This window comes from Rothia gullae, from assembly GCF_024294905.1.
Classification (GTDB): domain Bacteria; phylum Actinomycetota; class Actinomycetes; order Actinomycetales; family Micrococcaceae; genus Rothia.
Genome location: NZ_JANCOC010000008.1, coordinates 51,769 through 108,874, shown reverse-complemented (window position 1 = coordinate 108,874; position 57,106 = coordinate 51,769). Strand labels below are relative to the sequence as shown.

The 57,106-nt window shown below is 57.7% G+C and carries 39 protein-coding genes and 3 tRNA genes; 24 read left to right on the top strand and 18 right to left on the bottom strand.

Annotated features, from left to right (window positions below; genetic code table 11):
• Positions 1 to 347 precede the first annotated feature (347 nt).
• Both NML54_RS06280 and NML54_RS06275 read right to left on the bottom strand, forming a co-directional pair.
• Complete coding sequence (locus tag NML54_RS06280) at positions 348 to 710, bottom strand: hypothetical protein (protein WP_254756726.1); 363 nt, start codon at positions 708 to 710, stop codon at positions 348 to 350.
• Positions 711 to 742: 32 nt separating this feature from the next.
• Complete coding sequence (locus NML54_RS06275; RefSeq protein WP_254756724.1) at positions 743 to 898, bottom strand: hypothetical protein; 156 nt, start codon at positions 896 to 898, stop codon at positions 743 to 745.
• 1,065 nt (positions 899 to 1,963) lie between these two features.
• Here NML54_RS06275 and NML54_RS06270 point away from each other — a divergent pair.
• From NML54_RS06270 to NML54_RS06240, 7 genes are all read left to right on the top strand, one after another.
• Positions 1,964 to 2,036 (top strand) — tRNA-Glu (locus NML54_RS06270).
• 68 nt (positions 2,037 to 2,104) lie between these two features.
• Positions 2,105 to 2,178 (top strand) — tRNA-Asp (locus tag NML54_RS06265).
• 73 nt (positions 2,179 to 2,251) lie between these two features.
• Positions 2,252 to 2,324: transfer RNA gene (locus NML54_RS06260), tRNA-Phe, on the top strand.
• 277 nt (positions 2,325 to 2,601) lie between these two features.
• Positions 2,602 to 3,534 (top strand): ABC transporter ATP-binding protein, encoded by a 933-nt coding sequence (locus NML54_RS06255; RefSeq protein WP_305882355.1) that lies wholly within the window; start codon positions 2,602 to 2,604, stop codon positions 3,532 to 3,534.
• Entirely contained in the window at positions 3,531 to 4,295 is a 765-nt protein-coding gene (locus NML54_RS06250; RefSeq protein WP_254756722.1) for an ABC transporter permease, read from the top strand. Before NML54_RS06255 ends, NML54_RS06250 begins: the two co-directional genes overlap by 4 nt.
• Positions 4,296 to 4,298: 3 nt before the next feature.
• Entirely contained in the window at positions 4,299 to 4,997 is a 699-nt protein-coding gene (locus NML54_RS06245; RefSeq protein WP_254756720.1) for an ABC transporter permease, read from the top strand.
• 5 nt (positions 4,998 to 5,002) lie between these two features.
• Positions 5,003 to 5,968: an ABC transporter substrate-binding protein gene (locus NML54_RS06240; protein WP_254756728.1), complete on the top strand. Its 966-nt coding sequence runs from the start codon at positions 5,003 to 5,005 to the stop codon at positions 5,966 to 5,968.
• Positions 5,969 to 6,113: 145 nt separating this feature from the next.
• On the opposite strand, the gene NML54_RS06235 is transcribed toward NML54_RS06240, so the two are convergent.
• On the bottom strand, positions 6,114 to 7,946 hold the full coding sequence (locus NML54_RS06235; RefSeq protein ID WP_254756718.1) for an alpha,alpha-phosphotrehalase: 1,833 nt from the start codon (positions 7,944 to 7,946) through the stop codon (positions 6,114 to 6,116).
• 415 nt (positions 7,947 to 8,361) lie between these two features.
• On the opposite strand from NML54_RS06235, the gene ilvD reads away from it, so the two are divergent.
• Both ilvD and NML54_RS06225 read left to right on the top strand, forming a co-directional pair.
• Positions 8,362 to 10,206, top strand: a complete 1,845-nt coding sequence (ilvD, locus tag NML54_RS06230; protein ID WP_254756716.1) for a dihydroxy-acid dehydratase — start codon at positions 8,362 to 8,364, stop codon at positions 10,204 to 10,206.
• 253 nt (positions 10,207 to 10,459) lie between these two features.
• Positions 10,460 to 11,494: a 2-oxoglutarate dehydrogenase gene (locus NML54_RS06225; RefSeq protein ID WP_254756714.1), complete on the top strand. Its 1,035-nt coding sequence runs from the start codon at positions 10,460 to 10,462 to the stop codon at positions 11,492 to 11,494.
• 134 nt (positions 11,495 to 11,628) lie between these two features.
• On the opposite strand, the gene NML54_RS06220 is transcribed toward NML54_RS06225, so the two are convergent.
• Positions 11,629 to 11,907: a putative quinol monooxygenase gene (locus NML54_RS06220; RefSeq protein ID WP_254756712.1), complete on the bottom strand. Its 279-nt coding sequence runs from the start codon at positions 11,905 to 11,907 to the stop codon at positions 11,629 to 11,631.
• 280 nt (positions 11,908 to 12,187) lie between these two features.
• Between NML54_RS06220 and NML54_RS06215 the strand changes: the two genes are divergently transcribed.
• Entirely contained in the window at positions 12,188 to 13,384 is a 1,197-nt protein-coding gene (locus tag NML54_RS06215; protein ID WP_254756710.1) for an RNase H family protein, read from the top strand.
• 366 nt (positions 13,385 to 13,750) lie between these two features.
• Here the strand turns inward: NML54_RS06215 and cls are convergent, their stop codons facing one another.
• The gene (cls, locus tag NML54_RS06210) at positions 13,751 to 15,229 is read right to left on the bottom strand and encodes a cardiolipin synthase (RefSeq protein ID WP_254756707.1); all 1,479 of its coding nucleotides are present in this window, start codon (positions 15,227 to 15,229) and stop codon (positions 13,751 to 13,753) included.
• A 165-nt stretch (positions 15,230 to 15,394) separates the two neighbouring features.
• Here cls and NML54_RS06205 point away from each other — a divergent pair, with 165 nt between their 5' ends.
• From NML54_RS06205 to NML54_RS06145, 13 genes are all read left to right on the top strand, one after another.
• Positions 15,395 to 16,066: a TetR/AcrR family transcriptional regulator gene (locus NML54_RS06205; protein ID WP_254756705.1), complete on the top strand. Its 672-nt coding sequence runs from the start codon at positions 15,395 to 15,397 to the stop codon at positions 16,064 to 16,066.
• A gap of 132 nt (positions 16,067 to 16,198) precedes the next feature.
• Positions 16,199 to 17,941 (top strand): MDR family MFS transporter, encoded by a 1,743-nt coding sequence (locus NML54_RS06200; RefSeq protein WP_254756703.1) that lies wholly within the window; start codon positions 16,199 to 16,201, stop codon positions 17,939 to 17,941.
• A 141-nt stretch (positions 17,942 to 18,082) separates the two neighbouring features.
• A complete protein-coding gene (locus NML54_RS06195; protein WP_254756701.1) occupies positions 18,083 to 19,036 on the top strand; it encodes a phosphoglycerate dehydrogenase in 954 nt (317 codons plus the stop codon).
• Positions 19,037 to 19,605: 569 nt separating this feature from the next.
• Complete coding sequence (locus NML54_RS06190; protein ID WP_070629231.1) at positions 19,606 to 20,601, top strand: ABC transporter permease; 996 nt, start codon at positions 19,606 to 19,608, stop codon at positions 20,599 to 20,601.
• The gene (locus tag NML54_RS06185) at positions 20,598 to 21,599 is read left to right on the top strand and encodes an ABC transporter permease (RefSeq protein WP_254756699.1); all 1,002 of its coding nucleotides are present in this window, start codon (positions 20,598 to 20,600) and stop codon (positions 21,597 to 21,599) included. Before NML54_RS06190 ends, NML54_RS06185 begins: the two co-directional genes overlap by 4 nt.
• Positions 21,599 to 23,692, top strand: coding sequence for an ABC transporter ATP-binding protein (locus NML54_RS06180; RefSeq protein WP_254756697.1), 2,094 nt, complete (start codon positions 21,599 to 21,601; stop codon positions 23,690 to 23,692). Before NML54_RS06185 ends, NML54_RS06180 begins: the two co-directional genes overlap by 1 nt.
• Before the next feature lie 429 nt (positions 23,693 to 24,121).
• Entirely contained in the window at positions 24,122 to 25,819 is a 1,698-nt protein-coding gene (locus NML54_RS06175; RefSeq protein ID WP_254756695.1) for an ABC transporter family substrate-binding protein, read from the top strand.
• Positions 25,820 to 26,186: 367 nt separating this feature from the next.
• The gene (locus NML54_RS06170; protein ID WP_254756693.1) at positions 26,187 to 27,917 is read left to right on the top strand and encodes an ABC transporter family substrate-binding protein; all 1,731 of its coding nucleotides are present in this window, start codon (positions 26,187 to 26,189) and stop codon (positions 27,915 to 27,917) included.
• A 414-nt stretch (positions 27,918 to 28,331) separates the two neighbouring features.
• Positions 28,332 to 28,826, top strand: coding sequence for a hypothetical protein (locus NML54_RS06165; protein ID WP_254756691.1), 495 nt, complete (start codon positions 28,332 to 28,334; stop codon positions 28,824 to 28,826).
• A complete protein-coding gene (locus NML54_RS06160; RefSeq protein ID WP_254756689.1) occupies positions 28,771 to 30,033 on the top strand; it encodes an ABC transporter family substrate-binding protein in 1,263 nt (420 codons plus the stop codon). Before NML54_RS06165 ends, NML54_RS06160 begins: the two co-directional genes overlap by 56 nt.
• Before the next feature lie 446 nt (positions 30,034 to 30,479).
• Entirely contained in the window at positions 30,480 to 32,189 is a 1,710-nt protein-coding gene (locus tag NML54_RS06155) for an ABC transporter family substrate-binding protein (protein WP_254756687.1), read from the top strand.
• Between the two features lie 332 nt (positions 32,190 to 32,521).
• Positions 32,522 to 34,222, top strand: a complete 1,701-nt coding sequence (locus NML54_RS06150) for an ABC transporter family substrate-binding protein (protein WP_254756686.1) — start codon at positions 32,522 to 32,524, stop codon at positions 34,220 to 34,222.
• Positions 34,223 to 34,478: 256 nt separating this feature from the next.
• Positions 34,479 to 36,182 (top strand): ABC transporter family substrate-binding protein, encoded by a 1,704-nt coding sequence (locus NML54_RS06145; protein ID WP_254756684.1) that lies wholly within the window; start codon positions 34,479 to 34,481, stop codon positions 36,180 to 36,182.
• Positions 36,183 to 36,348: 166 nt separating this feature from the next.
• On the opposite strand, the gene NML54_RS06140 is transcribed toward NML54_RS06145, so the two are convergent.
• From NML54_RS06140 to NML54_RS06110, 7 genes are all read right to left on the bottom strand, one after another.
• Positions 36,349 to 37,374 carry a dihydrodipicolinate synthase gene (locus tag NML54_RS06140; protein WP_254756682.1) on the bottom strand — a complete coding sequence of 342 codons (1,026 nt, stop codon included), beginning with the start codon at positions 37,372 to 37,374 and terminating at the stop codon, positions 36,349 to 36,351.
• Between the two features lie 180 nt (positions 37,375 to 37,554).
• Entirely contained in the window at positions 37,555 to 39,627 is a 2,073-nt protein-coding gene (locus tag NML54_RS08995) for a glucose PTS transporter subunit IIA (protein ID WP_254756680.1), read from the bottom strand.
• A gap of 528 nt (positions 39,628 to 40,155) precedes the next feature.
• Complete coding sequence (locus NML54_RS06130; protein WP_254756678.1) at positions 40,156 to 42,714, bottom strand: HAD-IC family P-type ATPase; 2,559 nt, start codon at positions 42,712 to 42,714, stop codon at positions 40,156 to 40,158.
• Between the two features lie 241 nt (positions 42,715 to 42,955).
• The gene (locus NML54_RS06125) at positions 42,956 to 43,726 is read right to left on the bottom strand and encodes a heme ABC transporter ATP-binding protein (protein ID WP_254756676.1); all 771 of its coding nucleotides are present in this window, start codon (positions 43,724 to 43,726) and stop codon (positions 42,956 to 42,958) included.
• Positions 43,723 to 44,802 (bottom strand): FecCD family ABC transporter permease, encoded by a 1,080-nt coding sequence (locus NML54_RS06120; RefSeq protein ID WP_254756674.1) that lies wholly within the window; start codon positions 44,800 to 44,802, stop codon positions 43,723 to 43,725. Before NML54_RS06120 ends, NML54_RS06125 begins: the two co-directional genes overlap by 4 nt.
• Positions 44,802 to 45,965, bottom strand: a complete 1,164-nt coding sequence (locus NML54_RS06115; RefSeq protein ID WP_254756672.1) for a heme/hemin ABC transporter substrate-binding protein — start codon at positions 45,963 to 45,965, stop codon at positions 44,802 to 44,804. The genes NML54_RS06120 and NML54_RS06115 overlap by 1 nt, the downstream gene beginning before the upstream one ends.
• A 184-nt stretch (positions 45,966 to 46,149) precedes the next feature.
• Positions 46,150 to 48,486 (bottom strand): HtaA domain-containing protein, encoded by a 2,337-nt coding sequence (locus NML54_RS06110; protein ID WP_254756670.1) that lies wholly within the window; start codon positions 48,484 to 48,486, stop codon positions 46,150 to 46,152.
• A 238-nt stretch (positions 48,487 to 48,724) separates the two neighbouring features.
• On the opposite strand from NML54_RS06110, the gene NML54_RS06105 reads away from it, so the two are divergent.
• Positions 48,725 to 49,387 carry a biliverdin-producing heme oxygenase gene (locus NML54_RS06105; RefSeq protein ID WP_254756668.1) on the top strand — a complete coding sequence of 221 codons (663 nt, stop codon included), beginning with the start codon at positions 48,725 to 48,727 and terminating at the stop codon, positions 49,385 to 49,387.
• Between the two features lie 124 nt (positions 49,388 to 49,511).
• Here the strand turns inward: NML54_RS06105 and purL are convergent, their stop codons facing one another.
• From purL to recR, 6 genes are all read right to left on the bottom strand, one after another.
• Complete coding sequence (gene purL / locus NML54_RS06100; protein ID WP_254756666.1) at positions 49,512 to 51,830, bottom strand: phosphoribosylformylglycinamidine synthase subunit PurL; 2,319 nt, start codon at positions 51,828 to 51,830, stop codon at positions 49,512 to 49,514.
• A gap of 25 nt (positions 51,831 to 51,855) precedes the next feature.
• The gene (gene purQ / locus NML54_RS06095) at positions 51,856 to 52,668 is read right to left on the bottom strand and encodes a phosphoribosylformylglycinamidine synthase subunit PurQ (protein ID WP_254756664.1); all 813 of its coding nucleotides are present in this window, start codon (positions 52,666 to 52,668) and stop codon (positions 51,856 to 51,858) included.
• Between the two features lie 5 nt (positions 52,669 to 52,673).
• The gene (purS, locus tag NML54_RS06090; protein ID WP_005507194.1) at positions 52,674 to 52,925 is read right to left on the bottom strand and encodes a phosphoribosylformylglycinamidine synthase subunit PurS; all 252 of its coding nucleotides are present in this window, start codon (positions 52,923 to 52,925) and stop codon (positions 52,674 to 52,676) included.
• A 224-nt stretch (positions 52,926 to 53,149) separates the two neighbouring features.
• Positions 53,150 to 54,103 (bottom strand): 3-methyladenine DNA glycosylase, encoded by a 954-nt coding sequence (locus NML54_RS06085; RefSeq protein WP_254756662.1) that lies wholly within the window; start codon positions 54,101 to 54,103, stop codon positions 53,150 to 53,152.
• A gap of 116 nt (positions 54,104 to 54,219) precedes the next feature.
• On the bottom strand, positions 54,220 to 55,515 hold the full coding sequence (locus NML54_RS06080; protein WP_254756660.1) for an aspartate kinase: 1,296 nt from the start codon (positions 55,513 to 55,515) through the stop codon (positions 54,220 to 54,222).
• A 187-nt stretch (positions 55,516 to 55,702) separates the two neighbouring features.
• Positions 55,703 to 56,890 (bottom strand): recombination mediator RecR, encoded by a 1,188-nt coding sequence (gene recR, locus NML54_RS06075; protein ID WP_254756658.1) that lies wholly within the window; start codon positions 56,888 to 56,890, stop codon positions 55,703 to 55,705.
• Positions 56,891 to 57,106 lie beyond the last annotated feature (216 nt).

The window sequence follows — 57,106 nt, the reverse complement described above, 5'->3', positions numbered from 1 at the left end:
CCCCCCCCCCCCCCCCCCCCCCCGCCGCCCCCCCCGGGCCCCCCCCCCCCCCCCCGGGGATAGCTCTTGGAAAATGCTCGCCCGGAAGAGTTATCGAAAGAGCGGTTAAAGAAACCCACCCCGCACCATGAGGCTATGCGGGGTGGGTTGGGCAGGTGCCGAAGACACTCGAGGACATACCCTCCGGCTACCCGGATGCGCAGCGAGCCCATGCAGTGATTCCACGTGCGGCGCATCCCTTTAACGGGGTCTAGAAAGCTAAAGAAACACCAAGATTAGCTCTCTAAACAAGCGCATAGCCGTACGGTATGTAGACTATGCACACTTTTTGAGGACGTCTTCAATGCCTAAATGGCCTTGAGTACGGTTTCAGTTTCAGTACCCAGCTTTTTGCGGGCTTCACCAGAAATGATGGCCTTCACGATGTTCTTGAAGGTCTTCCACTGCTTGAAGGCGTTAACGAGTGCCTTAACAAGCTTGTAAATGGCGATGCCCAGCTGAATGACAACCTTTGCAATACTGACAACGCAGGCAATAACACCAACGGGGGAGAGAGCTGCGTGGGCGCGTCCATCAGACTTACGAATAGCGGCGTTAGCGCCTGCAATCTGACGGCTTGCGTCAGTGCCCTGGACGGTGGTCAGGTTACCCAGTGCGCTCTCAATGCCACTATTAACGCGGTTGGAGGATCCAGGCTTCGTATACTTCAAACGGGCAGGTACCTGCTCTAGGCGGCGCAGAATCAGCTTGAGCTGCTGGTCGGCAGTGTCATTGCCTTCTGCGGATGCGCCATCTGCTGTGCCTGCGCTATGGGCGCAGCAGCACAGCCGAGAGCGATGGTTGCGGTGCCTACGCCGAGTGTACGGAATGCCGTGCGGCGATTCATCGTTGCGGACATTGAATTCCCCTTTGGATCTCTATCCGGTTTATCGGTGTTGTAATGTGCGGTGACTTTACGTCTGGGGCTCCGGAAGGGGCCCCGTGCAAGGTCCGGAAGTGACCTTACGCCCTCTATAGTACGGTGCTCAAAGAGGGGGCTTCAAGCCATTTCAGGGGGTATTTTCAGTTGGCTTTTATCTCTCCTTGTCAATCGCTAGAGGTTTATCAAATCTTTATATTTCTACGTTGTCATAATTGCGTAGATATCTGTACTGAGAGAAAAATACGCATCTGACAAGCCGGTTTATCGTATTCCTGAGAATGAATATTTGCATCTACGTGCACTCTGACTGGTCGTTGCTTTGCGCGGCAGATTTTTATGGGTCGCTTGAAGGTTGAGATGAGTCTTGCTGAAGGGATGCGCCGCTAGGTTCACTGAAGATGCACCGTCGAATCCACTGCAGAATCTATCACAGGATTCACTGCAGAATTCGCCGCACACTCTCTTGCGGTTTTGTGGCCCGGGTTGTGCTTGCATGCGCCCCTTATACCTTTACTTATGCCCCCTATATAGGGGGCAGATATAGAGGTGCCAGGTATTAGGGGGGCAGCAAGTACTGAAAATTTTTTAGAGATATTGTGGAGCTTTTTGGGCTGCCGTGAGGTGAGTGAGGGAGCGGAAAACGGATTTTTGGAACTCTGGTGAAGGGCCGTTCAAAGGTCTTTGACTCTCTTAGGAGTGTCTTCGGAGCAAAATTTTGAAAGATCCTGAAGGAAATCTGTAGAAATCGAAGCAGAAAACAAGACTTCCTCGAGGTCTCTGTAGGTGCCCAAAAGTTGCTAAAACCCCTCCAAAAGTCCTTGATATGGGGTGTTGTGAAGAAATTTTAAAATTTTTTGAAGTTTTTCTGAATCCTCATTGACAAGCTTAAACACATATGTGCCAGGCTATAAATGGTCGAAAATGGGGGTCAAAATCGGGCAAAATCGAACAAAACAGTTTGCGTGCCTCCGGAAACCTGTCATAGACTAGTGGAGGTTCGAACGACGGGATGAAGAAAACGGAACCTGTTCGATCGACTAGGCCCCCATCGTCTAGCGGCCTAGGACGCCGCCCTTTCACGGCGGTAGCACGGGTTCAAATCCCGTTGGGGGTACTTGCAAATCTCACGATTTGCAAAGCCAAGTTAGATGATATAGAATTTACTTCTGTTGATTCCAACAAGGCCCCGTAGCGCAGTTGGTTAGCGCGCCGCCCTGTCACGGCGGAGGTCGCGGGTTCAAGTCCCGTCGGGGTCGCTCTGGCCGCGTAAGTTCAGATGATTATTCATCCGAAGACGCGGTCATTGCGTATCTAAAAGTAGATACGCAAGGCTCTGTAGCTCAGTTGGTAGAGCGTACGACTGAAAATCGTAAGGTCACCGGATCGACGCCGGTCGGAGCCACGAAATCCGCCTCCAGGCTTCTACAGTGGGGCGGGTTTTGTTTTTTAAAAAACTTTGCGGTTACAGATACTGCAAAACCGTCAAAAAGGCGGCATCTTGGGAATAAAACCCTGAGATGCCGCCTTTTTGTATACGGAAACAACGCCACGCCCACGCTAGAAAGCCCCCGCAGAAAACTGACCAAATATTTCTGCGGGCACGGCGCACGCACCGGGTTATAAAACCGGGCCGTAACACCAGGCTGTAACACCAGGCTGTAGAAAGGATTGCCGCACCCATGACCGCTCAGAATCCCAGTGCTCAGCCTCCGGAGATCTCACCCCAAATTCCCTGGGCAAAAAATACTGCTGTCGATAGTGCTCAGGTGGGCGGAATCCGCTTCGAGAACATCACCAAGAGCTACCCGAGCCGAACCGGTGAACCCACCACGGTGCTGCAGAACCTGAACCTGCATATTCCCGCCGGGCAGATTACCGTGTTCGTCGGCCCCTCCGGCTGCGGTAAAACCACCAGTCTACGCATGATTAACCGCATGGTGGAGCCCAATAGTGGCACCATCACCATTGACGGCGTGAACGTGTACGAGAAGAACCCCTACGAGCTGCGCCGCGGCATCGGCTACGTGATGCAGCAGGGTGGGCTCATGCCGCACCGCACCGTTGCGCAGAATATCGCCACCGTGCCGCGCCTGCTCGGTGCCTCCCGCAAGGAGGCGCAAGCTCGCGCCCTCGAACTGCTTGACGTGGTCGGTCTGGATCCTTCGTACGCCAAGCGGTACCCCTCCCAGCTTTCGGGTGGTCAGGTGCAGCGCGTTGGTGTGGCGCGTGCTCTCGCCGCCGATGCGCCTGTCCTGCTGATGGATGAACCGTTCTCCGCGGTGGATCCGGTGGTGCGCACCGACCTGCAGAAAGAGCTGCTGCGCCTACAGGGGAAACTCGCCAAGACAATCGTGTTCGTTACCCATGACATTGATGAGGCGCTTCTGCTCGGCGATACAATCGCCGTCTTCGCGGAGGGCGGCCGACTCGCACAGTTTGGTACTCCCGAAGAGATTCTTTACAGCCCCGCCGATGATGTTGTGCGCTCCTTCGTGAGCCGTTCCGTTGCTGGTCTGCTGGATGAGCATACGGTGCGCCAAGCGCGTATACGCCGACTTGCCGCCTCCCGAGAAGCGCAGAATGGTGCGGTAGAAGGCGAGAAAAGCGCATGAGTCTTCTAGAAAATTTTGTGCTCGCGGCACCACCCCTCGCCGCGCATCCCCTTGCCGCAAGCAATATGCATTGGGAATGGGTCGCCACCAACAGCCAGCGCATCCTCGAGCTGACCCTCAGCCACCTCTACCAAGGCGTCGTGCCCGTCGCGATTGGAGCTCTCGTCGCGTTGCCGGTCGCCTACTACGCGAGCCGTCGCCGTGACCGCCGTTCCGAACGCTCAATTGGTGCGCGAACCCTCATGCACCTCTCCTCACTGCTGTACACCATCCCCTCAATCGCACTGTTCGTGCTGATGCCGCTTATTCTGGGAACCTCCATTATTTCCCCGCTGAACGTACTCGTCGCCCTGAGCATCTACTCCTTCTCGCTCATGGTGCGCTCCGGTGTGGATGCCTTCGACTCCGTGCCCGATAGCGTACACGAATCTGCACGCGCCCTCGGATACACGCCCCGACAGGCGCTGATGGAGCTCTACCTGCCCCTCGCTATGCCCGTCATTATGGCGGGAATCCGTGTGGCAACCGTGGCAAATATTGCGATGGTGTCCGTGGGCGCCCTCATTGGTGTACCCTCGCTCGGCACGCTCTTTACCGACGGACTCGCGCGCAATATCCCTTCGGAAATCCTGGCTGGCGTAATCCTTAGCCTGCTGCTGGCACTGGCCCTCGACCTGCTCCTTATCCTTCTGACGAGGGTACTTACGCCCTGGCAGGCGGCTACGGTTACGAACCGTAGCCGCTCCGAAAGGAAGGCATAACCCGTGAATGTTATAGAACGAACCTTCGCCTACCTCCTGGACGGCGCCAACTGGCAGGGAAACGGCGGAATCCTCGTGCGCCTGCTCGAACACCTGAGCGTCACCGCCCTCGCCACCGCCTGTGCGGCACTCATCGTCGTGCCCCTGGGCCTCTGGGCTGGACACCACCGACCCTCTGACGGCGCTAACCGCCACCGCAGCAACCTACTCATGAGCGCCGTAGCCGCCACCCGCGCACTACCCGCGCTCGGTCTGCTCACCATCCTGGCGCTCTGGCTGGGCGTCTCAACCCTGCCCGCCATCATCGTGCTCATTATTATTGCGGCGGCACCTCTGCTCGCCGGAGTTCTTGAAGGCCTCGCCGCCGTACCGGAAGACCTCGTGGACGCAGCCCGCGCCCAAGGCCTCACCGAATGGCAGATCCTGACCCGCCTCGAAATCCCGCTCGCCGCCAACATGATGCTCGGCGGGCTCCGCTCCGCACTCGTGCAGGTCATCGCAACCGCGACCATCGTCGCCTACCTGAGCGGCGGAACCCTCGGCAGGTACCTCTTCGACGGGCTCGCCGTGCGCGACTACCCGCGTATGCTCGTCGCAACCCTGCTCGTGGCGGTCCTCGCCTTCGCCGTGGATGCGCTCATGAGCATCGTGCAGCGTGTGCTCACCCCCGCGGGGCTCACCATCAATCGGAAGAAGGCATGAACCTGATGAATCAGACGCATCAAACCTTTACGCGCCGTACCGTATCTCGTCGCACTGCTCTAACCGCCGCCGGAGCGCTCGGTATGGTGGGTATTCTTAGCGCCTGCGGGCTCAGCGGCGACAAAGTTTTCAGCGGCGAACATGAAGGAATCATCGTCGGCTCAGCGGCCTTCGCCGAATCCCAAATCCTCGCCGAAATCTACGCCGGAGCCCTCGCCCGGGTGGGATTCAATGCCCGCACCCAACTGAGCATCGGTGCCCGCGAGGCGTACCTGGGGGCACTTGCCTCCGGTGCGGTGGACGTTATCCCGGACTACTCCGGCAACCTGCTGCTTTACCTTGACCCGAAGGCTACAGCTAGCACTGCGCAGGAGATTCTGCAGGCGCTACCCGCCGCCCTCGGCACCCTCACCACGGGTGGCTCCGGGGCTGAAATCCGCGCCCTGAACGCCTCCGAGGCAGAGGATAAGGACTCGCTCGTTGTTACCTCGCAGACCGCCCAGAAATACGGTCTGCGAAGCCTTGAAGACCTCGCCTCCCGCTGTACGAATCTGAAGCTCGGCGCCGCCCCGGAGTTTGCCGAGCGTGCCTACGGCATCCCGGGTCTGAAAGAGAAGTACGGATGCGTCCCCGCTGAGTTTGTGCCCCTCTCGGATGGCGGCGGCGCGCTGACCGTCAAGGCCCTGCTGGATGACACCGTGCAGGTGGTTGACCTTTACTCGACCACCCCCGCAATTGAGCAGAATCAGCTGGTGGTGCTGGAGGATCCGAAGAATATGATTCTGGCTCAACAGGTGCTGCCCATTATCAATACATCGCGAGTTCCCGACTCCGCGGCGGAGGTTCTGAATCGCGTCTCGGCGAAGCTCACTACTGCCGATTTGCGCACTCTCAATGACCGTGTTTCGGGTACCTCTAAGCAGGAGCCCGCGCAGGCGGCGGCTACCTGGTTGAACGAGCACGGCTTCTAAAAGTCTGCTTGATATTCCACATTAATTCCTCTACAGGAATGTCTATAAACAAAACCGACCTGGGAATATTCTAGAAATAGAATATTTCCAGGTCGGTTTATATTACCCATCTCCCACACGTTAGTGGAGGGGCATATAGTAGCTTTTAGCCCTCAATCAGCAGCGCCAGAGCCTCGTAGGGGCGCAGGCTCAGCGTCACCGTCTCAGCCGAATCAGATACGGCAGAATCTGCCGCAACGGAATCGACCGCAGAATTCTTGTAATTACACACCAGCACGCGACCGGAACGAACAAACTCAGTCGGAACCTCAACCTCGGTCGGCTCGCCGTAGAAGTTCGTCAGCACCAGCAGACACTGCGCCGGGCTACCGTTATCAGCCCTAGCCTCGGTGGGCAGCTCACGCAGGTACGCAAACACCCGCTCGTGATCCAGTGCGTAGGGCGCGTACGAACCCACAGAGATGACCGGGTACTGCTTGCGCAGGGCAATCAGGTTGCGGTAGTAGGGCAGAATCACGCCGTCGCGTTCCTCATCCTCCACCGAAATACCGGCACCGGTCACCGCATCACGCACCGGGGCGGGAGCCAACCACGGCGACGTGGAACCAAAACCGGCACTCACCGGATCCGCGGTCCACTGCATCGGCACACGCGAATTATCGCGAGCCTTCGACGCCACAATCTCCAGGGCCTGCTGCTCGCTCAGACCGCGCTCACGCAGCATCGCGTAGGCGTTGTGCGCCTCCACATCCACGTACTGCTCGATCGAGGAGTAGACCGGGTCAATCATGCCGATTTCCTCGCCCTGGTACACGTACGGGGTGCCGCGCAGCAGGTGAATCACGGTCGCCAGCATGGTCGCCGACTCGGCCCGGTAACGCTCAACGTCACCAAAACGGTTCAGCGCGCGCGGCTGGTCGTGGTTATTCCAGAACAGAGCGTTCCAGCCGCCGCCGGCCTGCATACCCAGTGCCCAATCGTTCAGAATCTGCTTCAACTCGGTAAAACGGAACGGCACCTTCGACCACTTCTCGCCGTTCTCGTAGTCCACCTTCAGATGGTGGAAGCTGAACACCATGTCCAGCTCGTGGTGTGCCGGGTTGGAGTAGCCCACGCAGTTTTCGATACTGGTCGAGGACATTTCGCCTACGGTCACGGTGTCATCATACTGACCGAAGGAGGCGCGGTTCAGCTGCTGAATGCGGGTGTGCACAATCGGGGTGTCGGTGTATTGTGCCTTGTCCACGGTGCTTTCGGGGGCGTCGAGTAGCTCTTCGCCCTTACCGATGACGTTAATCACGTCAAAACGGAAACCGCGCACACCCTTCTCGTACCAGAAGTTCACGACCTTAAACAGTTCGTCGCGCACAGTCGGGTTGTACCAGTTCACGTCAGCCTGGGTGCGGTCGTACAGGTGCATGTAGAACAGGGGAGTACCGTGCTCATCCGTGTACTCGCCAAAGCGAGACCAGCAGGAGCCGCCGAACTTCGACTCCCAGTTGGTCGGTTCGCGCAGCTGACCATCCTCGGCGTATTTGCCGGGGCGAATGTAGAAGTAATCCCAGTACTCGCGCTCACCGGCAAGCGCACGCTGGAACCACTCGTGGTCGGTCGAAACATGGTTGAGCACCATGTCGAACATGACGCCCACACCGTGCTCGGCGAGGGTAGCAATCATCTCTTCGACGTCCTCCATGGTGCCAAGGTCGGGGTTGATGGCGTAGTAGTCGGAGATGTCGTAGCCATTGTCGTTCTGCGGGGAGGCGAAGAACGGGTTGAACCACACCATGTCCACGCCCAAGGAAGCAATGTAGGGCACCTTCTCGATGACGCCGTGCAGGTCGCCGTAGGCGCCACCCGCCGAGGAGTAGAAGGACTTGGGGTACACCTGGTAGATGACGGAGGACGCAAAATCCTTGCCGCCTGCCGGGCTGGTTGCCGGGGTGAGGGCGAGCGATGCGATGGGTGCCTGTGTCATGGAAACCTTCTGAAATGTATACAGGGTTCAGTGTGTATAAAAGTGTGTATAGATCAGTGCGTTGGAAACGAACCGCGCCGGTGCTACGGATGTTGCTACGTATAGGCAGCGAGGCCCGTACGCGGCAGGCACGGCAGCCCGCCGCCTCCTGGTGCGTTCGCCGACTGAATATCGCCGCCCGCAACCTGGGCTCATTCCAGATTAGGGGGCATAATGGGGTGATGTCCCCCATCTACCCCAAAGGGGGCAATTCTGCCGCAGATCCGGCACAACCCCCGTGGCCTCAACCCTCCCACCGATAGGCGGTTGCAGGCTCGTGCGCGTTTCGATGCATGAAACCAAAGTGACCCTGAGCTGAAGAGCGTTGGACGCCGCGCGTAAAATCAGTACTTGCATCACTACGGAAGGTAAAACAATGCCAGAACTGCGTTCACGTACTTCAACTCACGGCCGTAACATGGCTGGTGCCCGCGCCCTGTGGCGTGCCACCGGTATGGGCGATGACGACTTCGGCAAGCCCATTATTGCTATCGCGAACTCCTTCACCCAGTTCGTGCCCGGCCACGTGCACCTGAAGGATATGGGTGAGCTGGTCGCCGGTGCGATTCGTGAGGCTGGCGGCGTCGCCAAGGAATTTAACACCATCGCTGTTGATGACGGTATCGCGATGGGTCACGACGGTATGCTCTACTCGCTGCCTTCCCGCGATCTGATTGCTGACTCGGTTGAGTACATGGTCAACGCGCACCGTGCCGATGCGCTGGTGTGCATCTCTAACTGTGACAAGATCACCCCCGGCATGCTTCTGGCGGCTATGCGTCTGAACATCCCCACCATCTTTGTCTCTGGCGGCCCTATGGAGTCCGGCGAGGGTATTGAGGGTATTGTTGAGCACCGCCTCGACCTGGTGGACGCCATGGTGATGGCTGTTGATGACAGCGTCAGTGACGCTGCGCTCGCCCAGATTGAGAAGAATGCGTGCCCGACCTGCGGTTCGTGCGCGGGTATGTTCACCGCTAACTCCATGAACTGCCTGAATGAGGCGATTGGTCTGGCGCTGCCCGGTAACGGCACCACCTTGGCTACTCAGGTTGCTCGTAAGGAGCTGTTCCTGGAGGCTGGCCGCCGCATCGTTGAGCTGTCCAAGCGTTACTACGAGCAGGATGATGAGTCGATTCTGCCGCGCTCCATTGCGACTAAGGAGGCGTTCGAGAACGCTATGGCGCTGGATGTGGCGATGGGCGGTTCGACCAACACTGTGCTGCACACCCTGGCGATTGCTCACGAGGCGGGTGCTGACTTCACCCTGAAGGATATTGACCGTATTTCGCGTCAGGTTCCCTGCTTGGCGAAGGTCGCCCCGAACTCCACTAAGTACCACATTGAGCACGTGCACCGTGCCGGCGGTATTCCTGCCCTGCTGGGTGAGCTGAACCGTGCCGGCCTGCTGCATAAGAACGTTCATTCTGTTCATGCTGACTCGCTGGACGAGTGGCTGGACGAGTGGGATATCCGCAGCGGTAAGGCGAGCGAGAAGGCGAAGGAACTGTTCCTCGCGGCTCCCGGCGGCGTGCGCACTACTCAGGCGTTCTCCACCGCGAACAAGTACGAATCCCACGAGACTGACGCCGAGAACGGCTGCATCCGCTCCGTGGAGCACGCGTACACCAAGGACGGCGGTCTTGCGGTCCTATACGGCAACATCGCCCAGAACGGTGCAATTATCAAGTCCGCTGGTATTGATGAGGAGCTGTTCCACTTCAAGGGTCGCGCCTTCGTGGTCGAGTCGCAGGATGAGGCTGTGCACGAGATCCTGTCGAAGAACGTGAAGGAAGGCGACATTGTCGTCATCCAGTACGAGGGCCCGAAGGGTGGCCCCGGCATGCAGGAAATGCTGTACCCGACCTCCTACCTGAAGGGTCTGGGCCTGGGCAAGAAGTGTGCGCTGATTACTGACGGTCGTTTCTCCGGTGGTACTTCCGGTATTTCTATCGGTCACGTCTCCCCGGAGGCTGCTGCTGGCGGCGCGATTGGTCTGGTGCAGACCGGTGACGAGATTGAGATTGACGTGAACAACCGCATCCTGCGTGTGAACGTTTCGGATGAGGAGCTTGCTGCTCGCCGCGAGGCGAAGGGCGCTGCACCGTGGCGTCCGACCAAGCCGCGTGAGCGTCAGGTATCGAACGCCCTGAAGGTGTACGGCATGCTGGCTGCTTCGGCTGATAAGGGCGGCGTGCGCATCCTGCCTGAGGACGCATAAGCCCCTCACGTATCGTGTGAGAATTTAATATCTTGCCCTGATGGGCTGGCGCCCCGTTCCGCGGTTTTTCTGTGGGCGGGGCGCTGTTCTTTGTCCGCGTCTTTGTATACCGTCGTTGGGATACCCGGTGCGGCGTATTGCCTTGTCAGTTGCTGTGCAGTAGGGTTTAAGAAGGTATTTAGGTACCTGCTTCACCGACTCAATACAACCACTCAACCACAACGCAATTCGCAACCCTCACAAGGACGTATTCATGGTTACCCTGACCGCACGCGCACAGCATGCTTTTACTCGTCGTGCTCTGACGGCTCTTGCCTGCATCGGTGCGCTCGCTTTGAGCTCTTGCTCCGCTCAGCCGCAGGCTGATGAGTCTGAAACCACCCCGATGAAGGCCGCGACTTCCTCGGCGTCCATTGATGTGAAGACCCTGTTTAAATCGGCGGATGGCTCCTGGAAGCCGAATACTGTGCAGATCTCTGCCGGCCTGGACGCGCCGGCAACTTTTGATTCTGCAGCAATCCCGACCAATGAGCCGAGCACGGATGCCGAGTACGAGGCGGCCTACGCTACGGCGAGTGGCTCTGCGAACACTATTGATGCGGGCACCCGCTGCGGTGTTACGAGCCTGCTGGGTGGTTCCGTTGGTATTTACGTGTATGACGGTTCAGATTGCGCGAAGGCTCAGGAGGCGGTGCGTCTGTTCAACAGCCGCAAGAACCAGGACGGTTCAGCGAGTGTTGAGTGGTACCAGTGCGCTACGAAGGTGCAGGGCCGCGACTACATTACGGGCGCCTGCTTCACGCAGGGCGGTGGCGGTGAGAAGCCGCGCTTGGCGCTGATTCCGGTGCAGACCCGCATGCTCTCGGGTACGTTGACTTTCGCTGAAGTCTACGGCGGCGGTACTTTCGGTCAGGGCGATTCGGCGAAGACAGTTGAGGCGCTGCGTTTCACCAGCCCGGACTCTAAGGTCGCGTGCTCGGTGACTCCGTCGGGTGTGGATTGCCAGGCGTTGGTGGGTGTGACCCTGGAGGGTTGGGATGCCGCCTCCGGTAAGGCGCAGCAGCGCGTGCACATGGTGAAGGGTCAGGCTCCCGAGGCGAGCCTGGTCGGTCAGAGCGCCACCCCGGAGCCGGTGAATACCGAGGGTATTACCGCCCTGCCGACTGGCCAGGTGGTGACTGCGTACGGTTACACCTGCAAGTCGGTGAGTACCGGTAAGGTGCATTGTGTGAGCGCGACGAATGGTTTCACTCTTGATTCGGTGGAGGTTGGCATAGAGCGCCGCTAAACAGAGAGCGCCGCTAAACCGAGAATGAAGGCGAGGCGCGCTGCGAGTAGCCGCGCTCGCCTCCATAACTGATATGCGAAGGTGCCCGGCACCCCTCACTTAGGGGGCCGGGCACCTTCGGTATTTAATGTTGTTTAGCGGAAGTTGACGATGCGAACGTCCAGCTCAGAAGAGAGCAGCGGCTCCCATGCGGCGATAGCCATCTGGAAGTGTTTGGTGCCCATGTGCTTTTCGAGCAGTTCCGGGGATTCCCAACGCTCGATGAATGCGAAGTCGGTGTCGGAGACGGCACCGAAGTCGTAGCTGACGTTGCCTTCGTCCTGGCGGCTTGCGGTCACGAGCGGTTCGATGGTCTTGAGGAATTCTGCGACGTGCTCGGGCTTGACGGATACTCCGGCGTATACACCAATCATGGGGCTCTCCTTGAGGGGTGGTGCGGCGGTTGCCGCGTTGTATATGACTCTTTTACCCTACACCTTTCCCTGCGCCTCGGTGAGGTATGCGCGGGGTTTCTCGCGCTGTGTTTTGTGCTGTGCCGGGGTGCGAGAGGAGTTGTGGTTGTTCCATTCGCTAACTGTAAAAAAGGTGTTTTATATTTGCGTGCCCCTTTCTTTTCGACCTATAAAAGAATGAGGACGATACACCGCATGAATGGAAGGAGACGCGGTATGGCACGCATGGGGGGTGACACTCATGGGATTTTCACCGGCGCATATCAAACGATGCACCCTGACTTGGGAGGCGCCCGACTATAGCGCCTCGTACCCTGCCGGGTACACGGATCAGGGCGTTGCTGTGATTGCGGTGGCTCAGGAGCATCGTACGGCGCAGGGTTTTTGCTATTCAGCCTTGTCGACGGTGGTTTTTATTTCTAAGCAGGATGGCACCCGCACCGTGGTGAATGAGAAGCCGATGCTTTTCACTCACGTTCATTCCCTCATGGAGTGCTGCGATGAGGTGCATCCGCGTCTGCTGGGTCGTGCCGTGCTTTCTGCGTGGGATGTGGTTCCTGGGCAGTACCGTCAGAACCTGGTGACGATTGCTGCTGACCGTAAGAATTTGAAGCATCTTTTCCGTGATTGCGACCAGTTGAAGGGGATTATGGAGTACCGCACCTTTGAGAAGGTGCTGGACCCGTACGATAACCATTCTTTGGGTGAAGTGCATGTGAAGCTTGCTGGCACGCCCGCGTATGAGCGGATGCAGGCTGAGGTGTGTGCGGCACGTACCGCTGTGGATGAGATGGTGGAGGAGGCGCTGACTCCTCGTCCGCTGAATCAGCTGCAGGACTATAGCGTTTTCACGGATTGTTCGTTCCGGTCGACTCACAATAAGAAGTATCAGCGTGGCGGGCGTATGGGCATTGCCGGCGTGAGTGAGGACGGCTTCTATTTTCATGCCCATTATGATGGTGTGAATATTATGACCGGTGAGCTGTCTGCGATGTTGGCGGCTTATACGGTGTTTCATAGCGGTTCGCGCCGCCTGATTATTCATACGGATTCTTTGGGCGCGTTGACGTTTGTGTTGCGTTTGGCGCATAGCCGTTGGGCTTTTGAGGCGTGGGTTTCTGAGGGTATTCAGGATGAGCGTGTGGTGGCTCAGATGTGTGCTTTGACGGAGGCTATCCGCGAGAAGCGTGTGCTGGTGAAGCATGTTCCGGGCCATACGGGCCACGGTTTGCAGGAGAGTAGCGACTCTGTGTCGAAGATGCATCGCCATTTTCCGGGGCAGATTGTGGATAAGCGTCATCAGAGCGAGTTTAATCAGCGTTGCGAGTCGATTATTACTGCTTTGTCGGGTTGTGCGAAGGCTGTTCGCCTGCTTGCGCCGGAGTGGTTGCAGATTAAACCTTCTTCAATCCACACGGGAAACCGTTTATGGCGCTAAACTAGTCCAGGGTAGAAATGAACGCGCGATGCATTCGCCGCATACGAAGATATGCGATGTCGGAGGTGTCGCGTGTTTCTTTTTGCCCTTTTCTGTGTGCGCTCGTTCTGTGTGCGCTCGTGTGCGGCGGGTCTGCAGTGATAGATGCATAGTGGCGGGGATAGAATTATGTGAAGAATTTGTCGATTCTCCCTATTTTTAGCGGGTGCACACTATTTTTTGGGGACCCAATTTATGCAGTTTCTTCCTCCTCTATATATTCCGCTGGTGCTGGCGTTCTTCATTGTTATCGTTCCGGCGCATCCTGCGATAGTGCCTCATACAATAAAACTGCCCACCCGGGGTTATCCGGGCGGGCAGTTTTATTTAGAGGAGCGATGACCACAGTCGGCAGAGGTTCTCCGCCATCTTGATGCGGCGCGGGCGCTCCGCCCACTGGGTGTACAGCAGCTCGGTGCAGACCTGCTCGTATTCGGCGCATACTTCATCCAGCATCGCCACCATTTTGCGGTCAATGACGAACGTTGACACTTCCATGTTCAGCGAGAAGGAACGCGGGTCCATATTGGACGAGCCAATGAACGCGATTTCGTCGTCGACCATCATGAACTTGGAGTGCAGCACGGTCGGGCTGGGGTACTGGAGAATACGCACACCCGCCTGCAATAGCTGCTCGTAGTAGGAGCGCTGCGCCATGTTCGGCAGGAACTGGTCGCCCTTCTCGCACACAATCACGGTGGTTTCAATACCGGAGTATGCGGCGTTCGTGAGTGCCTGCAGTAGGGTCTCTTCCGGCACGAAGTAGGGCGAGCAGATGGTGATACGCTGCTCAGCATTGTAGATCAAGTAGTTGATGAGGCGCAGGTTATTTTCGGTTTCAAAACCGGGGCCGGAGGGAACAACCTGGGCGCGCATCCCATCCTCGTAGTAGGGGATGGTGGTGTTAATTTCTGCCAGGATCAGCTGGTTCGTTTCGGAGTACCAGTCGGAGACGAAAACGGCGTTGAGCTCTTCAACGATGGGGCCGGTGCAGGAGAAGGTCAGGTCCTTCCATTCCAGACCCTTCTTGACGTTTTCGGGTAGATCGTAGGAGCGGTGAATAGCATTCTGCGAACCGGAGAACGCGACGCGGCCGTCCACGACGAGGACCTTGCGGTGGTTACGCAGGTCGGGGCGCTGCCACTTGAGCTTCCACGGTTTGAGAGGCAGCATAAGGCGCCACTGCATACCCGAGTCGTTGAGCATTTTCACGAGCTCCTTATAGGACGGGTATTTGCGGGAGCCGACGTGGTCGATGAGTACGCGCACCTGTACACCGCGTTTGTGGGCGGCGAAGAGGGCGTCCCAGAGGACTGCGCTCGCCTCGTCGTAGGCGGTGATGTAGAACTCGAAGTGCACGTATTTGGTGGCGCGGTCGACTTCTTCCGCCATGGCGACCATCGCGTCGTGGTTGTCGGTGTGGAGGGCGAATTGGTTACCGCCGACGAGGGGGAGCGAGCCGAGGGTGTAGTTGAGTTGGCTGGCTACCTTGGCGGGGTCGGAGAGGTCATCGGTGTGGGTGAGGAAGGGCTTGTTTTCGCTGACATCGCGAATCATGTCGTTCATGGCGTGTTGGCGTGCGCGGCGATAGGCGGGCAGGCGCGAGGAGCCGAAGACGAGGAATGCGATGAACCCTACGAAGGGGATGAAGAAGATTGCCATGAGCCAGCCCAGCGCAACCACGGGTTTGCGGTTGTAGGGGAGCCAGAAGAGGGCTGCGAGTCGGATGAGGATATCGGCGATGCCGAGCGCCAGGCGCAGCCAGTCGGGCAGGAAGTCGAGGTAGGTGGGGGCAAACAAGTTCACTTCTCTATTATGCCGGTATTTAGTGTGGGGCTTGGGGGCCGCTTCGTATGTGATGTGCCGGTATTGTGTGCCGGTGGTGGGGCTGGAGTTTAGCTGGCTATGCTGTGAGCCTTAATGCTAAAAATGCACTTGAGCATTGTGTGCAGTGGTGAAATAATTGCAGTTATGCAGAAAAAGGAACAGAGCCTTCGCGAACGCCGCCGCGAACAAACCTGGACGGCAATCCACGAAGCAGCCCTAAAACGCGTCCGCGACCACGGGATGCGCGGGACCACTGTTGAAGAAATTGCCCAGGAGGCGGGCGTCTCCCCGCGTACCTTCTTCAACTACTTCCCCTCCAAAGAGGACGCCGTCTTGGGTCTGCGTGAACCAGCGGTCAGCGAGGAAATCCTCGAAACAGACCGCGCTCACGAGGATGACAACACGATCATTCGTGTGACCCACCTACTCTGGGAGGTCATTTTCCAGAGCTTCCACTACGCCAATGGCAAGGACCCCCGAGCTCCCTTTCAGGAGTTCCCCGAGTCCGCGAAACGAATGAAAATGCACTACATGAAGTGCGAACAGGTGCTCACCGAGTACCTGAACACTATTGACTGGGTGGCTTTTGATGCGGCCGGTCGCCGCGGCCCTTTCCCGCGTCGAACCCCCGCTGATCCACTGACCGATCACTTCCGGGAGCGATCGCGCGCAAAGGTCCAGCTTGCCTCCGCGGTGCTTCGTCAGCTGGAGTTCGCCCGCGACCTGGAGGACAAAGAGGATATCGCCCGCCATATCCGCCAGACGGTGAAGACCTTCCAGTTCCTGCTTTTTGAGCAGAACCGGCCCGCAATCTAGCGGCGGTTCACTACTACAAACGGCAAAAGCCCGCCGGAAACCGATTCGGAGGCCCTGAATCGAGGCAACCGAATCCAGAATCCGGCGGACACTCACAACAGACATATATAGAACGTAACTAAGGATTAAACGATGAGTACAGAGAAAAAGAAGCTACCTCAGCCGCCAGTCGGTGAGACTAAGCAGGAAAGCAAAAACCGCATCCGCGCCATGTTCATGGGCCTGGTCATTGTGATGCTCATGTCCTCACTGAACCAGACGATTCTGGCGCCGTCGCTGCCCACAATCGTTGGTGAGCTTCACGGCGTGGAGCACATGAGCTGGGTGATTACCATTTTCATCCTGCTTTCGACGATTACGATGCCGGTCTACGGCAAGCTTTCTGACCAGTTCGGACGCAAGCCCTTCCTGATTTTTGCGATTGTTGCTTTCATAGCGGGTTCGATTGTTGGCGCGCTCGCGCAGAGCATGAACTGGATGATTTTTGCTCGTGCCCTGCAGGGTCTGGGCGGCGGTGGCCTGATGATTCTTTCTCAGGCGGTGATTGCTGACGTGATTCCTCCGCGCGCTCGAGGCCGCTACATGGGTATTATCGGTGGCGTTTTCGCGTTCTCGTCGGTGGCTGGTCCGCTGATTGGCGGCTGGATTACTGAGGGCCCGGGTTGGCGTTGGGCGTTCTGGCTGAACCTGCCGTTGGCTATTCTGTCGATTCTTGCGGTGATTTTCTTGCTGCCGCACCGCCCGTTCCATGAGCGTGAAAAGCACAGCATCGACTACCTTGGTTCGCTGATTCTGATGGTGGGTACGAGTGCGCTTGTGCTTGCCACGATTTGGGGCGGTAATCAGTACGAGTGGTCTTCGCCGCAGATTATTGGTCTGCTGATTTTCTCGGTGGTTGCTGCACTGGTGTTTATCCCGGTGGAGAACCGTGCGGCTGAGCCGATTATGCCCATGTACCTGTTCAAGAACCGTAACTTCCTGTTGACTCTGGGTGCTTCGCTGGCGCTGGGTGTGGCAATGTTCGGTGCGGTGGAGTATATCCCGACTTATCTGCAGATGGCGCTGGGTGTGAGCGCTACGGTGGCTGGTCTGCTGATGATTCCGATGATGGGCGTCATGCTGGTGGTGTCGATTGTGACGGGCCGCGTGGTGTCGAAGACTGGTCGCTATAAGCGTTATGTGACGAGCGGCACCGCGATTGTGGCGCTGGGCCTGTTCCTGCTGTCGACGGTGACTGTTGAGACTCCGACCTGGCTGTTCTGTATGCACCTTGCGGTGATGGGTGCCGGTCTGGGTATGTCTATGCAGTTCTTGACTCTGATTGTTCAGAATGCGTTCCCGGTGAGTATGGTTGGTACCGCGACGGCGTCGAATAACTTCTTCCGTCAGGTGGGTGCTACTGTGGGTGCCTCGCTGGTGGGCGGTCTGTTTACCTCACGTCTGACCTCGCTGATTTCTGAGCGTATGCCCCAGCAGGCGCTGCAGTCTTCGGGTAGCCATGCGTCTTCGTCTCTGACTCCTGAGCTGGTGGCGTCTTTGCCGGAGCCGGTACACGGCATCATTGTGAATGCGTATAACGATGCATTGATTCCGCTGTTCCTGTACCTGGTGCCGCTGGGTCTGGCGTCTACGTTGATTCTGTTCTTTATTCGTGAGGATGCGCTGGCAACGGCCCTGGAGACCGAGCCGGCTGTTGATATTGCTCGAGCGGCGACCGGCGCGATGCCGGTGATTACTCCGGAGATGGCTGCTAAGGACGCGCAGGATCTGAAGAGCATGCGGGGTCCTACCCGTAGGATGATTGCTGAGTCGTTGAGCTCGGAGGCTTCGCCTGAGGTGGGCTCTTCGGACGCTGGCGGCTTCCCGCGTTCCTAGAACGGGGGATAACGAAAAGGTGCGTGCTGGAGTGGCTCGTAGTTTTTCGTCATAAAATTAGAACTGTTACCCCGCTTCGGTGTAACTTATGCGTGCACCGGCTATAACCGGTACACGTTGAAGATTAGAGGAGAACCATTCATGAAGATTCTGCAGCCTACCTCCATTGCCCTCGACCATGAGCACCTGGGCCTGGAGCCGGGTGATACCGTGCGCCTCTACGACCCCGCCACCTCGATTGCGGAGGAAGACACCGACGCGGACGTGTTCATTGCGTGGGCGAACACCACGGAGCAGCTGGCTGATTCTGCGGCCCGTCTGAAGAACGTGGGCCTGGTGCAGGCTCTGTTGGCTGGTCCGGATGCTGCGCGCGCTGCGGGTTTCCGTTCCGAGGCTGCTATTTGCGCGGGTGTGGGTCTGCACTCGAAGACCGTGGCTGAGCATGCCCTGGCGCTGACTTTGAACCTGGTGCGTTTCCTGCCGACTCTGGCTGTTGAGCAGGGTAAGCGCCGCTGGGCAGGGGAGCTGGGTGGTGCTCAGGAACTGCACCCTGAGAACCAGGTGACTACTCTTCTGGATGCGAATGTTATGGTGTGGGGCTTCGGTTCGATTGGCCAGGAGATTGCCCGCCTGCTCCAGGCGTTCGGCGCAAAGGTGACCGGTGTGGCTCGTTCTGCGGGTGAGCGTGCGGGATTCCCTGTGATTGCGACCGAGTCGGTTGAGGAGTACCTGCCGAGCACCGATGTGCTGATTATGGTGTTGCCTACTTCTGATGAGACCTTTCACGCTATGAATGAGCGCCGTCTGGCTCTGCTTCCTTCCCGTGCGTACCTGGTGAATGTTGGTCGCGGCACTACCGTGGATGAGCCGGCGTTGATTAAGGCACTGAAGGAGGGCAAGCTGGCTGGTGCAGCGGTGGATGTTGTTCACAACGAGCCGCTGCCCGCTGAGAACCCTCTGTGGGATGCCCCGAACCTGGTGATTACCCCGCATTCGGCTGGTGGTCGTCCGGTGGATCCGGAGTCGCTGATTGCTCACAATATTGCTGCCCTGCGTGCTGGTGCTCCGGCTGAGGAGTACCGTAACCGCTTCTAGGCGGTGCCCGGGCTGTTCTACGTTGTTGTCCCTACCTTTGAAGCTACTTTGCCTGCGGATGGGTGAGGGGCGGAGGCGTTGCCTTCCTATATAAGTGGAGCCCCGGTGCGAGTCGTGTGCTCGTGCCGGGGCGCCGTTTTTGGCTGCGTTGCCTTAAATAGCGCGCTTAAGAGGTGTGCCTTAGTGCTTGGTTTAGGGGCTGGAAGTGTTGGTTTAGCCCCTTAAATGGTGGGTTTGCGTGGTGTTTTACCCTGTTAAAGTGCTTATCAAAAAGGTTATTACGTCCCTATGTCGAGAGAATTATTTCTGATGTAAAATTTTCGTAAAAATTGTTAATCCACTCCTTATCCCCGGTATTCCGGGGCATTTTTTTACCCAGCTCCCTTTTAGCTTGCATGCAGGCTGTTCTAAGGGGTGAAAGTGCCCAATGTGGGTTTGGTGGAAGTGTTACAGGCTATATAAGATAAAGTAAATATGCTCCTAGTGACAGTCATCACGAAGCAGTGCGCTAGGACAGCATGACACACATGCCTTAACACCGACATCTACACAAGGAGGGGAACCGTCCCATGTTTAGGTACATCCTCCAGCGATCGCTGACGTACCTCGTCATGGTCTTTATTACGACTACGATGGGTTACTTTGCTGCGGTTACTGCCCTGAAGCCTGCCCTCTTGGAGCAGGAAAAGGTTCCGAAGCCTAGCCCCGAGCAGGTGAACCGTAACTTCGCGTCCCTGGGTCTCGATCCCGAAATGAACCCCTGGGACCGCTACGTTCAGTGGTTGACCAATGTGGTCACCAAGTTCGATTGGGGCCGTAGCCCCAACGGCGCGTACATTAACCAGGAATTTGGCCAGCGCGTGTGGGTTTCTACCCGCCTGCTGCTGGTAGCTACCATTCTCTCGATTGTGATTGGTATTGCCCTGGGTGTGTACTCGGCAGCTCGCCAGTATAAGTTCTCTGACCGTGTTATCACCGGTTACTCCTACCTGGTCTACATCATCCCCGCTCCCGTTGCTTACTTCGTGGTGCAGCAGGGCGCGACCACTATCAACAACATCGCCGTTGCTAATGGTGGAGAGAAGATTTTCTTCGTGACCGGTATTTCGACTCCGGGTCTGACCGGATTCTGGGAAATCACCATCGATATGGCGGCGCACTACATCGTGCCGACTTTCTGTATGACCATCTTCGGTTGGGCTGGTTACCAGATTGCACAGCGTCAGTACCTGCTTGATAACGTGAACGCTGACTTCGTGCGTACCGCTCGTGCAAAGGGTCTGACCCGCAACCAGGCGATTACTCGCCACGCACTGCGCGTCTCCTTCATCCCCGTGGCACAGTCCATCGCGTACCAGATTCCGCTGATTTTTGCGGGTGCATTCTTCGCTGAGACTGTCTTTGCATGGCCCGGTATCGGTAAGTGGTCGATTGACTCCATTTCCTCGCAGGACGTGAACGCTGCGACCGTGACCCTCGCGTACGGTTCTGCTCTGTTCGCTGTCGGTGCGATTATCGCTGATATCGCTACCACCATCGTCGACCCCCGAGTGAGGATCTCATGAGCCAGGTAACTGCAACTTCCTCCGTACCGGTGGTACAGGAGAACGGTAACTTCAAGGTCATCAACAAGAGCGTTATTATTCTGCGCCGCTTCCTGCGTAACAAGTCTGCAGTCTTCGGCCTGTCCGTGTTCATCGGCATGGGTCTGTTCGGCCTGTTTGGTAAGTACCTGACCAAGTACAAGCCCAACGACATTGACTACATGGCGCTGGGTGAAGGCCCCTCGGCTGACCACTGGTTCGGTACCACCATCGCGGGTAACGACGTGTTCGCCATGATGGTCGAGGCCGTCTGGACCTCTCTCGAAATTGGTGTGCTCGTTGGTTTCGTCACCGTGTTCATCTCCGCAGTCTACGGCTGTGTGATGGCGTACTTCGGTGGCTGGATCGACAAGATTATGCTGTTCATCCTCGAGACCCTGATTATGGTGCCCTCACTGTTGATTCTGGCAATTCTGATCAACGGTCAGGTTGGTAAGCAGATTCAGAAGAGCGTCCCCACCTGGATTCTGCTCTCTGCAGTGCTGATTACCTTCGGCTGGATGGGTAGCGCCCGTGTTATTCGTGCAATGGCACAGTCCCTCATCAACCGCGACTTCGTGAAGGCTGCACGCTACATGGGTGTGCACCCCTTCAAGATTGTGATGCGCCACCTGGTTCCGAACATCGGCTCCCTGCTGGTTCTGAACTTCACCAGCGGCATCATGAGCGCTGTGCTCTCTGAAGTTGCCTACTCCTTCATCGGCATCGGTATTAAGTACCCCAACTACTCGCTGGGTTCGCTGATTTCGGATGCTTCGCAGCAGATTAACACCCTGCCGCACATGTTCTGGTTCCCGGTTCTGTTCTTCTTCCTGCTGGTTGGTCCGCTGGCCCTCATGAACGATGGTCTGCGTGACGCATTCGACCCGACCTCCATGTCTGTCGGTAAGATCAAGAAGTCCAAGAAGAACGAGAAGGCAGAGGCACCTGCTGCCGCTGCAAAGGAGGCGAAGAACTAATGAGTACCTCTCCCGTTCTGAGCGTTAAGGACCTCAACGTCCGCTTCAACACTGAGAATGGCATCGTGCATGCTGTTCGCGGTGTGAACTTTGACCTGTATCCCGGTAAGACCCTGGGTATTGTGGGTGAGTCCGGTTCCGGTAAGTCCGTTGCCTCCATGGCGATTATGGGTCTGCACCCGACTACCGCTGACATCACCGGCTCGATTAAGTACAACGGCACCGAGCTGCTGGGTCTGAGCGATAAGGAAATGTGCGCATACCGCGGCAAGGAGATCTCCATGGTCTTCCAGGATCCGCTGTCCTCGCTGACCCCCGTGTACACCATTGGTGATCAGATCGCTGAGGTGCTCAAGGTCCACAACAAGGGCATGAGCAGGCAGGCTATCAAGGACCGTTCCATCGAACTGATGCGTATGGTGGGTATTCCCTCGCCGGCTGATCGCCTGCGTTCCTTCCCGCACGAGTTCTCCGGTGGTATGCGTCAGCGCATCATGATTGCTATGGCGATTGCGAATGACCCCCGCGTGCTCATCGCCGATGAGCCCACCACCGCACTGGATGTGACCATTCAGGCGCAGGTGCTGGAGGTTATGCAGAAGGCTCAGGATGAGACCGGCGCAGCGACCATCATGATTACCCACGACCTTGGTGTTGTGGCTGGTATGGCTGACGACATTCTGGTGATGTACGCTGGTAAGCCGGTGGAGATTGCGAAGGCAGAAGACCTGTACAAGCATCCCTCCCACCCGTACACCATCGGTCTGCTGGGTGCGGTCCCGCGTGTGGACCGTTCCGAGAAGGTCTCCCTGGTTCCGATTGAGGGTACCCCTCCGAACCTGATCAACCCGGTAACCGCGTGCTCCTTCCGCCCGCGTTGCCCCATCGCTAAGAGCGGTGGCCAGTGCTGCCAGGACTCCAACGGCGAGCCCGATCTGCAGCTGCTGGAAGGCGTTGGCGAGGGCCACTACTCCTCCTGCACCATCTCTCAGGAGCTGGTCGGTAAGACTGCTGACGAGCTGTACCCGGTTCCGGAGCCCCCGGTATCGAAGTATGACGGTATTCCGCGTGAGGAGCGTGCCCCCGTCCTGGAGGTCCGTAACGTCAAGAAGCACTTCCCGCTCATGAAGGGTGCACTGATTAAGCGCCGCGTGGGCACTGTGAAGGCTGTGAACGGCCTGTCCTTCGATATTCGTGAGGGCGAGTGCTTCTCCATTGTGGGTGAGTCCGGTTGTGGTAAGACCACCACCCTGCTGGAAATCATGGAGTTCAATAAGAACACCGACGGTGAGATTCTGATCAACGGAACCTCCACCAAGGACGGCAAGTCCGCGGGTGAGATTCTTGAGCTGCGTAAGAACCAGCAGATGGTGTTCCAGGACCCCACCGGTGCTTTGGATCCGCGCTTCACCGTTTACGAGGTGCTTGCTGAGCCGCTGGAAAACCAGGGCATGAACAAGGCGGACATCAAGAAGCGTGTTATCGAGCTGATGCACATTGTGGGTCTGCAACCTGACCACGTGAACCGCTTCCCGAACCAGTTCTCTGGTGGTCAGCGTCAGCGTATCGGTATTGCTCGTGCGCTTGCCGTGAACCCCAAGCTCGTGGTTCTGGATGAGCCGGTGTCCGCACTGGACGTGTCCGTCCAGGCTGGTGTGATTAACCTGTTGGAGGAGCTGCGTGCAAACCTGGGCTTGAGCTACCTGATGGTTGCTCACGACCTCGCGGTGATTCGCCACGCATCCGACCGCGTTGCAGTGATGTACCTGGGTCGTATTGTTGAGATTGGTGATGTCGACCAGGTGTTCGACAACCCAATCCACCCGTACACCCGTGCACTGCTCTCGGCGATTCCGGTTCCGGATCCCGAGGTTGAGGCAAAGCGCCACCGCATTATGCTTGAGGGCGACCTGCCCACTCCGGTGAACGCACCTAAGGGTTGTGGCTTCTCGAGCCGTTGCCCGGTCTTCAAGCTGCTGCCTGAGGACAAGAAGCGTCGTTGCCTGGAGGAGATGCCGGAACTGACCCCCGTTGAGGGCCAGGATCACGGTTATGCTTGCTACTACCCTGAGGCTGAGGCCGCTATGGTGTAGCTCTAGAGTCGGCTGAATAAGTCGCATGTGTGCCGAGGGGCGAATATTCGTTGAATATTCGCCCCTCGGGTTTTTAATGCCCGGTACTGGTGAGGCGCGTGCAGCTTGAGATTGTCACCTGGTGAGACGGCGGGAGCCTCAGAATGTGGCGCTAGGCACTGAAATCAGCAAGAAAACAGGAAAAACCGCACTGACTAGGTGTAACCTTTCTCACCATTCAAGATATGAATATTTATAGGTGAGCTTCTATACCGCAGGTAAGCCATAATTAAGCCTGTGGGTGCGCCGCTAGGGGCGTACCTCAAGGAACACATTCATAGACCGGCACTAATTCATCGCTCACCGCAGCCTATTGCGGCGCATGAGCAGGGAACCCTTGACGCTTTCCTGCAGGATTATTGAGGGTCAAACGTATAAGAGGACACTCTCATGGAGAAGAATTTCATCCTGAACCGTCGTACCGTTCTCGGTGGCGCTGCAGCACTGGGTACCGCGGGCGTACTGGCTGCGTGCGGTTCGTCCAAGGACTCCAAGGCAACCAACCAGGGAGCAACCGCGGGTACCGATGCCAAGGAACTTTACGACATTGCTGAGACCGCTGTTTCGGACCTGAAGCAGGGCGGTACCCTGCGCCTGTCTGTGACTGCACTGGGTCCGGACTTCAACCTCTTCGGCACCGGTGTTACCTCCTACACCCAGGCTGCTCTGAGCCCCATGTACTACAGCGGTCTCTGGCAGGCTAACCCCATGGGTAAGCGCACCCTGTCTACCGACTTTGCAAAGAGCTTCGAAATCGCTGAGGAAAACGGTCTGCCCGTTGTCTCCATTGAGCTGAACCCCCAGGCTAAGTTCAACGACGGTACCCCTATCGACTACAAGGCGCTGCAGGCTACCTGGAACATCCTCAAGAGCGTCGATGGCGACTACAAGATTGAGACCAGCGGTATTTACAGCAGCGTTGGCTCCGTTGAGCGCGACGGTGATGACTTCAAGGTCAAGGTCACTTTCGCAAAGCCCTACTACCCCCTGAACATCCTCTTCGGTGAAATTCTGCACCCGGCTCTGCTGGATAAGAACCTCTTCAACGAAGGCTTCGTGGACAACCCGCACCCCGAATACGCTACTGGTCCCTTCACCGTAGCTGAGGGCGGCTGGAACTCCTCCGAGAAGACCCTGACCCTGACCCGCAATGACAAGTGGTGGGGCGAGAAGCCCGTTCTGGAGCGCATCGTCTTCCGTCAGATGGATTCCGCTGCTGAGCGTGCGGCGTTCAAGAACGATGAAATTGACGCTGCTCCCGCTACCGCTGCTGCAAGCTACAAGGAGCTGAAGGAAATTGCTAACACCGAGATGCGTCGCGGTGTTCGCCTCTTCTCCGGCGGCATGGTCATGAACCCCGCCCGCATGCAGGACGTTGCTCTGCGCCGCGCTGTGGTCGCTGGCATGAACCGTGAGGCAATTGCCAAGGTTCGTTTCCAGGGTCTGGATTACGAAGAGAAGCAGCCCGGTTCGATGATTCACATGCCCTTCTCCGAGTACTACCAGGATGTCTACCCGACCCCGAACAACGATGCAGCTGCTGCATCGAAGATTCTGGAAGAGGCAGGCTACACCAAGAACGGCGAGTTCTACGAGAAGGACGGCAAGCAGGCTGCCTTCAAGTACTCCGTCTTCGGCGAGGACCCCACCTCCAAGGCTGTTGCTCAGACCGTTGTTCAGCAGCTCAAGGCTGTCGGCATTAATGTTGAGCTCGAATCCCGCGCTGCAAGCGAATTCGGTAAGGCAATGCAGGCTAAGGACTACGACGCAACTGCATCGGGCTACGCTCTGAGCGACCCGGATGCTACCCAGGCTACCCAGCAGTTCTACCTGCGTGAGAAGCCCGAGGACGCTGGCACCGACGAAATCAATGAGATGATCGAGAAGATGAAGCTCATTGCTGACGACAAGGAACGCAACCTGGCATGTAACGAGATTGAGAAGAAGCACCTCTCTGAGATTGCTGTGCTGGTTCCGCTCTTCAATGGTCCCGAGTACAAGTTCGTCAAGAAGGGTCTGCGCAACTACGGCGTTTCCCTCTACCAGGGCAATGGTATTCACTGGGAGAAGGTCGGTTGGGCTAAGTAAGTCCTCTTCCCTTCACCTACTAGGTGAATAGCCTGGAGCTATTGAAAGTGTCCACCCGGATCATCCTGGTGGACACTTTTTGTATTTTCGAAAGGGGGCTTTGGGTGTTTTTGTGTACCGATGCGGGGGAGCGGTGGTATAGCTATCCGATAAAATCCGAAAAATTCGCGCAAAAACAGGGTATTCATAGTATGGATATTCAAAAAGTGCGATAAATATTAAGAAATATCGTGAAAATTCTTGGTTTTCACTCTCGAGGTGCGCTACAGTGGAGTCATACAAAGTTATGCAGTGCCCTGCATAAATAATCATTATTTTGGGGATACGGGATACACCCGCCCGCATAAGACAGAAGGAAACCACTCCCATGACCGCCAACACCGCATACACCGCGAGTAGCCACGAAGCGACCAAGAACAGCTTCAGCCGCCGCGCCCTCATTGGCGGCACCGCGGCTCTGGGAGCTGTAGGTCTGCTCAGCGCCTGCGGCAACGGCAGTGCAAGCTCTGAAAAGACCAAGGCTGCCGGCGCCGGTGCCAAGATCGAAGACCTCTACGACATCAACGCCCAGGACGTGAACAGCCTGAAGAAGGGTGGCATCCTGCGCCTACCCGCCGGATCCATCGGTCCGAACTTCAACTTCTACACCCAGAGCGGTAACACCAGCGATAACGTCAACGTTATGAGCACCATCAGCCAGGCCGGCATGTGGAACCTCGACTTTGATGGCACCTACAAGCTGAACACTGACTTCGCTGTCTCCTTCGAACACAGCAAGAAGGACGACAAGATTCAGGTTGCCGTCAAGCTCAACCCCAAGGCTGTCTTCAACGATGGCACCCCCATTACCTACAAGGCACTTCAGTCCACCTGGAATATTTTTAAGAGCCTGGATAACGGCTACAACATTGTCTCCAGCGGCATCTACGAATTTGTTGAATCCGTAGAAAAGGGCGAAGACGACTACAGTGCAACCGTCACCTTCTCCAAGCCCTTCTACCCGCTTCAGAGTCTCTTCTCGGAGATTCTGCACCCCGCACTGGAAGACGTCGAGCTCTTCAACAACGGCTTCGTGGACGCACCCCACCCCGAGTACTGGGCTGGCCCCTTCACCCTGGCGGATAAGGGCTGGGACTCCACCGCGAAGACCTTCAGTGTTGTACCCAACGACAAGTGGTGGGGCGCCAAGCCCCTGCTGGACAAGATTGTCTTTACCCAGATGGAGTCCAGCGCTGCACGTGCTGCGTTCAAGAACGATGAAATTGACGCTATCGGTGCAAGCACCTCCTCCACCTATGCCGAGGTGAAGAACATTGCGGGTACCGAACTGCGTAAGGGTACCCGCCTCTACGCCGGTGGTCTGGATATCAATCCTCGCCGCGTCAAGGATGCTGCCTTGCGTAAGGCGATCTTCGTCGGCACCAACCGTGAAGCACTCGCAAAGATTCAGTTCCAGGGTCTGCCCTACGAGGAGACTATTGCCGGTTCGATGATTCACATGCCCTTCTCGCCCTACTATCAGGATTCCTACCCTACCCCGAATAACAGCGTTTCGGAGGCGCAGAAGATCCTGGAGGCCGCCGGTTACACCAAGAACGGCGATTACTACGAGAAGGATGGCACGAAGGCTGGCTGCGCAGTGGTGGTCTTCGGTGATGACCCGACCACGAAGGGTGAGGCTCAGACCTTCACTCAGCAGATGAAGGATGTCGGCATTGAGATCCGGATCGATCAGCACGCTGATAGTGAGTTCGCCACTATTTTGGGTAACTGGGACTACGATATTTCCTTCAGCGGCTACTCGATCTCTGCTGACGCTACCGAGGGTACCAAGCAGTTCTACTACTCCGAGAACAACGAAGGTATCGGCAGCAAGGAAATCGATGCCCTCATCGACGCCATGACCCTCATTGAGGATGATAAGGAACGTAACCTTGCCTGCAACGAGATTGAGAAGAAGCACATGGCTGAGTTCGCCTTCCTGGGTACTATTACGAACGGTCCTGACTTTGTGATGGTCAAGAAGACTCTGGCTAACTACGGTCCGCGCCTGTATAAGTCGATGGACTGGACTGCTGTGGGCTGGATGAACTCCTAAAAGACGACTGGCTGTCTTGCGAGCGGGTCGAATGTGTGTATGCGCGTTCGGCCCGCTCTGCTGTGCCCGTTGACTATTTCTGGAGGTGGGGGAGGGGGCACTGTGTGAAGGGTGGTGGGGTTGTGTCGATATGGATTTAGGTTCGGTATCTTAGGGCCGGGCGTAATAATTAAGAAATATTTATCGTGTTGCACACTTGCAGTGATGTGTGTGGTGTACACTACTAAAAATATTAAATGTGGCTTAGGACATAGCTTTAGGTCACATTATTTTGTATGGCTTGACCTGCCCGCCCATCACCGCAAATGGCAGGCGCTCCTGCAGACGGAAACCCCGCCTCCAGAGCACGCGAGCCACCCACTCTACACTGCCAAACACTGCATCAGCGTAGTCCACACCCACAAGGAGCCCGTCATGAGCCCCCAGCCCATCCCCACCCTCTCCGGATTCAACCCGATCATGAGCCGCCGCGTACTGTTCGGTGGCGCAACCGCCGTCGCTGCTGCCGGCGTACTGAGCGCTTGTGGCTCCTCGTCCTCCAAGACCGAGTACAAGGCAAGCGAAACCCCGTTCTATGAAATCAACGAGCAGGACCCCTCGAAGCTCAAGCAGGGCGGTACCCTGAACCTGAGCACCTACTCCCTTGGCCCGGACTTCAACCGCTTCTCCCAGAACGGCTCGAGCACCTCCGTCGCCGAAACCATGGGCGTTATCGCCGGTGCCGGTATCTGGCGCAGCACCTACAAGGGCGAAGATGAGCTCGACCCTAACTACTGCCTCGGCTTCGAAGCTAAGGAAGTAGACGGCAAGATCACCGCAGAGGTTCGCCTGAACCCCAAGGCAGTCTTCAACGATGGCACCCCCCATCGACATCGACGCCCTCAAGGCAACCTGGCAGATCCAGCGTGACCCCGACGGTGAATACAAGATTGCCGCAGCAGGTATCTACGAGTACATTGAAAGCGTTGAAGCTATCGATGGCGACCGCTACCACGCACGCGTTGTTTTCAAGACTGCACACAACCCCGTCAAGGGTCTGCTCTTTGGTGGAATCCTGCACCCGGCGATGCTCGACGTAAACCTCTTCAACGAAGGCTTCGTGGACAACCCCCACCCCGAGCTCGGTTGCGGTCCCTTCACCCTGGCACCCAACGGCTGGAACTCCTCCGAGAAGACCTTCACTGCTGTGCCCAACGACAAGTGGTGGGGTGACAAGCCCAAGCTGGATCGCATCGTCGTGCGTGAAATGGCAGACGCTGCAGCTCGCGCCGCCTACAAGAACGGCGAACTGGACGTCGTGGAATCACGTACCCTCAGCGCCTACAACGAGATGAAGGATGTTGCGAACTCTGAAATCCGCCGCGGTCACCGCCTCTTCGCCGGCGGTATGAACCTGAACGCAGAGCACATCACCGATACTGCTGTGCGTAAGGCAATCTTCCTGGGTATCGACCGTGGTGCTCTGGCAAAGATTCGCTTCCAGGGTCTGCCCTACGAAGAAGAAGTTCCCGGCTCGATGCTTCTGTTGGGTTCCTCCCAGCACTACCGTGACAACTACCCGGCCCGTAACCCGGAGGAAGCACGCAAGGTCCTGGAGAAGGCAGGCTACACCAAGTCTGGCGACTTCTACGCGAAGGACGGCAAGACCGTCACCCTGAAGCTGACCACCTTCGGTGATGACGCCACCACCAAGGGCCAGGCACAGACCTTCATCCAGAGCATGAAGGAAATCGGCATTAACTTCGAGCTCGATTCGCGTGCACAGTCCGAATTCTCGAAGGTTGTTGGTAACCGCGAGTACGACGTGAGCATTTCGGGCTTCGGCGTGAGCTCCGAACCGACCAGTGCTGCCGAGTACTTCTACCACTCCAAGAACTGGAACGGCGTCGGCACCCCCGAAATTGACGCTATGGTCGACGAGATGGTCACCATTCTCGACGACGCTAAGCGCGCCGAGAAGTGCAACGAAATTGAGAAGAAGCACATGAGCGAAGTTTGCCTCTTCATCCCCTTCCTCAATGGTCCGGACTTCAAGGCATGCCGCCCGAAGCTCGCTAACTACGGTGCGTTCCTCTTCAAGACCACCGACTGGTCTGCGGTCGGCTGGATGGCATAAGCCGCAGTTTTAAGCTCCCCGCCCCTATACGTTTTCGCAGTGTCGGATAGGGTTGGGGAGCTTTTTCTTGTGGAGGGTTTAGTGCGATATAGCTACCCCGTTGCTGTGCTTGTAACTTGTAACGATTCTCAAAGCATTGGATGTGACGCGCTCGCGCGCCAATTCGATATAATATTTCATTTTTTAGTTTTCGCACGCGGCTTCCGCGTGATGATGCGGGTTCAGGTGTTGAACCCGTAATTTTTAGACGGTGTATAGTTCTTCCACGGATTGGACTGTGGTCTGCATCGCTTCTTTTGGGGGTATACTGTGTTTCAACCACAAACAATGTGTGGGCTCTCACAAAGGTGATGGGCGGGAGCTTCAGCGCTCCCGAAAAATCGGCGCACAACACGGTGCGCGTATCAAATAGCACCTGAGCCCTCCGGCATGAGGAGAATAAATATATGACTCATCTACGTATTAATCGCCGTACCCTGCTGACCGGCACTGTTGCCCTGGGTACCGTCGGCCTGCTCGCTGCATGCGGTGGCGGCTCTGACAAGAAGATCAGCGGTAAGGCTGCATCAAGCACCGAGGAAATCGTCAAGAACCTCGAAATCAACAAGCAGGATCGTTCCTCCCTCAAACAGGGTGGCGAGTTTCGCGGTAGCGTCTCCGCAGTCGGCCCGAACTTCAACATTCTGACTCAGAGCGGCTACACCACCGAGAACCTCACCGCATTCGGTGGTGCCTGCAACATCCCCTCCGCTATTGGCTTCACCTCCCTGAGTCCTGCCGGCGACTACAGCCTCAACGACGACTACGTCAGCGACTACAAGGCAGAGACCGTTGACGGCGTGCAGACCATCACCTTCAAGCTCAACTCTAAGGCTGTCTTCAACGACGGCACCCCCGTTGACATTGAGGCGATCCGCGCCGCGTGGACTGTCTACCGCAACCCTGATGACGGCTACAACGTTATCGCTGCCCCCTTCTGGCAGCAGGTGGCGTCCATCGACCCTGTGGATGGCGACAAGACCCGTGTCAAGATTGTTATGTCCAAGCCCCTGTACCCCGCTGAGACCCTCGGCCTGCTCGGTCTGCACCCCGCACTGACCGACAAGGAGCTCTTCAACAACGGCTTCGTGAACAAGCCTATGGATCAGTATTGGTCCGGCCCCTTCAAGATTGGCGAGTGGAACTCTTCGGCTAAGACCCTCACCCTCGTGTCCAACGACAAGTGGTGGGGTGAGAAGCCGCTGCTGGACCGCATTATCTGGCGTGAAATGGGCGACGAAGCAGAGCGCGCAGCGTTCAAGAATGGCGAGCTGGACAGCATTAGCTTTGCTGGCCTGGCAACCTACAACGCTGTCAAGGGTCAGCCCGGTGTCCAGATCCGCTCCGGTCAGAGCGTCGGCGTGATCAACCTGCAGTTCAACCCGACTCGCGTGACCGACACCGCCCTGCGCCGTGCAGTCTTCGCCGCGGTTGACCGCTCCCAGCTGGCTAAGGTCAAGTTCGGCCAGATCAACTGGGAAGAGCCCCTGACCGGCTCCCTGATTGCTATGCCCTTCCAGAAGGGCTACCAGGACAACATGCCGTCCAACCCCGGTGCCGAGGCTGCGGCAAAGATCCTGGAGGCAGCAGGCTACTCCAAGAATGGCGACTACTATGCCAAGGACGGCAAGACTGCAGGCTTCTCCATCACCTACTTCGGTTCGGACGCAACCTCCCTGGCTCAGTTCCAGAACCTCGAGCAGCAGCTCAAGGCGGCAGGTATTAAGCTAGAGCAGGACAACCAGCCGCAGTCCCAGTTCAACTCCGTGATGGGCTCCAAGCAGTACGACTGTGCCTTCTCCGGTTGGGGTATTGGTGCTGACCCCGCAGACAGCGTTCAGTACTTCTACACCAGTGAAATCAACGAGGGCGTGGGTGATCCTGAGCTGGATAAGTACATCGCGTCCATTTACGAGAAGGAATCCCACGAGGAGCAGCTGAAGATGGCTGCTGAGGCTGAGAAGCAGCACATGGAGAAGGTTGCTATTTACTTCCCCTACGCTAACGGCCCCAGCTACGTAGCTGTGAAGGAGAAGCTGGCTAACTACGGTCCTTCCCTCTTTGCAACCAGTTACACCGACCCCAAGCGCTGGGTCAATGTGGGTTGGCAGAACTAAAGCCACAGGTTAATTTTCTGGATTCCTATTCGGTGGTTTCTGAATTTTCAGAGGCGCCAGCATAAGACTCCAGAAGTGTAAAGTCCCGCGGTATTCCGCCCTAGAGGCGGGGTGCTGCGGGACTTTTCTATGTTTTTGAAGGGTGGTTTTGTGGTGGGGTGGTTTCGGGAATTGACTGAAATATTTTCCCTGAAACGGTGAACTAGGTCATAGTGCATGGGAAATGTGTGTATACTATTGCCAATACAAAATGTGTGTGCTGTCACAAAGGTGTGCGGGTTGTGTTCCCCCGCGTACAGCAAAGTAGCATCCCACCTAACTGAGGAAAACTAATGACCACTTTCACCCTCAACCGTCGTACCCTGCTCACCGGCACCGTTGCCCTGGGTACTGTCGGCCTGCTCGCAGCCTGTGGCGGCAACTCCACCAAGAACGCGAGCAACGCTCTCTCCGCCGGCGACGACCTGTCCAAGGCAGTCTCCTACAACGAGAAGGACCGCTCCACCCTCAAGGACAGCGGCGAGCTGCGACTGAGCGCAGACGGCATTGGCCCGAACTTCAACATCCTCAACACCAACGGCTACACCGCAGGTAACCTGAACATTCAGGCGGCAATTAACTCCTCATTCACCGGCGGCTACTACGCTGATTTCCGCGGTGAAGGCCACATGAACGAGGACTACGTCACCGAGTACAAGGCTCAGACCGTTGACGGCGTGCAGACCGTCACCTTCAAGATCAACCCGAAGGCAGTCTTCAACGACGGCACCCCCATCGACATCGCTGCTGTCCGTAGCTACCTGACCATCTACCGCGGCGCAGCAGAGGGTAAGGACTACCAGATCACCCCCTCGCCGATGTGGGAACAGGTCGCAAGCATCGAAGAGATCGACGGCGACTCCCGCCACGTGAAGGTCACCATGACCAAGCCCTGGTACCCCATCGAAGGTAGCTTCACCTCCTTCCTGCACCCGGCATTTGTCGACGTCACATTCTTCAACGACGGCATGAACGGCAAGCCTCTGGACAAGTACTGGGCAGGTCCCTTCAAGGTCAGCGAGTGGGATTCCTCTGGCAAGGTCCTCACCGTTGTCCGCAACGAGAAGTGGTGGGGCACCAAGCCTCTGCTCGAGCGCATCACCTGGCGTGAAATGAGCTCCCAGGCAGAGCAGGCAGCATTCAAGAACGGCGAGATTGACTACGCTGACGCCAGCACCCTCAGCTCCTACAACGAGCTCTCCACCGTCGCTAACGTCGACATCCGCAAGGGTAGCGCACTGGCCGTGGGCAACTACGAAATCAACCCCGAAAAGATGCCCCTGCCCGTCCGCCGTGCCTTCGTTGCCGCCCTGAACCGTGACCAGCTGCTCAAGCTGCGCTACGAGAAGCTCGGCTGGAAGGAAAACCTGCCCGGCTCCATGTGCATGCTGCCCATGCAGGAAGGCTACCAGGACAACTACCCGACCAAGCTTGGCAAGGACGTCGCCACCAAGATCCTCGAGGATGCAGGCTACACCAAGAACGGCGACTACTACGAGAAGGACGGCGTTAAGGCTTCCTACTCGGTGACTACCTTCGGTACCGACCCGGTCGTAAGCTCCACCGCACAGTTCCTCACCCAGCAGATGAAGGAAATCGGCATTGAGCTGAGCATCGACAACCACGGTGCATCCGAAATGGCAAGCATCATCTCCGCGAAGAACTTCACCATCAAGAGCGGTGGCTACGGCATCACCACCTCCCCGGTGGATGCGGCGAACTACTTCTACATCTCCGAGACCAACAACGGTCACGGTAAGGATCTGGACTCGCTGGCAGCAACCATGATGTCCACCGAGGACCGGAAGGAACAGCTTAAGATCATGAACGAGCTGGAGAAGCGCCACCTGGAAGAGGTTGCCATCTATGTGCCCACCCACAACGGCCCGAACTTCAAGGCGTGCCGTAAGGGTCTGGCGAACTACGGCCCCATGCTCTTCGGTCTGCCCTACTACAACCCGAACGTATGGATCAACGTCGGTTGGGAAAAGTAAAAATCTTAAGCGCTGAGCACAGCGCACATGCCCCATAAGGGCAAAAGCGTTGCCGCGGCGTGTTACAAAAGGATTAAAAACCTTCTGTAGCACGCCGCTTTTCCATGCCCTAGAGAGCAGTAAGGATATACTTAAAAACAAATGTGGGCATTCTGCCCGCCCCGGCAGAGACTGTCCTCCCGCCGGGTTGGAGTGCTGGCTACGCACCGTTCGCGTACCGACTCCACAACACTGCGAATACTCTAGGAGAAATTCCATGAAGAGCATGTCTGTCTCTCGCCGTACCCTCCTGACCGGCACCGTTGCCCTCGGTACCGTTGGTCTGCTGGCTGCCTGCGGCGGCTCGAAGGAAAAGGTTGGCGGTAGCGCCGCTAACAATGCTGAAGATATTCTGAAGAACCTTCAGATTAACAAGCAGGACCGTTCCTCCCTCAAGAAGGGCGGTACCCTGACTCTCGCGGCTACCGCCCTGGGCCCGAACTTCAACCTGCAGACCCAGAGCGGCTACACCTCCAGCAACCTGGACGCGCTGGCACCCTGCAACATCGCTGCTGTCATGGGCTTCTACACCATGAGCCCCGACGGTGAAGGCACCCTCAACCCCGAGTTCTGCACCGAGCACAAGACTGAAACCGTCGACGGTGTGCAGACTGCAACCTTCAAGATCAACCCCAAGGCAGCCTTCAACGACGGCACCCCCATGGACGTGAACGCTGTTCGCGCCATGTGGAAGGTCTACCGCGCAACCACCGACAACCCCTACCACATCACCGACAACACCATGTGGCAGCAGGTTGAGAGCATCGAGGCTGTGGACGGCAACAACTTCCACGTCAAGGTCACCATGAAGGCTCCGTATTACCCCTCCGAGGGTCTGTGCGCCTTCGCAATCCACCCCGCCCTTGAAGACGTCAACCTCTTCAACGAAGGCTTCGTTGACAAGCCCCTCGACCAGTACTGGGCAGGTCCCTTCAAGATTGGCGAGTGGAACTCTTCCCAGAAGGTTCTCACCCTGGTCAAGAACGACAAGTGGTGGGGCGAGAAGCCTGTGCTGGACCGCATCATCTGGCGTCAGATGGACTCCGAAGCAATCCGTGCAAGCTTCAAGAACGGCGAACTGGATGCCTTCACCTTCGTGGGTGCAACCAGCTACAACGCTGTGAAGGGCCAGGCAGGCACCGAGATTCGACAGAGCCAGAACACCAACGTCAACATCATTCAGCTGAACCCCAAGCGCATTGAGGACCTGGCACTGCGCCGCGCAATCCTCGCCGCTGTGGATCGCGAGCAGATTGCTAAGGCATACTTCTCGCAGCTCGGCTGGACCGAGCCGCTGCCCGGCTCTATCATCGCAATGCCGTTCCAGAAGGGCTACCAGAACAACTACGCTGGTGACACCGGTGCACAGGCTGCAGGCAAGATTCTGGAGGCTGCAGGCTACTCCAAGTCCGGCGACTACTACGCTAAGGACGGCAAGGTTGCTGGTTTCGCTATGACCTCCTTCGGCTCCGAGGCTGTCTACCAGGCGGTCTACCAGATTCTGGAGCAGCAGCTGAAGTCTGCAGGTATTCGCTTGAGCGCTGACAACCAGCCGCAGTCGAACTCCAACTCCGTGCTTGGTCAGAAGAGCTACGAAGCAATCTTCACCGGTTGGGGCGTTCTGCCCGACCTGGCTTCCTCGGCGCCCTACTTCTTCACCACCGAGGTGTTCGAGGTCGGTGACCCTGAAGTTGATAAGCTCATCGAGAAGCTGCAGAACACCGAGAAGGAAGACGAGCGCATCAAGATCGCTAACGAGGCGGAGAAGCTCTACTACGAGAAGGTCGCAGTGTACCTGCCCTACGCAAACGGCCCGATGTACGCCGCTGCTAAGGCTAAGATTGCGAACTACGGTCCGTCCCTGTTCAAGCAGAGCTACACCAGCGCTGACTACTGGGTCAACGTTGGCTGGCAGGAGTAGTACCGCTTGCGGTAATGCTCTAGCCGTCCTGTAGAACAACAGAATCCCGGGTGCTCTCACGAGAGAGTACCCGGGATTTTGCTGTGCCCTCTAAGTTTCTGTGCCCTTGAGCGGGATATGTAATTACAAAAAACGAGGGGGAGGGGAGCGCCGCCCTAACCGGCTGCTACCACTCGCCCATGTACAGGGCACGCTCCTGCAGATACCTCAACAGGTTCGGGTTCTGCCGCAGATAGAAGATGCGGTAAATGCCGCCTCCAGCAACGATGAAAGCCAGCGGGAAACCCAAAATCACGAGCACACGGCTCATATTGGCGGACAGGTCAAAAGGATCACCGCTGGTTGCCACCAGCATAATCCAGAGAGAATAGCCCACGCAGGCTGGCAGAGTGCCCCACATACCGCGCACGAGCCAACTCACCAGCGTCACCGCAATGACCCACGCCAGCGCCAACGTGAACTGGTGCCGCTCCGCTTGAGCCCAAGGGAGCGCCCCCACGTAAATAATTGCGGGGATTCCCAGGTACCCGGGGATATTCAGCGAGGCAAGAATGTTCACGCAAAAATAGCCCAAGAAAATAGCGCTCAACGACGAGGATAGGAACAGGTGCAGGGGAATCATGCCGTCGCCGCTATAGGCTGCGGTTGGGCCCGCGTACACTGTTTCAAACATGAGGGTCAGCGGAGTCATCATGTACTCGATCCAGACGACCAGCGCAAAAGCACCGAAAATGCCCAGAGCCTGCATCAGAGCAATCAACCGTGAACGCGCATCGTGAGGAATGGTGAAGCTCTGGCCCTTCGCCTTGACGCCGCAGAGATGAACGACAGCCGCCATCGCCGCGATGCACAGCACCCAATGCACGAGGACCCCCGGCAGCTCAGGAAGACCTCCATAAGCCCCCGTAGCGGGGTCACCCCAGGCTCCGGGGAGCAGCGTAATAGCGTGAGTACCCTCGGGGAGGCTGGTGGAGGAAGCAAGCCGGTGCGGCTCGTAGATAACCCACCACAGAAGGCACGCTGGAATTAGCGCAGAGAGCTTACGCAACAGAACCGGGAACGGCGCAGACTCGTAGACGAGCACCTCAAGATTGAGCCGGCGCATCAGCCGCCGAACAGGAGAAAGAGTGCGTAGCTCTTTTTGATGCTCTTCCCACACTCCGGTATCCCATGTCCTAGTATCAGAAGACATCATCGTACTCCATATCACTTGAGAACTTCCTTGTTGAGCGTATTCTTACACTAGCAGAAATACCCCGGCTAGTGCCTAAACCCCAGCAAACCCTGCCCAAAGAATTAGCACATCAGGAAAGGGGTATAAGGAAAGGGGCCCCACCACAATGGTGGGGCCCCTTAGAGCCTAGAAAGTGAACTACTTAGTGGTCACCTTCAGGACAGTGCTCAAGTTCTGGTGAGCAACGCCCGGCAGACCCTTGACCTCAGCGAACTTGCGGGTGTTGGTCACGATAACCGGGGTAATCAGCGGGTAACCCGCCTCCTTGATAACCTCAGGATCGAACTCAATCAGAACGTCGCCAGCAGCAACAACATCGCCCTTAGCAACCTTCACGCTGAAGCCCTTACCGTCCAGGTTCACGGTATCCAGACCAACGTGAATCAGCAGCTCAATACCGTTCTCCAGCTTCAGGCCCACAGCGTGGCCCGAGGGGTAGGTTGCAGCAACCTTACCGGCAGCGGGAGCAACCACGGTGGTACCGGTCGGCTCAATCGCCACACCCTCGCCCAGCTTGCCAGCAGCGAAGATCGGGTCCGGAACATCAGACAGAGCAACAGCAGTACCCTCAATGGGAGCGTGCAGCTCAATGACCTCACCAGCGGAAGCAGCGGGTGCAGCAACGGCGGTCGCAGTAGCGGCAGCAGCCGGAGCCGCCTTCGCAGCAACAGCCTCAGCCTTGGGAGCGTCCTCAGCATCCTCCGCCTTACGCTCCGCAGCGTGCCTTACAGCGTCAGCCTTCGACTCGTAACCGAAAATAAGAACACCGGTCATAGCGCCGAAGAACGCAATAGCCAGACCAATCACGTACAGGTAGGAAGGCTGCATAGCCGGAATCGACAGCAGCGAGGTGAATGCGAACGCGTAGGACTTAACGCCCAGGAAGGAAATGGTAGCGCCACCAATAACAGCGGGCACCAGAATAATCGGAATCACACGCTTGTAGCGGAGCACAACACCGTACAGGGACGGCTCAGAAATACCACCAAGCAGACCGGACATCGACGCACCAACAGCGGTCTGGCGCAGCTCGCGGTCGTGCTTAGCCTTAATAGCCACACCGGTGACCAGACCGAACACAGCGAAGTTGTAAGCGCCCATCGGGGACTGAATGAAGTCAGTACCCATGGTCTGCAGGTTGTTAATCATGACAGCGTTCAGCGGCCAGTGCAGACCCAGCGGAACCATGAACAGGTACAGGCCAGCAATCAGAGCACCAACCAGAGCCGGAGCCTGGTCGTTAACCATCTTCAGGAAGTCAGAGATACCCATAGCCACACCAATACCGATGGGGCCAACCAGGAACGCGGTCACCGGAACCAGAATGATGACCGAAATCATCGGCACGAACACCATCTGCAGCATCGAAGGAATAACCTTCTTCAGGAAGCGCTCGAGCGGAGCCAGCAGAGCAACAGCCAGCAGCGGGGGGAAGACCTGGCCGGTGTAGCTGAATGCGTACAGCGGCAGATCCAGACCGAAGAACGGAACGTTCAGAACCTTGGTGGCGGGGTCAGCAAGAGCAGTCAGATCGGTGAAGGTACCGGTCATCAGTGCAGCGGGGATAGCCGCACCAACCCACATGTTCGCGCCCAGACGCTTAGCAGCGGTAGCCCCCAGCATGATGGGCATGAAGTTCAGAACCGACAGCGAAGCAGCCTTCAGGATGTACCAGAAAGCAAACTGCTGCATCCACTGGGTGTTCAGAGCCTTAGCTTCCTCCGGGTTAGCCACACGAGCACCGTTAATGATGTCGATGTTCACGCTCTGACCGGTCAAGTCAGTGTACTGGCCGAAGAAGCCCAGCTGCTGCATGAATACAATCAGGGTCAGGATCATCGAGGTACCCAGAAGCGCCCACAGCAGAGGACGGAAGGAATCAGACAGAACGTCGAAGACGTTGGTAAGCCAGCCGGACTTCTTGCCCTCAGCCTCAACCTTGGTGCCACCCTCAGAGTGACCAGCCATAGCCGGCAGAGCGTTGATCTCGTTGTACACAGCCTCAACGCGCTCGCCCAGAACAACCTGAGTCTGGCCGGACTGCTCAATCACAGAGAGAACGCCGGGCAGACCCTCAATCTTTTTGTTCTGCACTGCATCGTTAGACACAGGAGTGACACGAAGGCGGGTCGCACAGTGAGTAATGTGCTCGATGTTCTCGGGGCCACCCAGGCCGTCAAGAATCTTCTCGCCAAGTTCGCGGTTATTCACGATACTTCCTTAGATATGCGGTCAATGTCTATACGGTTGCTGCCGGAGGCTGTGCCTACCTGACGTTGCGGTAGCCGAAAAAGCCTCGGAAAACACGGCCAGGAAACACAAAAGACCCGAGTCTCTCGACCACCGGAAGCACTACACTCGTACTCGCTATGGAGCTTCGGTACAGCAAATAGAGGGGATTCTCGGCAGATATATGCTGCCGTCCCATACGGTGTTGAGTAACTCAGGTCTTGCCTGCCAAACCAGTAACAACCCTGAAGAAGGTTTCCCTTCTCAAATAGTTCCCTGTAACTCTAAGGGTTTTCCCAGGATAAGAGCAAGGTGAGAGGCAAAAGCTATCAGAAGCTGTTAAATGTTTCACCCAAGTGATAGCTAAGACACACCCTCGGTGCTGTTAGTAGGAGTACTCCGGCTGGTTCCGGAACACTACGGAGGGGATGCTTGCCAAGACACGAAAGGGCCCCGCATCCACAGGATACGGGGCCCACGCGCTACCGAAGCAGCTACCTTTCCAACTAACTACTTAGCCGGGAAGAAATTCAGCGGAGCAACCTCCAGCTCAGGGTAATTACGCTTCTGCCAACGGCGATTACGATGCGCATTCACCTCAATCAGCACGGCACCCAGAGCACCGGCGCCCAGAGCCGTCCACAGCAGATGCGGAAGCACAGTAACGAACTGGTGGTACTCCACCAGAATCGGCACGAACAACGCCGCGAAGAACACCGCAAGCAACGCACCAAACAGCAGAACACGAGCACGGTTGAACGGACGAGCAACCGCAGCCAAGTTCCACAGACCCATCATCACCAGGGTAATGAACGAAGCCGTCTGAACCTGACGGATATCCTCAACACCCATGCCGCGAGCCGTGAACGTCACCGCCAACAGCATCGCAACCACAATAATCGAGTTCGGAACCGTGTAATTCAGCACGCGGCGCAAGAAGCCCGGCACATAACGGCGCGAATTCGGCAACAGAGTCAATGCGAAGGACGACGCACCCACAATCAAGAAGTCCGCAGTCGAGTACTGACGCGGCAAGAACGGGAAGGTCAAACCAAAAATACTGAACAGAACACCCAGAAGAATCGCGAAGCCAGTCTTCGTCAAGAACAGGTTCGCCACCATCTCAATGTTCGTAATGACCTGACGGCCCTGCTCCAACGCAGCCGGTAGAGACGAGAACTTACCGTCCAGAAGAACCAGACGAGAAACAGCCTTCGTCGCCGGAGCAGCGTTACCCATCGCAATACCCAAGCTTGCATGCTTAAGCGCCAGAGCGTCATTAATGCCGTCACCGGTCATCGCCACCACGTGGCCGCGCTCCTTCAGGGCAATCACCATGTTCTTCTTCTGCTCGGGCGAGACACGACCGAAAATATTGTGAGTAGCCGCAGCCTCCGCAAGCTCCGGACCGTCCTCAGGCAGAGTCGAAGCATCAACCGCGCCCGCAGACGTATCCATGCCCGCGGTCTTCGCAGCCGCAGCCACAGTGAACGGATTATCACCCGAGAAGACCTTCAAAGTCACACCCTGACGGTGGAAATACTCCACAATCTGAGGTGCATCCGCACGCACATTCTCACGGAAAATCACGAACAGAACCGGGGTAGCATCGGACGGGATCTTCTGGATCGGCTCATCCTTCTCATTGCGAACCACCGCAGAAGCATGCGCCAAAACCATCGTGCGCAGACCCAGCGCCGCCAGCTCAGCGGCACGCTCACGCTCAGCGCTACCCTTGGTGAGAAGCGCCTCCGGAGCGCCCAGAAGCCACGCACCCGAATCCTTGAATTCAATCGCGCTAAAACGCAGGGCCGACGAGAACGGCACAATACCGCTCACCGACGCCGACGAAGCATCCGGGAAGCCACCGGTCAGAGCCGCAGCGGTCGGGTTCGCGTTCTCATCGTGACCAAACCATGCCAGTGCCTCATCCCAGCCGGCAGGCAGAGACGCACGCCAAGAAGTGTGTTCCGCTGAGTCAGCATCCGGGCCCTCAGCCTCAGCAACGGTGTCCAGCGGGCGCACCGAATCAAAAATTACGCCACCCTCAGTCAGGGTGCCGGTCTTATCGAAACAGACCACATCCACACGAGCCAGAACCTCAACCGCAGGCTGCTCCTGCACCAGGATGTTGTGCTTACGACCCAGCGCCACAGCCGCCGCCGCAAACGCCAGAGTAGTCATCAGCGCCAGACCCTGCGGAATCATCGAAGCAACCGAGGACACCACAGCAATAGAAACCTGCTCCCACAGGTGGTTCTGCTGCACGGTCTCCAGGCCACCAGCCGCCTGAATCTGACCCCACGACACAACAGGAATAATGACCGCAAGACCCACCGTAATCCAGCGGACCACACGGTTCAGCGCATCACGCAGCTCAGACTGAATACGCGAGAACTGACGCGCCTCATCAGAAATCTTGCTTGCACGAGAATTCGCACCCACGTGAGAGAGCAGGACTCGGCCGGTACCACCCAGCACACTCGACGCCGACAGCACCATATCGCCGGGGCGCTTAGCAATTGGGTCATTCTCACCGGTTAGCAGGGACTCGTCCAGCTCCAAAGAATCGGAGGTGAGCACAACAGCATCCGCCGGAACCTGATCGCCGCGCTTGAGGATGACAACGTCACCCTCAACCAGCTGCTCCATCGGAACCTCAACGCTCTTACCGTCACGCACGGCAGTAGCGGGGGAACGGTCCAGCAGGGAGATGCGATCCAGCTCAAGCTTTGCCTTGTACTCCTGCATAAAACCAATCACCACGTTAGCGATAACAGCCGCCAGAAAGAGCAGATCAGCCCAACGCTGGTACATGATCACCACGGCACCACAGGCACCCAACACAAAGTTGAAGACCGTGAACAGGTGCGCACGCATAATGCTCCACAGCGTGCGAGAAGATTTATTATTCTGGGTATTGACCCTACCCTCAGCAGTCAGGCGAGCAACATCATCGCTGCTCAAACCGTGCTGGGCAATATCGAAAGATCCGCTATGCGGTGTTTCAGAATATTCGGGAATGTAGCCGGCAACGGCAGGCGTTGCCGTTTTCTGCTGAGGATCCATGCGGGGGTCTCTTTCTCGAATGGATGGAATGCTGAACTGAATAGAGTTCAGCATTGCGGACACTACCTTTCAGTGTATCCGTGCAGGAGGGGATAAAGATAATCTCCGCCCTGTAATGAACTAATATTTACAGCCATTCCAGAACGGAGATTTAATATATGCTCATACTGGCATATTTTGATATGGAAAGTGTTTGCGGGATGGTTCGCTAACACCCCATAAAATCAGCGCATCAGCAGAATCAACGCTCCGGCAGAATCAACAAACGATTCGTCACCGGATGCCTCAACACCTCAATCGGATGCTGATACACCTCAGACAACAACTCCGCCGAACACACCTGCTCAGGGGTGCCCGAAGCAACCACCTCACCACCACGCAACAACACCATACGGTCAGAATACGCAGCCGCCACATCCAAGTCATGAAGCACCGTCAACACCGCAGCACCCTCAGCAGCCAACTCACGGCTCACCCGCAACGTCTGCTCCTGATGGGTAATATCCAACGCCGCAGTCGGCTCATCCAAAAGAATCAGCGGAGTCTGCTGAGCAAACACACGCGCCAAATGCGCACGACCACTCTCACCACCGGACAGAGTCGTAATATCGCGATCCGACAAATGAGTCACCGACGTACGCTCCATCATCGAAGCAACCACGGCGTCATCCTCTTCAGCGCGCTCCGTACCCTTCCACGGGGTACGACCCATCTGAACTACCTCATGCACCGTGTACGAAAATGCCACGTTCAACTTCTGCAGTAGCATCGCACGCTGACGCGCCATCTGACGGGCATGAATCGAACCCAAAGGGGTGCCATCCAACAGAATCTCACCACTACTGGGCGCAATATCACCAGCAATCACACCCAACAGAGTTGACTTACCGGCACCATTAGGGCCAATCAGCGACACAACCTCGCCCGCAGCAACCGACAGAGACACATCATTCAAAATCTGACGCCCACCAGCGTTAAAACACACACCGGACAGGCTCAACAACTCACTCACGAAGCACCTCCGCCCTGACCCAGGGAACGACGCAACAACACGAAGAACGTCGGGCCGCCCACCAAAGCCGTAAAAATACCAATCGGCAAATCAGCAAAAGGCACCAGCGTACGCGCACCCAAATCAGACAGCGCAATCAACAAGGCACCACCCAATGCCGAAGCCGGCAACAACACACGATTCGACGGACCCAAAATCATGCGCAACAGGTGAGGAATAATCAGACCAATAAACGCAATAATGCCCGCATACGCCACCGCAGCACCCGTCAACAAAGCCGTCGCCGCAATAGACACTGCACGCAGACGTTCCACGTTCACGCCCGAATGCTGCGCCGCACGCTCACCCAACGCCAGAACATCCAGCGAAGAAGCCATCACAAAACACGCCACCAAGCCGATCAGAATAACCGGCCACACGCTCGCCACAGCCTTCCACGTGGAACCGTTCAGCGAACCCATCTGCCAGAACACAATCTGATCTCGGCTCGTCGTATCAGCAATAAACATGAGGAACGCAATAATCGCATTCGCCACCGCGGTCACCGCAATACCCGTCAAAATCATCGACAGGACCTTCGCACGACCCGAAGAACGCGACAGGAAATACACCAGCGCAGTAGCTGCCAACGCACCCACAAACGCGAATGCAGGAGTCGTGAAAATACCGAAGAACTGCAGGTTCAACACAATCGACAAACACGCGCCAACAGCCGCACCCGAGGAAACACCAATCACGCCCGGCTCAGCCAACGGGTTACCAAACACCGACTGCATCACCGCGCCGGAAGTACCCAATGCGGCACCCACCAGCACACCCAACAGCACACGCGGGAAACGGATATTCCACAGAGTGCTATCCGCCAGCTGCATCGTCGGGTTCTCCGGTGCAAGACCCAGATGGCGGCCCATAGAAGCAACCACCTGATCAATCGGGATATTGTACTGACCCAAACCCGCAGAGAGCACCATCACAACGCACAGTGCCACCGCCAAAAACGTAAACGTCAGACCGGCACGGCGCCGACGCGAAGCACGATAATCCCGCGCACCCGCCGCACTCTTCACAGCAGCCACTACTGGCCCCCCGCAGGAGTGGAGTACGCAGCCTTAGCCAGCGACAGCAAAACCGCCGGAGTATTCGGGCCATAGGACAGAATCTGACCGTCACTCATATCGATAATGCGCTTATTCTTACCGGCATTCGTCTCACCCACACCCGGGCGAGCCAAGAAACCATCCAAACCGCCGGTGGACTTAATGCCGCCGCTCATGGTCAGAATGACGTCCGGGTTCAGCTTCACTAGCGCCTCACTGGTCGCCGGAATGATATTCGTCGCGTTCTGCTCAGACGCCACATCCTTGCCGCCAATAGCCTGAATCAAATCGTCAGCACCCGAACCCTTGCCGAGTACGAAGAATACGCCAGCGGTACCGCGCACGTATAGGAACGCGAACGACACCTGCTGCTCACCCTTCGGGGCGACGTCCTTGAGCACCTGCAGGGCATAATCCAGGTCCTTCTGCACGCGGGCAGCAACCTGCTCGCCCGCCTCCGGAACACCCAGCGCCTGTGCAACAGCCTTGAGCTGCGGAATGATCTTATCCATACGACGCTCATGATCGAAGACCACCACGGTCACGCCCGCTGCGCGCAGCTGATCCACAATCTCAATCGGGCCGTTGCTCTTATCCCACAGCACCAGGTCCGGGGAGGTCGCCAGAATCGCCTCAGCGTTCAGGTCGTGACCGTTCTGGGTCACCAGCGGCAGATGAGCCAGCGACTGCTCCGTCGAGGAGGTGACACGGCCAACCAGACGACCGCCCAGGCCCAGCGCAATCATCTGCTGAGCCAGAGTGCCGTACAGGTCCAGTGCCAGCACGCGGTCAGCGGACTTAACGGTCACCTCGGCGCCGTTGAAATCCTTGAACGTCACGGGGAAAGCCGGAGTCGGGGTATCGACCATCGGCTGAATTTCGGGGGTATCTGCGGCGCTATTGGGGCCGCGCAGAGCCTTCTGATTAGGGGCAATAGAAGAACGCAGCTGATCGGCAAGGTTCTCCAAAACGGTGCGGGTGCTCTGCTCATCCACCACAGCCTGCGAAGTGCTTGAAGAAGCGGCCGGGTTCTGAGTACCCACACCGCAAGAGCTCAGCAGGAACGCGGAAGTGATGGAGAACGCCGCATACTTCACTGCATCGCGGCGGTTCAGGCTAGAAGAAGAAAGGGAAGAAAACATCGTAGTCTCACAGAGAAAAAGGGAGCTAGAAAAACTGGGGTAGGAGCCGGGGCAAAACCTGGCACCTGAAGCGGGGGTGCAGTGAAAATCTGCACCCCCGCACGGGCCGTGTCGGCTCACCGGTGAACCTTATGGTTGAGTCTCACGGGCGAGCCGGCAGCGTGGGCATCCTCGTGAGGGGCCGTTATGCCTTCTTGCGGCGGCGAGTGTACACGACGGTACTCGCGCCGGCTGCAACAGCGATGAAGCCTGCAACCAGGGTGCCCTCAACACCGGAGGCACCGGTGGAAGCCAGAGGCTTGCCGGTGACCGGGTCGCAACCCTCACCCTCGTAGACGGTCTCGGACACAGTCTTGGTGGTGGTCTTCGCGCCGTTAATCGCCGCGGAGAAGCTCAGCGGAGCCATGTCCTTACCGGCGTCGTAGAAGCCAGCGAAAGCCTTCGCACCCTCAGCGGTCAGGGTGGTTGCCGCACCGTTGACGCTCACAGCGTCAGCGGAGCTCTGCAGACCCGAAAGATCCACCTTCAGCAGTGCCACCTCACCGTAGTTAGTTGCCTTGCCGGAGGGGTCATTGCTGTTTATGGTCGCGTAGAGAGTGCCGGAATTGCCGTTAATCTCAAGGCGCGGGTTCGCAATGGTGGTGTCCAGAATGCCGTGGTGACCGGTGAAACGAACTGAACCGCTGAAGGAGATGGAACCCTTACCGCCCTTGAAGGTGCCGGTGCCGTTAGACCAGTTGAACGCATCCGAAGAGTAGGAGGTGCCGTTTAGCTCCCAGCTACCGTTCGCGATGCCGCCGCGCACGTAGTTGCGGAAGGAATCACGCACGCCCCAGCCAAGGTTTGCGCTCTTAATGGTGCCGTCGGATGCATCCTGATCCTGCACCTCGCGGGTGCGGGTAACTGGTACGCAGACAGGCTGTGCCGGGTTGCTGCTGACAGAACCGTTCGAGGAGGAACCGCCGTTAGAAACGCTGCCGGAGGTGCCTGCCGAACCACCAGAACCGGAGCCGTTAGCGCCGGAGTTACCGGAGGAGTTCGAGGAGCTGTTATCAGAGGAGCCGTTCTCAGAACCCTTGTTATCGGAGGACTTGCTCTCAGTGACGCGGGGAACCTCAACGGTGTTCTCCGCGGTCTGCTCGCTGAGCTTTACAGAGAAGCTCAGCGGCGCCATGGCGTTGTCGGCACCGCGGTACTGGCCGGCGAAGAGCACGTCGGAACCTTCAGCGGTGAGCGCGACTGCTGCGTTCTGTGCGGAGAAAACGCTGTCCTTCACGCTCGCGCCGGAGAGGTCCACCTCAGCGATAACCAGACCGGTCTTGGAAACGGACTTACCGTCGCGGGTCAGTGCGTCAACATCAGCGACCAGGGTGCCCTTACCGTTGACGACGACCAGGCGCATGTTCTTGATGGTGCTCTTGAGCTGACCGTTGTGGCCGGTGAACTCTGCGGTGCCCGCGAAGTTAATCTGACCGGTCTTGGTCTCGGGGTTGTACACGCCGGATGCCTGAGTGTACTTGAAGCCGCCAGCTGCGGTCTTCTCCATGCCCTCAACGTTCACGGAGCCGTGCGCGAAGCTGGTCAGGTACTTCAGGAAGGACTTACGAATATCCCAGCTGAGGGTGCCGGACTCGACGACGTTGCCGGTGACCTTTTCTTCACGCTTGGGCTCGGTGGTTGCGGCGGGGGAGGAGGGTGCCGCGGAGGTGGGAGCTGCGCTCGGTGCCGCAGAAGTGGGCTCGGCGGGCTTGGGCGCCTCGCTGGTCGGCGCAGCAGTCGGCTTGGCGGTCGGCGTAGCAGTCGGCTTGGTGCTGGGTTCAGGGCTCGGCGCGGGTGCTTCCTTGGTCACGATGGTTGCGGAGAAGCTGAGGGCATCCAGCTCCTGACCTGCCTTGTAGAAGCCCGCGAAGGTGCCGGTTGCTTCTTCGGAAAGCTTGACGCGGGTGCCGTTTTCCTTGTCAACGCTGGGCAGGGTGATGGTGTTACCCTCAACCTTCAGGCCGGAGGCGTTGAAAGTGCCGATGGTCATGTTCTTGGTTTCGACCAGGTTGTTTGGGGTGGTGTTGCCGTTGTAGGGGCGTGACTGAACGTTGGCGCGCACGGTGCCCACGCCGTCCTTAATGGTGACGGAGAGGTCGGAGATGATGACTTCCAGCAAGCCGTGGTGTGCGGTGTAACGAATCGAGGAGCCGGTGAAGGTGACCGAGTATTCGCCGTTGGCTACGGTGCCTTCGGCGGAGGTGAAGTGGTAGGAGCCGTCTTCGTTGGCGGTGACGCCGGTCAGTTCCTGGGAGCCCTGGGAGAAGCGGCCGTTGATGTAGGAGCGGAAGGACTTCTTCAGACCCCAGTTGACGGTGACGTCCTGCAGGCTCTGCTCTGAAGCTGCGGTTACCTCACCGGCGCTGACGTGGGAGTTGGTTCCAGCTGCGAAGGCCACGGGTACACCAGCGACGCCGCTGAGGCCGATGGTTGCTGAAGCCAAGAACGCCCAAGTGCGCTTGGTGAGAGAGGGGGTAGACATTCGGTGTCTCCTTGAATTTTGTGATTGTGGTGTTCGTATCAAGTCTAGCCCTATTAGCCTATGTTTGTGTAACTTAATGCCTAGGGTGACTTATGTATAAGGTTTACCTTAGCAAATTTTTTTGTGAGAGCTATTGCCAAAACCGATTTTTGGTGACAATATGTCATTAACAGGTTTTGGTGACACTATGTCACTAAAACATTTATTGTTCACCCACAAGCGATTTTAGGAACTCACCATGACCGTGACCGCCCCCGAAACCACCCAGGAACGCTTCTCCGCTCGCCTGAAGGAAAGCACCAAGCACGTCCACGACAACGCCGAACACTCCACCTTCATGGAAGACCTCATGGGTGGCTCCCTCAACACCGAGGCATACCTGTGCCTCATCAACCAGTACGTGCACATCTACGAAGCGCTCGAAGCAGTCTCCGAGCACTATCGCGCAGAATCCAACCCCATCACCGAACCCTTCACCCACCCCGGCCTCGACCGCGCAGAATACATCCGCGCAGACATCCGGGCCCTCGGCCAGGACGGAGACATCGACGCGCCCCTGCCCGCAACCGCAGAATACGTAGAGCGCATCCGCGCCACCATCAACTCCCCCGAACGCTACCTCGCACACCACTACCTGCGCTACCTCGGCGACCTCTCCGGCGGCCAGGCAGTCGCAGCGCTGGTCACCCGCCACTACGGCATCCCCGCAGAAGCACTGAGCATGTACCGCTTCACCGAACTACCCAAGCCCAAGGTCTTCAAGGACGGCTACCGAGAACTGCTCGACAACGCACCCCTGACCGACGAACAGTGTGAAGCCCTCATCGAAGAATGCGTCGAAGGCTTCCGCATTAACGCCTCCCTGTTCGCGCAGCTGGGCCGCAAGGTCGCCGAGGCATAAACACCAAACGCCTCAACGCACAACACCTAAACGCTCAACGCAAAAGCCTGCGGGCATAACAAAAGGGGCGGATGCTTTCACAAGCATCCGCCCCTTTCGGCATTAGTCTCAAACTAATCGAAAACTAGCCCTTTGCAACCTCACCGAAGTAAGAAGCGAGAGTACCCTCGTGAGCTGCACGCAGCTCATCCAGGTCAATGGAAACCTCATCCTGGAAGTCCAGAGCGTTCGACTCAGCATCCACCACACCAATACGTGCGAAGGGGAACTGGCGAGCGGTACACATATCCTTGAATCGCACCTCCTCAGAACGCGGAACCGAAACCACAACGCGACCCAGGGACTCCGAGAACAGCAGGGTGAACAGGTCCACGCCGTCACGCTCAGCAACCTCACCCAGACCAATGCGGGCACCGGTGTTGAAACGCAGGCAAGCCTCCGACAGAGCAGCAGCCAGACCACCAGCAGACACGTCGTGCGCGGCATCAATCATGCCGTCACGAGACATGTTCACCAGCATGTCACCCAGCTGACGCTCCAGAGCCAGATCAACCTTCGGCGGCTGACCGCCCAGGTGGCCCTTGAAACGAGCCCACTCGGAGCCGTCCAGCTCGTCGCGAGTGGTACCCAGCAGGTAGATAGCCTGACCGTCATGCTCAGAAGCCCAACCCGAAGGGGTGCGGCGGGTGACATCATCCATCACGCCCATCATCGCCACCACGGGGGTCGGGTTAATAGCCTTACCACCGGTCTGGTTGTACAGGGACACGTTACCGCCGGTCACCGGAACACCTAGCTCCATGCAGCCATCAGCCAGGCCGCGAACAGCCTCAGCGAACTGCCACATGACGTCCGGATCCTCGGGAGAACCGAAGTTCAGGCAGTCAGACACAGCCACGGGGCGTGCACCAACGGTCGCAACGTTGCGGTACGCCTCAGCCAAGGACGCGCGAGCACCCTCGTACGGATCCAGGTAGGTGAAACGCGGGGAGGCGTCGGTCGCCAGAGCAACACCGAGGTTGGTGTTCTCGTCCACACGCACCACACCGCCGTCGTCCGGCATGGACAGGGCGGTGTTGCCCTGAACGTAGCGGTCGTACTGGTTGGTGATCCAGGACTTGGAGCACATGTTCGGGGACGCCATGAACGCCTTAATTGCCTCGCCCAGCTCCTTACCGCGTGGGCGGGAATCGTCGGCAGCCGAACCGGTGAAGTGGTTAGCCTGGACGTCATCCTGCCACTCGGGGCGTGCGTAAGGACGCTCGTAGGTCGGGCCGTCGTGTGCGACGGTGCGGGGGTCAACATCCACGATGACCTCGCCGTCCCACTCGATGACCAGGCGGCCAGAGTTGGTGACCTCACCGAGGAAGGAGTACTCCACACCCCACTTGTTCATAATCGCTTCGAAGCGCTCCACGTTCTCGGGGGAGACAACAGCCATCATGCGTTCCTGAGACTCAGACATCAGAATCTCGCCGGGGGTCAGGGTGGGGTCACGCAGCAGAACCTTGGTCAGGTCGACGTGCATGCCGCCCTCACCGTTAGAAGCCAGCTCGCTGGTTGCGCAGGAAATACCCGCAGCGCCCAGGTCCTGAATACCCTCAACCACGGAGCCCTTGAACAGCTCCAGGCAGCACTCAATCAGAACCTTCTCAGCGAAGGGGTCGCCCACCTGAACGGCAGGACGCTTCGAGGGCTTGGTGTCATCGAAAGACTCGGACGCCAGCACCGACGCACCGCCGATGCCGTCGCCACCGGTGCGTGCACCGAACAGAACAACCTTGTTGCCCACACCCGACGCGTTCGCCAGGCGGATGTCCTCGTGGCGCATAATGCCCACAGCCAGTGCGTTGACCAGCGGGTTTGCCTGGTAGCAGGAATCAAACTCAACCTCGCCGCCGATGTTCGGCAGGCCCAGGGAGTTACCGTAACCACCAATACCGGCAACCACGCCGCCAATAACGCGGGCGGTGTCCGGGTGATCAATCGCGCCGAAACGCAGCGGATCCATCACAGCAATCGGGCGGGCACCCATGGAAATAATGTCACGCACAATACCGCCCACACCGGTCGCAGCACCCTGATAGGGCTCCACGTACGAGGGGTGGTTGTGGGACTCAATCTTGAAGGTAACAGCCCAGCCGTCACCAATATCGGTCACACCGGCGTTCTCACCGATACCGACCATCAGGTCCTTCTTCATCTCATCGGTGACCTTCGCACCGAACTGCTTCAGATGAACCTTAGAAGACTTGTAGGAGCAGTGCTCGGACCACATGACCGAGTACATTGCCAGCTCAGCCGCGGTAGGACGGCGACCAAGAATCTCCTTAATATCCTCGAACTCGTTCTCCTTCAGACCCAGTTCAGCCCAGGGGAGTTCGGTGTCCGGGGTTGCCGCCGCGTGCTCGACGGTGTCGAGGTTAAACTGCTTTTCGCTCATAACTTCTTAGAATCCTTGTCGTGCGTTAGCGGGCGTTAATCAGGTTGGCAAGAACGGAGGTGAACACGCCGAGACCATCGGCGCCACCGCGCAGAGAAACCTCACCAAAACCAGAAGAGGAAGGACCGAAGCCAGGCTCCACAGCGTGCTCCGGGTGCGGCATCAGGCCGACCACGTTACCGCGCTCATTGCTAATACCAGCAATGTCATTACGGGAACCGTTCGGGTTGAAACCAACGTAGCGGAACACCACGCGACCCTCAGCCTCCAGCGCCTCCAGAGTCTTCGGGTCAGCAACATACTGACCGTCCTGGTTCTTCAGAGGGACAACAATCTCCTGGCCAGCAGCGTAATCGCTCGTCCAGGAGGTGGAGTTATTCTCAATGCGCAGAACCTGGTCACGGCAAATGAACTTGCGGTGATCGTTCTTAATCATCGAACCGGGCAGCAGGTGAGACTCAGTCAGAATCTGGAAACCATTGCAAATACCCAGAACAGGCAGGGGAGCAGAACCGGAGGTACCAGCAGCGTTAGCGGCATCAATCACCGAACGCATCACAGGAGCCTTCGCAGCAATAGCGCCAGCACGCAGGTAGTCACCGTAGGAGAAACCGCCAGGAATAATGACGGCATCAACGTTCTTCAAATCAGCGTCGTCGTGCCACAGCTCAACGACGGTACCGCCAGCCAGACGGACAGCACGCGCAGCGTCACGGTCATCCAGGGTGCCGGGGAAAGTCACCACGCCAACGCGTGCATCAGCGAAAGCGGGGTTCGGGGAGTAGCTAGAGAAGTCGCCAACCAGGGGGACTTCAGCGGGTGCGAGGGACTCTGCCATAGGTATTAGTCCTCCAGAACCGAAACGTTCACAACGTCTTCGATGACGGGGTTCGAGAGCAACTCTTCAGCAGCCTTGCGGGCAGCCGCGAGGTGCTCCTCGGTTGCCTCACCCTCGACGGTCAGCTCGAAGCGCTTACCCTGGCGAACATCAACGAAGGAATCAACGCCGATACGGGGCAGCTCGTGAGAAATAGCCTTACCCTGCGGGTCAAGAATTTCGGGCTTGAGCATAACATCAACAACAATACGGGCCATGTGTGGGCACTCCTTGGGTGCGTGGGTTCTGTATGAGCCGTATCTCATTCTACCCCAGTAAAGCGGAAAGTGAGGTGACGAGACCAATCAATTACCAAATAGAGAGCCCCGAGTCACCCTTTTCTCACGCACTGGGCACCAAACCCACAGGCCACAGCGTCAAAAACGCAACTAGCCCGCGCCACCAACCAGCTACTCACCGCACGGTCTACTCACCGTCCAGCCTACTCACTACTCAGCGGCGGCAGGTAGCGCTCGCACACCTTCAGCAGGCGCTCACGCAGCTCAATCGAACGCTCCGACAGCGCACGCTGAATCCGCACGTACTCGGCCTTACCCTCGGTCGTCTCCACCGGAATCGGTTCGTACCCCCAGCTGCGAATATCGTAGGGGGCTGCGCGCATATCCAGTTCGCGTGCATCCCACGCCAGGTCGAAACAATCCATGACCAGAGTCGAATCAACCAGCGGCAGCAGCTTATACGCCCACTTGTACACGTCCATATTCGCGTGCAGGCACGCGGGCTGCTCCAGAAAACGCTGTGATTCGCGGGTCGGCTGCAGCTCGTTCATCGGTGCAGACTGCGGCATGAAGAAACGGAACGCATCAAAGTGCGAGCAGCGGATGCGGTGCTCCTCCACAACGCGGTCCGTACCCTCCGCACCCAGGCGCAGTTCCAGGTAGTCGTGGCGGATATTGTTCTCCACCGACTTGTACGCCATTGCCCACTCGTGCATGCCGAAGCAACCGAACTGCCCCTTCTTCGCGGCGGTGTTACGCAGGATCTCGTGGGTGAAGGCGAGGGCGGTAGCGCGGCGCTCCACAAAATCGGTAACGTCCACCGTGACGGCGGAGGCGGCATCCGCCTGGGCATGTGCCACCTGCGGGGTGCAGCCAGCCTCGAGGAGCTCCTGCTCGGTTGCTGGCCTGTAGAAACGCCAGGAGGCGCGCTCGGGTGCATCCAGCAGAATGACGCCGGCGCCGGGGTGCCAGCGCTTGAACTGGCCGGGTTTGAGCGTGTAGTAGGTGAAGAGGAAGTCTTCCACGGGGTGCACTTCGTGGCGGGCGCGACGTTGCGCAAACGGGTCGGCGTAGCGGCCGGCACGCGCCTCATGCGCCGCCTCTGCGGCGCGCCATTGACGGGCATCCATCACCTGGGAAAAAACAACACTACTCATGCTTCTAGGGTAGAGCACCCGCACGCCCACAAATACACAGACAAAAGGGAGGGACGGCGCCGGATCAAACCAGCACCGCCCCTCCCAAAGCGTACAGCTCACAAACGAGCTAAACCTTAGCGGCCAGTACCACCGTAAACAGTAGCCTCACCCTCAGCGTCCAGACCGAACGCAGTGTGCACCGCGCGGACAGCCTCATCCAGCTTGCTCAGCTCAGTAATCACCGAAATACGGATCTCAGACGTCGAAATCATGTCAATGTTCACGCCAGCAGTCGACAGCGCATCAAAGAAAGTGAACGAAACACCCGGGTTAGTCTTCATACCCGCGCCAACCAGCGACAGCTTACCCACAGACTCGTTGTAAATAACCTCCTGGAAACCCAACTCAGCCTGCGCAGCCTTCAGCGCCTTCAAAGCAGCATCGCCCTGAGCCTGATCCAGCGTGAAGGAAATGTCGGTCACGTTCGGGCGGTCAGTCGGCACGTTCTGAACAATCATGTCCAGGTTAACCTTCGCCTCGTTGAGCAGACCGAACACATTCGCTGCCGAACCGGGAACGTCCGGAACACCAACAACGGTAATCTTCGCCTGGCTACGATCGTGTGCAACACCAGAAATCAGGGGCTGTTCCAAGGGAATCTCCTTCAGATGGGTGGGGGTCAGTTCCGCGGAGTCCTCCGGGATCACAATGGTGCCTTCAAGGTTCGAGAACGAAGAACGCACGTGAAGCTTCAAATTAAAACGACGAGCATACTCGACACTGCGCAGGTGCAGAATCTTCGCACCGTTCGCCGCCATCTCCAGCATCTCTTCACTGGTGACGGTATCCAGCTTATGCGCGGTCGGAACGATGCGAGGGTCGGCAGTGAACACGCCGTCCACATCCGAGTAAATCTCGCACACATCAGCCTTCAGGGCCGCAGCCAGAGCAACAGCAGTCGTATCAGAACCGCCACGACCCAGAGTCGTAATATCACCGCTCTGACGGTGAACACCCTGGAAACCAGCAACAATCGCAATGTTGCCAGCTTCAATCGACTCACGGATACGCTCCGGGTTGACCTCCACCAGACGTGCAGAACCGTGCACGCCGTCGGTAATCATGCCAGCCTGAGAACCGGTGAAAGACTGGGCCTTAGCACCCAGGTCGTTAATAGCCATCGACAGGATGGCAGTCGAAATGCGTTCACCGGCAGTCAGCAGCATGTCCAGCTCACGGGAAGGAGTGACATTGCTGGTGACCTCTGCGGCAAGGTCGAGCAGCTCATCGGTGGTGTCACCCATAGCGGACACCACGACGACCACATCGTTACCTGCCTTCTGAGTGTCCACGACGCGGCGGGCAACGCGCTTTACGCCCTCCGCATCAGCTACGGAGGAACCGCCGAACTTTTGGACGATCAGGCTCATTGATATCTCCAGGTCAGTTACTTGTGTGCTACCGGCAGACGCCGGCTCCTCATTTATAGTAGACGGCGTTCAGCGCAAGCGACGAACTGTGCACCCGTATGTATTGCCCTGTGAAATATTACGTAGTATTACGCGGTGGTGACGCGGGGTGTGGAGGCGAGTACAGCACGCCCGCGGAGACTAGTTTTTAGGTCCACGGGTTTACATAAGTGACACCCGGCAGCGGCGGAACATCCGGCTTCGGAGTGCGCAACGGGGCGTTCTGAATAGTGCGGATCTTCTCCTCATAGTCCGGGGTGCGGAACACCTCCGGCGCATCTTCCGCCTGCTTGGCTACGGGTGCTTCAGCCGGTTCGGAGGCGGCACTCGCCGGAGCGCCCTCAACGGAGTCTTCGCTCAGGTCGGAGGTTGCTTCTGCTTCTGCCGATTCGGGCGTAGAGCCCGCGCCAGAATCGGCTGGGGAGCCCTCACGGCAGGATTCCTCGTTACCGGATTCTTCCTCGCCAGATTCCTTGTCCCCTGACTTCTCAGCCTCCTGCAGAACCCGCTCGATCAGCTGCTCATCCATCGTGCCCTGCACGCCCTCAGCGGCGGGCGCCGCCGGGGCGGAAACGGCAGAATCCTCAGAATCCAGATCATCAAACATGCTCGAATTCCAGCGGCGACGACTCTGCTTCGCCTCCTGAGCCTGAACCTGAGCCGCCTGCTCACGCTCCTGTTCCTCCTCGAGGTTCACGCGCTCAAAATCCTCGGCGGCAGTATGCGCCACCGCGGTGCCCTCGCTAATGACGCGGCGACCCTCCAACGCGCGGCCCAGGGTAATCTCGTCCGCGTACTCCAGATCGCCGCCGACCGGAAGACCCGACGCCAGACGCGACAGACGCACACCCAGCGGCACGAGCATGCGCGAAAGGTAGGTTGCGGTCGCCTCACCCTCAAGGTTCGGGTCCATCGCCAGAATAATCTCCTGGATACGCTCATCCGCCAGGCGGGACACTAACTCACGAATACGCAGTTGCTCCGGGCCCACACCCGCCAGCGGGTTAATAGCGCCGCCAAGCACATGGTATCGGCCGGTAAAGGAACGGGTACGCTCAATTGCCACCACATCCTTGGATTCTTCGACCACACACAGCACGGACAGGTCGCGGCGCTCATCACGACAGATTGTGCACAGCTTCGTCTCGGAGACGTTACCGCACTCCTCACAGAAACTGACGCTGGTCTTCACCGTGGAAATGGCGTTGGCTAGGCGCGCCATATCGGCAGCATCCGCATTCAGAATGTGAAAAGCGATGCGCTGAGCCGACTTGGGGCCCACGCCCGGCAGGCGGCCGAGCTCGTCAATGAGGTTTTGAACTGCTCCCTCGTACATGGCTTCTCCTTCTGATGCGGTGTGCTGTGCTGGTGCGTTGGTGCGCTGTTCTTGGACGACGTTATGAGTATGCACCCAACCCCTGACAGTTTAGGGGCGTTTCGCGTAGCGAGTATGCGGCTGGAATGAGTGCGCCCCCCATCGGTGCGATGGCGGGCGCGGCCCCGACAACCCGGGGTTTGGGCGGGTGCAGGGGGCGGTCGTGAAAGACCGTGG

Coding starts and splice junctions, on each gene's coding strand:
- NML54_RS06275 (WP_254756724.1), bottom strand. CDS start 898: ATGTCCGCAACGATGAATCGCCGCACGGCATTCCGTACACTCGGCGTA.
- NML54_RS06255 (WP_305882355.1), top strand. CDS start 2,602: ATGACCGCTCAGAATCCCAGTGCTCAGCCTCCGGAGATCTCACCCCAA.
- NML54_RS06250 (WP_254756722.1), top strand. CDS start 3,531: ATGAGTCTTCTAGAAAATTTTGTGCTCGCGGCACCACCCCTCGCCGCG.
- NML54_RS06240 (WP_254756728.1), top strand. CDS start 5,003: ATGAATCAGACGCATCAAACCTTTACGCGCCGTACCGTATCTCGTCGC.
- NML54_RS06235 (WP_254756718.1), bottom strand. CDS start 7,946: ATGACACAGGCACCCATCGCATCGCTCGCCCTCACCCCGGCAACCAGC.
- ilvD (WP_254756716.1), top strand. CDS start 8,362: ATGCCAGAACTGCGTTCACGTACTTCAACTCACGGCCGTAACATGGCT.
- NML54_RS06225 (WP_254756714.1), top strand. CDS start 10,460: ATGGTTACCCTGACCGCACGCGCACAGCATGCTTTTACTCGTCGTGCT.
- NML54_RS06220 (WP_254756712.1), bottom strand. CDS start 11,907: ATGATTGGTGTATACGCCGGAGTATCCGTCAAGCCCGAGCACGTCGCA.
- NML54_RS06215 (WP_254756710.1), top strand. CDS start 12,188: ATGGGATTTTCACCGGCGCATATCAAACGATGCACCCTGACTTGGGAG.
- NML54_RS06205 (WP_254756705.1), top strand. CDS start 15,395: ATGCAGAAAAAGGAACAGAGCCTTCGCGAACGCCGCCGCGAACAAACC.
- NML54_RS06200 (WP_254756703.1), top strand. CDS start 16,199: ATGAGTACAGAGAAAAAGAAGCTACCTCAGCCGCCAGTCGGTGAGACT.
- NML54_RS06195 (WP_254756701.1), top strand. CDS start 18,083: ATGAAGATTCTGCAGCCTACCTCCATTGCCCTCGACCATGAGCACCTG.
- NML54_RS06190 (WP_070629231.1), top strand. CDS start 19,606: ATGTTTAGGTACATCCTCCAGCGATCGCTGACGTACCTCGTCATGGTC.
- NML54_RS06185 (WP_254756699.1), top strand. CDS start 20,598: ATGAGCCAGGTAACTGCAACTTCCTCCGTACCGGTGGTACAGGAGAAC.
- NML54_RS06180 (WP_254756697.1), top strand. CDS start 21,599: ATGAGTACCTCTCCCGTTCTGAGCGTTAAGGACCTCAACGTCCGCTTC.
- NML54_RS06175 (WP_254756695.1), top strand. CDS start 24,122: ATGGAGAAGAATTTCATCCTGAACCGTCGTACCGTTCTCGGTGGCGCT.
- NML54_RS06170 (WP_254756693.1), top strand. CDS start 26,187: ATGACCGCCAACACCGCATACACCGCGAGTAGCCACGAAGCGACCAAG.
- NML54_RS06165 (WP_254756691.1), top strand. CDS start 28,332: ATGAGCCCCCAGCCCATCCCCACCCTCTCCGGATTCAACCCGATCATG.
- NML54_RS06160 (WP_254756689.1), top strand. CDS start 28,771: ATGGCACCCCCCATCGACATCGACGCCCTCAAGGCAACCTGGCAGATC.
- NML54_RS06155 (WP_254756687.1), top strand. CDS start 30,480: ATGACTCATCTACGTATTAATCGCCGTACCCTGCTGACCGGCACTGTT.
- NML54_RS06150 (WP_254756686.1), top strand. CDS start 32,522: ATGACCACTTTCACCCTCAACCGTCGTACCCTGCTCACCGGCACCGTT.
- NML54_RS06145 (WP_254756684.1), top strand. CDS start 34,479: ATGAAGAGCATGTCTGTCTCTCGCCGTACCCTCCTGACCGGCACCGTT.
- NML54_RS06140 (WP_254756682.1), bottom strand. CDS start 37,374: ATGTCTTCTGATACTAGGACATGGGATACCGGAGTGTGGGAAGAGCAT.
- NML54_RS06130 (WP_254756678.1), bottom strand. CDS start 42,714: ATGGATCCTCAGCAGAAAACGGCAACGCCTGCCGTTGCCGGCTACATT.
- NML54_RS06115 (WP_254756672.1), bottom strand. CDS start 45,965: ATGTTTTCTTCCCTTTCTTCTTCTAGCCTGAACCGCCGCGATGCAGTG.
- NML54_RS06110 (WP_254756670.1), bottom strand. CDS start 48,486: ATGTCTACCCCCTCTCTCACCAAGCGCACTTGGGCGTTCTTGGCTTCA.
- NML54_RS06105 (WP_254756668.1), top strand. CDS start 48,725: ATGACCGTGACCGCCCCCGAAACCACCCAGGAACGCTTCTCCGCTCGC.
- purL (WP_254756666.1), bottom strand. CDS start 51,830: ATGAGCGAAAAGCAGTTTAACCTCGACACCGTCGAGCACGCGGCGGCA.
- purQ (WP_254756664.1), bottom strand. CDS start 52,668: ATGGCAGAGTCCCTCGCACCCGCTGAAGTCCCCCTGGTTGGCGACTTC.
- purS (WP_005507194.1), bottom strand. CDS start 52,925: ATGGCCCGTATTGTTGTTGATGTTATGCTCAAGCCCGAAATTCTTGAC.
- NML54_RS06085 (WP_254756662.1), bottom strand. CDS start 54,103: ATGAGTAGTGTTGTTTTTTCCCAGGTGATGGATGCCCGTCAATGGCGC.
- NML54_RS06080 (WP_254756660.1), bottom strand. CDS start 55,515: ATGAGCCTGATCGTCCAAAAGTTCGGCGGTTCCTCCGTAGCTGATGCG.
- recR (WP_254756658.1), bottom strand. CDS start 56,890: ATGTACGAGGGAGCAGTTCAAAACCTCATTGACGAGCTCGGCCGCCTG.